The organism is Methylobacterium sp. Leaf117 (genome assembly GCF_001422985.1).
Lineage (GTDB): Bacteria > Pseudomonadota > Alphaproteobacteria > Rhizobiales > Beijerinckiaceae > Methylobacterium.
Genome location: NZ_LMNL01000037.1, coordinates 330,050 through 384,447, shown reverse-complemented (window position 1 = coordinate 384,447; position 54,398 = coordinate 330,050). Strand labels below are relative to the sequence as shown.

At 68.0% G+C, this 54,398-nt stretch carries 55 protein-coding genes and 1 tRNA gene (2 of these 56 running past the window's edge); 21 read left to right on the top strand and 35 right to left on the bottom strand.

Translation table 11 applies throughout. The annotated features are described in order from the left end of the window. Positions 1–621, bottom strand: the 5' portion of a protein-coding gene (locus ASF57_RS22015; RefSeq protein WP_056487405.1) for a LysR substrate-binding domain-containing protein. The gene continues 270 nt to the left of window position 1, outside the view; 621 of the gene's 891 nt are visible here — the first part of the coding sequence; it begins with the start codon at positions 619–621; its stop codon lies off the left edge, out of view. A gap of 332 nt (positions 622–953) precedes the next feature. Here ASF57_RS22015 and ASF57_RS27320 point away from each other — a divergent pair, with 332 nt between their 5' ends. After that, positions 954–1,082 carry a hypothetical protein gene (locus tag ASF57_RS27320; RefSeq protein ID WP_274533541.1) on the top strand — a complete coding sequence of 43 codons (129 nt, stop codon included), beginning with the start codon at positions 954–956 and terminating at the stop codon, positions 1,080–1,082. A gap of 451 nt (positions 1,083–1,533) precedes the next feature. Here the strand turns inward: ASF57_RS27320 and ASF57_RS22010 are convergent, their stop codons facing one another. Next, the gene (locus ASF57_RS22010) at positions 1,534–1,839 is read right to left on the bottom strand and encodes an antibiotic biosynthesis monooxygenase (protein ID WP_056181271.1); all 306 of its coding nucleotides are present in this window, start codon (positions 1,837–1,839) and stop codon (positions 1,534–1,536) included. Positions 1,840–2,035: 196 nt separating this feature from the next. Here ASF57_RS22010 and ASF57_RS25090 point away from each other — a divergent pair, with 196 nt between their 5' ends. The 6 genes from ASF57_RS25090 to ASF57_RS21985 all read left to right on the top strand — a co-directional run bounded on the left by ASF57_RS25090 (position 2,036) and on the right by ASF57_RS21985 (position 9,373). Continuing rightward, on the top strand, positions 2,036–2,176 hold the full coding sequence (locus ASF57_RS25090) for a hemin uptake protein HemP (RefSeq protein WP_200935910.1): 141 nt from the start codon (positions 2,036–2,038) through the stop codon (positions 2,174–2,176). After that, on the top strand, positions 2,173–3,141 hold the full coding sequence (locus tag ASF57_RS22005) for an ABC transporter substrate-binding protein (RefSeq protein WP_056487402.1): 969 nt from the start codon (positions 2,173–2,175) through the stop codon (positions 3,139–3,141). The genes ASF57_RS25090 and ASF57_RS22005 overlap by 4 nt, the downstream gene beginning before the upstream one ends. Beyond that, positions 3,134–4,252, top strand: coding sequence for an iron ABC transporter permease (locus ASF57_RS22000; protein WP_056487395.1), 1,119 nt, complete (start codon positions 3,134–3,136; stop codon positions 4,250–4,252). Before ASF57_RS22005 ends, ASF57_RS22000 begins: the two co-directional genes overlap by 8 nt. Beyond that, positions 4,245–5,105 (top strand): heme ABC transporter ATP-binding protein, encoded by an 861-nt coding sequence (locus ASF57_RS21995; protein ID WP_056487389.1) that lies wholly within the window; start codon positions 4,245–4,247, stop codon positions 5,103–5,105. The genes ASF57_RS22000 and ASF57_RS21995 overlap by 8 nt, the downstream gene beginning before the upstream one ends. 148 nt (positions 5,106–5,253) lie before the next feature. Then, a complete protein-coding gene (locus ASF57_RS21990; protein WP_056487385.1) occupies positions 5,254–7,413 on the top strand; it encodes a TonB-dependent hemoglobin/transferrin/lactoferrin family receptor in 2,160 nt (719 codons plus the stop codon). A 184-nt stretch (positions 7,414–7,597) separates the two neighbouring features. Continuing rightward, on the top strand, positions 7,598–9,373 hold the full coding sequence (locus ASF57_RS21985) for a rhamnogalacturonan lyase B N-terminal domain-containing protein (protein WP_082504272.1): 1,776 nt from the start codon (positions 7,598–7,600) through the stop codon (positions 9,371–9,373). Positions 9,374–9,492: 119 nt separating this feature from the next. Here ASF57_RS21985 and ASF57_RS21980 read toward each other — a convergent pair. The 3 genes from ASF57_RS21980 to ASF57_RS21970 form a co-directional block, all read right to left on the bottom strand. Then, a tRNA-Ser gene (locus ASF57_RS21980) sits at positions 9,493–9,582 on the bottom strand. A 138-nt stretch (positions 9,583–9,720) separates the two neighbouring features. Further along, complete coding sequence (mdoH, locus tag ASF57_RS21975) at positions 9,721–11,853, bottom strand: glucans biosynthesis glucosyltransferase MdoH (RefSeq protein ID WP_056487382.1); 2,133 nt, start codon at positions 11,851–11,853, stop codon at positions 9,721–9,723. 23 nt (positions 11,854–11,876) lie between these two features. Then, positions 11,877–13,469 (bottom strand): glucan biosynthesis protein D, encoded by a 1,593-nt coding sequence (locus tag ASF57_RS21970; RefSeq protein WP_056487549.1) that lies wholly within the window; start codon positions 13,467–13,469, stop codon positions 11,877–11,879. A gap of 378 nt (positions 13,470–13,847) precedes the next feature. Here ASF57_RS21970 and glmU point away from each other — a divergent pair, with 378 nt between their 5' ends. Together glmU and glmS are read left to right on the top strand one after the other, a co-directional pair. Further along, positions 13,848–15,239: a bifunctional UDP-N-acetylglucosamine diphosphorylase/glucosamine-1-phosphate N-acetyltransferase GlmU gene (gene glmU / locus ASF57_RS21965; protein ID WP_056487380.1), complete on the top strand. Its 1,392-nt coding sequence runs from the start codon at positions 13,848–13,850 to the stop codon at positions 15,237–15,239. Between the two features lie 258 nt (positions 15,240–15,497). Continuing rightward, a complete protein-coding gene (gene glmS, locus ASF57_RS21960; protein ID WP_056487373.1) occupies positions 15,498–17,324 on the top strand; it encodes a glutamine--fructose-6-phosphate transaminase (isomerizing) in 1,827 nt (608 codons plus the stop codon). A 133-nt stretch (positions 17,325–17,457) separates the two neighbouring features. Here glmS and ASF57_RS21955 read toward each other — a convergent pair whose 3' ends face one another. After that, the gene (locus ASF57_RS21955) at positions 17,458–18,801 is read right to left on the bottom strand and encodes a dicarboxylate/amino acid:cation symporter (protein WP_056181080.1); all 1,344 of its coding nucleotides are present in this window, start codon (positions 18,799–18,801) and stop codon (positions 17,458–17,460) included. Positions 18,802–19,164: 363 nt separating this feature from the next. Between ASF57_RS21955 and ASF57_RS21950 the strand changes: the two genes are divergently transcribed. Beyond that, positions 19,165–21,027, top strand: a complete 1,863-nt coding sequence (locus ASF57_RS21950; protein ID WP_056487370.1) for an ATP-binding protein — start codon at positions 19,165–19,167, stop codon at positions 21,025–21,027. Positions 21,028–21,652: 625 nt separating this feature from the next. On the opposite strand, the gene ASF57_RS21940 is transcribed toward ASF57_RS21950, so the two are convergent. From ASF57_RS21940 to ASF57_RS26020, 3 genes are read right to left on the bottom strand one after another with little or no spacing between them, the layout of a single operon-like run. Continuing rightward, positions 21,653–22,033 carry a hypothetical protein gene (locus ASF57_RS21940; RefSeq protein WP_056487363.1) on the bottom strand — a complete coding sequence of 127 codons (381 nt, stop codon included), beginning with the start codon at positions 22,031–22,033 and terminating at the stop codon, positions 21,653–21,655. Further along, entirely contained in the window at positions 22,030–22,407 is a 378-nt protein-coding gene (locus tag ASF57_RS21935) for a hypothetical protein (RefSeq protein WP_056487360.1), read from the bottom strand. The genes ASF57_RS21940 and ASF57_RS21935 overlap by 4 nt, the downstream gene beginning before the upstream one ends. Continuing rightward, on the bottom strand, positions 22,404–22,640 hold the full coding sequence (locus ASF57_RS26020; RefSeq protein WP_156376274.1) for a hypothetical protein: 237 nt from the start codon (positions 22,638–22,640) through the stop codon (positions 22,404–22,406). The genes ASF57_RS21935 and ASF57_RS26020 overlap by 4 nt, the downstream gene beginning before the upstream one ends. Before the next feature lie 90 nt (positions 22,641–22,730). On the opposite strand from ASF57_RS26020, the gene ASF57_RS26015 reads away from it, so the two are divergent. From ASF57_RS26015 to ASF57_RS21930, 4 genes are all read left to right on the top strand, one after another. Then, a complete protein-coding gene (locus ASF57_RS26015) occupies positions 22,731–22,931 on the top strand; it encodes a hypothetical protein (protein ID WP_156376273.1) in 201 nt (66 codons plus the stop codon). After that, entirely contained in the window at positions 22,928–23,281 is a 354-nt protein-coding gene (locus ASF57_RS25085; protein ID WP_156376272.1) for a hypothetical protein, read from the top strand. Before ASF57_RS26015 ends, ASF57_RS25085 begins: the two co-directional genes overlap by 4 nt. Positions 23,282–23,456: 175 nt before the next feature. Then, a complete protein-coding gene (locus ASF57_RS25080) occupies positions 23,457–23,726 on the top strand; it encodes a hypothetical protein (protein WP_244477059.1) in 270 nt (89 codons plus the stop codon). A 245-nt stretch (positions 23,727–23,971) separates the two neighbouring features. Then, entirely contained in the window at positions 23,972–24,274 is a 303-nt protein-coding gene (locus ASF57_RS21930) for a hypothetical protein (protein WP_056487353.1), read from the top strand. 405 nt (positions 24,275–24,679) lie between these two features. On the opposite strand, the gene ASF57_RS21925 is transcribed toward ASF57_RS21930, so the two are convergent. The 6 genes from ASF57_RS21925 to ASF57_RS21900 are packed head-to-tail and all read right to left on the bottom strand — an operon-like array spanning position 24,680 to position 28,595. Next, complete coding sequence (locus ASF57_RS21925; RefSeq protein ID WP_056487352.1) at positions 24,680–25,300, bottom strand: hypothetical protein; 621 nt, start codon at positions 25,298–25,300, stop codon at positions 24,680–24,682. A 1-nt stretch (position 25,301) separates the two neighbouring features. Further along, positions 25,302–25,880: a hypothetical protein gene (locus ASF57_RS21920; protein WP_156376271.1), complete on the bottom strand. Its 579-nt coding sequence runs from the start codon at positions 25,878–25,880 to the stop codon at positions 25,302–25,304. A gap of 43 nt (positions 25,881–25,923) precedes the next feature. Then, positions 25,924–27,729, bottom strand: a complete 1,806-nt coding sequence (locus ASF57_RS21915) for a phage tail tape measure protein (protein WP_056487343.1) — start codon at positions 27,727–27,729, stop codon at positions 25,924–25,926. Then, positions 27,729–27,977 (bottom strand): hypothetical protein, encoded by a 249-nt coding sequence (locus ASF57_RS21910; protein WP_156376270.1) that lies wholly within the window; start codon positions 27,975–27,977, stop codon positions 27,729–27,731. Before ASF57_RS21910 ends, ASF57_RS21915 begins: the two co-directional genes overlap by 1 nt. A 23-nt stretch (positions 27,978–28,000) precedes the next feature. Then, complete coding sequence (locus tag ASF57_RS21905; protein ID WP_056487339.1) at positions 28,001–28,381, bottom strand: phage tail assembly chaperone; 381 nt, start codon at positions 28,379–28,381, stop codon at positions 28,001–28,003. 1 nt (position 28,382) lies between these two features. Beyond that, positions 28,383–28,595 (bottom strand): ribbon-helix-helix protein, CopG family, encoded by a 213-nt coding sequence (locus ASF57_RS21900; RefSeq protein WP_056487337.1) that lies wholly within the window; start codon positions 28,593–28,595, stop codon positions 28,383–28,385. Positions 28,596–28,885: 290 nt separating this feature from the next. Here ASF57_RS21900 and ASF57_RS21895 point away from each other — a divergent pair, with 290 nt between their 5' ends. Next, entirely contained in the window at positions 28,886–29,134 is a 249-nt protein-coding gene (locus ASF57_RS21895; protein WP_056487336.1) for a hypothetical protein, read from the top strand. A 2-nt stretch (positions 29,135–29,136) separates the two neighbouring features. Here the strand turns inward: ASF57_RS21895 and ASF57_RS21890 are convergent, their stop codons facing one another. The 5 genes from ASF57_RS21890 to ASF57_RS21870 form a co-directional block, all read right to left on the bottom strand. Beyond that, a complete protein-coding gene (locus ASF57_RS21890) occupies positions 29,137–29,412 on the bottom strand; it encodes a helix-turn-helix domain-containing protein (RefSeq protein ID WP_056487326.1) in 276 nt (91 codons plus the stop codon). Beyond that, positions 29,412–30,824: a hypothetical protein gene (locus tag ASF57_RS21885; protein ID WP_056487324.1), complete on the bottom strand. Its 1,413-nt coding sequence runs from the start codon at positions 30,822–30,824 to the stop codon at positions 29,412–29,414. The genes ASF57_RS21890 and ASF57_RS21885 overlap by 1 nt, the downstream gene beginning before the upstream one ends. Continuing rightward, positions 30,821–31,105 carry a hypothetical protein gene (locus tag ASF57_RS26010; protein ID WP_156376269.1) on the bottom strand — a complete coding sequence of 95 codons (285 nt, stop codon included), beginning with the start codon at positions 31,103–31,105 and terminating at the stop codon, positions 30,821–30,823. The genes ASF57_RS21885 and ASF57_RS26010 overlap by 4 nt, the downstream gene beginning before the upstream one ends. A 93-nt stretch (positions 31,106–31,198) precedes the next feature. Beyond that, entirely contained in the window at positions 31,199–31,516 is a 318-nt protein-coding gene (locus ASF57_RS21875) for a hypothetical protein (protein ID WP_056487317.1), read from the bottom strand. A gap of 83 nt (positions 31,517–31,599) precedes the next feature. Next, on the bottom strand, positions 31,600–33,231 hold the full coding sequence (locus ASF57_RS21870; RefSeq protein ID WP_056487314.1) for an SGNH/GDSL hydrolase family protein: 1,632 nt from the start codon (positions 33,229–33,231) through the stop codon (positions 31,600–31,602). Positions 33,232–33,704: 473 nt separating this feature from the next. Between ASF57_RS21870 and ASF57_RS21865 the strand changes: the two genes are divergently transcribed. Then, positions 33,705–33,947, top strand: coding sequence for a hypothetical protein (locus tag ASF57_RS21865; protein WP_056487311.1), 243 nt, complete (start codon positions 33,705–33,707; stop codon positions 33,945–33,947). A 1,189-nt stretch (positions 33,948–35,136) separates the two neighbouring features. Here ASF57_RS21865 and ASF57_RS21860 read toward each other — a convergent pair. From ASF57_RS21860 to ASF57_RS21840, 6 genes are all read right to left on the bottom strand, one after another. Then, entirely contained in the window at positions 35,137–36,855 is a 1,719-nt protein-coding gene (locus ASF57_RS21860; protein WP_056487308.1) for a hypothetical protein, read from the bottom strand. A 9-nt stretch (positions 36,856–36,864) separates the two neighbouring features. After that, entirely contained in the window at positions 36,865–37,140 is a 276-nt protein-coding gene (locus tag ASF57_RS21855; RefSeq protein WP_156376268.1) for a hypothetical protein, read from the bottom strand. Further along, the gene (locus ASF57_RS21850) at positions 37,137–37,523 is read right to left on the bottom strand and encodes a hypothetical protein (protein ID WP_156376267.1); all 387 of its coding nucleotides are present in this window, start codon (positions 37,521–37,523) and stop codon (positions 37,137–37,139) included. The genes ASF57_RS21855 and ASF57_RS21850 overlap by 4 nt, the downstream gene beginning before the upstream one ends. A gap of 246 nt (positions 37,524–37,769) precedes the next feature. Further along, positions 37,770–37,997 (bottom strand): helix-turn-helix domain-containing protein, encoded by a 228-nt coding sequence (locus tag ASF57_RS21845; protein WP_056487299.1) that lies wholly within the window; start codon positions 37,995–37,997, stop codon positions 37,770–37,772. Positions 37,998–38,091: 94 nt separating this feature from the next. Continuing rightward, entirely contained in the window at positions 38,092–38,874 is a 783-nt protein-coding gene (locus ASF57_RS26005; protein WP_156376266.1) for a hypothetical protein, read from the bottom strand. Then, the gene (locus ASF57_RS21840; RefSeq protein ID WP_244477058.1) at positions 38,871–40,004 is read right to left on the bottom strand and encodes a site-specific integrase; all 1,134 of its coding nucleotides are present in this window, start codon (positions 40,002–40,004) and stop codon (positions 38,871–38,873) included. Before ASF57_RS21840 ends, ASF57_RS26005 begins: the two co-directional genes overlap by 4 nt. Before the next feature lie 212 nt (positions 40,005–40,216). Here ASF57_RS21840 and ASF57_RS27315 point away from each other — a divergent pair, with 212 nt between their 5' ends. Continuing rightward, complete coding sequence (locus tag ASF57_RS27315; protein ID WP_280138772.1) at positions 40,217–40,351, top strand: hypothetical protein; 135 nt, start codon at positions 40,217–40,219, stop codon at positions 40,349–40,351. Beyond that, positions 40,348–41,706: a sigma-54 dependent transcriptional regulator gene (locus ASF57_RS21830; protein WP_056487289.1), complete on the top strand. Its 1,359-nt coding sequence runs from the start codon at positions 40,348–40,350 to the stop codon at positions 41,704–41,706. Before ASF57_RS27315 ends, ASF57_RS21830 begins: the two co-directional genes overlap by 4 nt. Positions 41,707–41,803: 97 nt before the next feature. Here ASF57_RS21830 and ASF57_RS21825 read toward each other — a convergent pair whose 3' ends face one another. The 3 genes from ASF57_RS21825 to ASF57_RS21815 form a co-directional block, all read right to left on the bottom strand. After that, the gene (locus tag ASF57_RS21825) at positions 41,804–42,385 is read right to left on the bottom strand and encodes a PepSY domain-containing protein (protein WP_056487287.1); all 582 of its coding nucleotides are present in this window, start codon (positions 42,383–42,385) and stop codon (positions 41,804–41,806) included. A 93-nt stretch (positions 42,386–42,478) separates the two neighbouring features. Next, positions 42,479–44,074 (bottom strand): PepSY-associated TM helix domain-containing protein, encoded by a 1,596-nt coding sequence (locus tag ASF57_RS21820; RefSeq protein WP_156376265.1) that lies wholly within the window; start codon positions 44,072–44,074, stop codon positions 42,479–42,481. Positions 44,075–44,119: 45 nt separating this feature from the next. Then, the gene (locus tag ASF57_RS21815) at positions 44,120–46,381 is read right to left on the bottom strand and encodes a TonB-dependent siderophore receptor (protein ID WP_082504291.1); all 2,262 of its coding nucleotides are present in this window, start codon (positions 46,379–46,381) and stop codon (positions 44,120–44,122) included. A gap of 669 nt (positions 46,382–47,050) precedes the next feature. On the opposite strand from ASF57_RS21815, the gene ASF57_RS21810 reads away from it, so the two are divergent. After that, the gene (locus ASF57_RS21810; RefSeq protein ID WP_056487543.1) at positions 47,051–47,728 is read left to right on the top strand and encodes a Crp/Fnr family transcriptional regulator; all 678 of its coding nucleotides are present in this window, start codon (positions 47,051–47,053) and stop codon (positions 47,726–47,728) included. Positions 47,729–47,739: 11 nt separating this feature from the next. Here ASF57_RS21810 and ASF57_RS21805 read toward each other — a convergent pair whose 3' ends face one another. From ASF57_RS21805 to ASF57_RS21790, 4 genes are all read right to left on the bottom strand, one after another. Further along, on the bottom strand, positions 47,740–48,033 hold the full coding sequence (locus ASF57_RS21805; RefSeq protein WP_056181092.1) for a hypothetical protein: 294 nt from the start codon (positions 48,031–48,033) through the stop codon (positions 47,740–47,742). Positions 48,034–48,125: 92 nt separating this feature from the next. Then, the gene (locus ASF57_RS21800) at positions 48,126–48,461 is read right to left on the bottom strand and encodes a hypothetical protein (RefSeq protein WP_200935909.1); all 336 of its coding nucleotides are present in this window, start codon (positions 48,459–48,461) and stop codon (positions 48,126–48,128) included. 252 nt (positions 48,462–48,713) lie between these two features. Then, positions 48,714–50,990 carry an ATP-dependent RecD-like DNA helicase gene (locus tag ASF57_RS21795; protein ID WP_056487284.1) on the bottom strand — a complete coding sequence of 759 codons (2,277 nt, stop codon included), beginning with the start codon at positions 50,988–50,990 and terminating at the stop codon, positions 48,714–48,716. Positions 50,991–51,080: 90 nt separating this feature from the next. Further along, positions 51,081–51,770, bottom strand: coding sequence for a hypothetical protein (locus tag ASF57_RS21790; RefSeq protein WP_056487281.1), 690 nt, complete (start codon positions 51,768–51,770; stop codon positions 51,081–51,083). A 251-nt stretch (positions 51,771–52,021) separates the two neighbouring features. On the opposite strand from ASF57_RS21790, the gene ASF57_RS21785 reads away from it, so the two are divergent. Then, positions 52,022–52,357, top strand: coding sequence for a hypothetical protein (locus ASF57_RS21785; RefSeq protein ID WP_056181101.1), 336 nt, complete (start codon positions 52,022–52,024; stop codon positions 52,355–52,357). A 124-nt stretch (positions 52,358–52,481) separates the two neighbouring features. Here ASF57_RS21785 and ASF57_RS21780 read toward each other — a convergent pair whose 3' ends face one another. Then, complete coding sequence (locus ASF57_RS21780; protein WP_056181282.1) at positions 52,482–52,745, bottom strand: hypothetical protein; 264 nt, start codon at positions 52,743–52,745, stop codon at positions 52,482–52,484. Positions 52,746–52,946: 201 nt separating this feature from the next. On the opposite strand from ASF57_RS21780, the gene ASF57_RS21775 reads away from it, so the two are divergent. Further along, positions 52,947–53,819: a DUF502 domain-containing protein gene (locus ASF57_RS21775; protein WP_056487277.1), complete on the top strand. Its 873-nt coding sequence runs from the start codon at positions 52,947–52,949 to the stop codon at positions 53,817–53,819. Between the two features lie 34 nt (positions 53,820–53,853). Here ASF57_RS21775 and ASF57_RS21770 read toward each other — a convergent pair whose 3' ends face one another. Next, positions 53,854–54,398: the 3' end of an EAL domain-containing protein gene (locus tag ASF57_RS21770; protein ID WP_244477057.1), read on the bottom strand. Its footprint extends 2,014 nt past the window's final position; 545 of the gene's 2,559 nt are visible here — the last part of the coding sequence; the start codon falls outside the window, past its right edge; it ends in the stop codon at positions 53,854–53,856.

Here is a 54,398-nt window from a genome sequence, read left to right as displayed (position 1 = left end):
CGCGGCCTCGAAGGCCGAGCGGGTGCCGGAGCCGGGCTCGCGCAGCACCCACGGCGTCGCCGTGAGATCGTCGAGGCCGATCGCCCGGTCCTCCGCCAAGGGATGCCCGGGCGCCACCACCAGCACCAGGTCGTCCCAGGCCACATCGGTGCTGGCGAGCGCGGGATCGTCGAGCACGCCCTCGACGAAGCCCAGTTCGGCCCGGCCCTCGCGCACGGCAGCGGCCGCGTCCGCCGTGTTGCCCACCTCCAGCCGGATCGCGATCTCGGGATAGGCCCGGCGGAAGGCCACCAGGTGGCGCGGCAGCCAGTGGCTGGCGATGGTCTGGCTCGCCTGGATCGCCAGGGTGCCCCGGCGCAGCCCGCTGAGATCGGCAAGCACCAGCTCGGCCGCCTCGGCCCGGGCCAGCACGGCCCGCGCCTCCGCCAGGAAAACCCGGCCGGCCTCGGTCAGCTGGATGCCGCGCCCCACCCGATGGAACAGCTTGGTGGCGTGGCGGCCCTCCAGGGTGGCGATGGCGGTGCTCACCGCCGACTGGACGAGGTTCAGCGCCTCGGCGGCGCGGGTGACGTGCTCGCGCTCGGCCACCGCCACGAAGATCCGCAACTGGTCGAGGGTCATGACGGGAGGTCGAGGGTCATGACGGGAGGTCGAGGTCCATAGCAGGGTCCCTTGCGGACCGCCCGCCCGGGCCCGCGCCACGCTTTATTAACCACTGCGACCCCAGCTTGGCCACGCGCCCGTACCGCCGTCGATCCGCGATACGGGCCGGGGCGGGAGCCGGGGCGGGAGCACGGGACGGAGGCCGAGGACGGCATTCGCGCCGCGATCGCGCCGGCGCGTCGGAAATTCATCGGCCCGTCCTTAATCCCGCCCGTTTCTCCGAGCCCATTGGGAACGGCCGGGATCCTGGAACACGCAGCCGTTGCGGCCTCGGACAAGGAGTCTACCCCATGATCAAAACGCTGCTGGCGCTCTTCACCGTCGCCGCCGTCCTGACGATCCGGGCGTTCCTGAAGCTGCTGTGGCTGCCGTTCCACAGCTTCGGCGGCCTCCTGCGCGGCCGGCCAGCCGCCACCTGATCACCAGACGCGCAGCCGCGGGCGAGCCGCCGCGGCGCCCGCGCCCCGGCAGCATCGGGCCATCCCGCGGGATGAGACCGATCCAACGGCCCGAATCGATACCCCCGCGGACCCGGCGAGGATCGGAAAGCCGTTCCCAGGCGCCGTCCCCGGACGATCGGCAATGGACCCGCACGCCACGTCGAGACTCCTGATCGGGTCGTCAGACCGTGCCGTCACGACGGCCGCGATCACCGGTCCGACGCGGCGAGATTCATTGACCCGACCTTTCAACGCGACATCGCGCCGTCCTCGAAAGCCAGGCGGCCCCTGAATATCCGGTGCGGGCGCACTTCGGACGCGACCACGAAGGTCCGTCCTCTTGACGCTTCGACCGAACAAAGTCCCAACGGTCGGGCTGCTTCCCCCACCCTGCGGTGCGCGAAGCGCCGCCTCGCCCTGTCCTGCCGGATCAGGCCCGGATGGCTTCGAAGCCCTCGAAGCTCGGGTGCCCGTGGTAGAGGGGATTCGCCGAGGGCAGGCGGCGATGCGCCGCCTGGAATTGCTCCGACTGCGTCCACGCATCGAAATCGGTCCTCGATTGCCAGACGGTGTGCGAGGCGTAGAGCACGTGGTCGTCGGCCTCCGGGCCGCGCAGCAGTTCGAAGGCGACGAAGCCCGCCATCTCGCCGAGGCGGCTGTCGCGAGTGAGCCAGACCTGCTCGAATTCGGCCTGGGCCTCCTTGACGACCTTGAAGCGATTCATGGCGATAAACACGGAAAACCTCTTGGATGATCTGATGAGAGCCGTGCGATAGACCCGCTTGCGATGGCTGTCGAGAATATTTATCAGCATACATGCTCGTCAGTGTTCTTTTTAGTTGTTTTAACTAAAAGACATAGCCTGGAAGTTCGATCCCATGCCTTTCCCGGATGGCGCAAACCCTGCGCCCCACCCAAGCCAGGCCCCCGCGATGCCGAGGCCGCCAGGCGCGCCTGCGGAGGTCAGCACGCAGGCCCTCCTGCGTGGGCAGCGCGAAATCACCATCCTGCACGGAAGCGACCGCTACCGCCTGCGGATCACCGCCAACGACAAGCTGATCCTCACCAAATGACCCGCGCGCCCGCCTCGACCCGCCGCGCCGCGCTCCTCGCCGCCGGCTGCGCGCTGATGGTCCGGCCCGTGCGGGCGGAAGCGCCGCGGGAGGAATCATCACGGGAGGAATCATCCCGGGAGGAATCATCCCGGGCGGAGGCATCACGGGCAGAGGCATCACGGGTAGAGGCGCCGGCCGTCCGCATCGCCTCCCTGGGGGGCGCCGTGACCGAGATCCTGTGGGCTCTCGGGGCCGCTCCGCGCATCGCCATCGTCGACACCACCAGCCTCTATCCGGCCGAGGTCCAGCGGCTGAAGCCGAATGCCGGCTACCTGCGGGCGCTCTCCGCCGAGGGTCTGCTCTCCGTGGCGCCCGATCTCGTCATCGCCGCCGAGGGGGCGGGCCCCCCGGCCGTGCTGGCCCTGGTGGCGGAGGCGGGCGTGCCGGTACGCTGGGTTCGGGAACCGCCCTCCGCCGAGGGGGTGCTGGAGAAGATCCGGCAGGTGGGCCGCCTCGCGGGGCTCGCGGCGGAGGCCGGCGGCCTCGCGCAGGCGGTGGCGGACCGCTTCACCGCCCTGGCGCAAGCGCGCCGCCGGGTCGAGCACCCGATCCCGGCCCTCGTCATTCTGTCCCTCGCCCATGGCCGGGTGATGGTCGGCGGGCGCAACTCCGCAGCGGACGGCATCCTGAAGCTCGCCGGGCTTCGCAACGCGGCCGCCGACCTCGAGGGCTTCAAGCCGATCACCGACGAGGCGATCGTGGCGGCCGCTCCGGATCTCGTCGTGATGATGGCGCCGGAGGGCACCCCGCCGACTCCGGAGACGGTGTTCGCGCCCGGAACCGCCCTGGGCCGGACCCCGGCGGCGGCCGCCCACGCGCTGGTGATCCTGGACGGGCTCACGCTCCTGGGATTCGGGCCGCGCACGCCCGAGGCGGCGGACACCCTGATGCGGCGCGCCTATCCGGACCTCCGGCATGGCTGAGGCGCGGGCCGCGAGGCCGTCCGGCGCGCGCAGGCCCGGCCTCGTCGTCTGGGCGATCCTCGGCCTGGTCCTCGCAGGCGCCGTGCTGATGTCCCTCGGCCTCGGCGCGGTCTCCATTCCTCCGGGCCGCGTCGCCGCAATTCTGCTGCATGGGGGAGGGGAGCCCGGCGGTGGCGATACCGGCGCCGCCCGCGATGCCCTGGTGATCCTCAACATCCGCCTGCCGCGCACCCTCCTGGGCCTCCTGGTGGGCGCGGGCCTCGCGGTGTCCGGCGCCCTGATGCAGGGCCTGTTCCGGAACCCGCTCGCCGACCCCGCCCTCGTCGGCGTCTCGGCCGGGTCCGGCCTCGGCGCCGCGACGGTGATCGTCCTCGGCGATCGCCTGCGCGCCGCCCTCGGCCTCGCCGGCCCGCTGCCCGATGCGATCCTTCCTGAAGCGATCCTGCCTGAAGCGATCCTGCCCGCCGCCGCGTTCCTGGGCGGGCTCGCCGCGACCCTCGCGCTCTACGTCGTGGCTTCCCGGGCCGGGCGGACCTCGGTGGCGACCCTGCTCCTGGCCGGGATCGCCCTGGCGGCCCTGGCCAGCGCACTCACCGGCCTCCTGGTCTATGCCAGCGACGACCGGCAGCTGCGCGATCTCACCTTCTGGCTGCTGGGCAGCCTCGGCGGAGCCACCTGGGCCAAGGTCCTGGCGAGCGCCCTCGCGATCCTGCCCGTCCTCGTCCTCGTGCCCTGGCTCGGGCGCGGGCTCAACGCCCTCGTGCTCGGCGAGGCCGAGGCCTTCCATCTCGGGATCGCGGTGGAACGGCTGAAGCGCCGCGTCATCCTGCTGGTCGCCCTGGCGGTGGGCGCGGGGGTCGCGGCAGCCGGCGTCATCGGCTTCGTCGGGCTCGTGGTGCCCCATGCCCTGCGCCTCCTCATCGGCCCGGAGCATCGCCGGCTGCTGCCCGCCTGCGCCGTCCTCGGCGGGACGCTGCTGGTGCTGGCGGACGTGGCGGCCCGCCTCGTGGTGGCGCCGGCCGAACTGCCGATCGGCATCGTCACGGCGCTCGTCGGCGCGCCCGCCTTCCTGTGGCTCCTGCTGGGCCGGTCGAGCGTGGCGCATGACTGAGCCCGCCCTGCTCGTCGGCCGCGGCCTGTCCTATGCGGCGGGCGGGCGGCGCCTGGTGGAGGCGGCCGATTTCGAGGCCGAACCCGGAACGGTGCAGGTCATCGTCGGCCCCAACGGCGCCGGCAAATCCACCCTGCTGCGGCTCCTCAGCGGCGAATTGCGGCCCCTGGCCGGCAGCCTCGCCTATGCGGGCGAACCGGCGGCAGAGATCCCGCCCTGGCGCCTCGCGACCCTGCGGGCGGTGATGCCGCAGGCGACGCGGCTGGCCTTCCCGTTCGCCGCCGCCGAGGTGGCGCGGATCGGCCTCGACGGCATCGGCCGCCGCCTCGACCGCCGGACCCGCGACGCGCTCCTGGCCGACGCGCTCCGGCGGGCGGACGTCACCCACCTGGCGGACCGGACCTACGCGACGCTGTCCGGCGGCGAGCAGGCCCGGGTGCAGTTCGCCCGCGCCCTGTGCCAGATCGCGGCCGGGCGAACGGTGGCGCCGCGGCAGGTGCTCTTCCTGGACGAGCCGACGGCGAGCCTCGATCTGCGCCACCAGACGGGACTGCTCGAGGCCGCCGCGCGGGTCGCCGCCGAGGGGGCCGCCGTGGTGGCGATCCTGCACGACCTCAACCTCGCGGCGGCCTATGCCGACCTCCTTCTGGTGATGGAGGCCGGACGGATCGTCGCCCGCGGCCCGCCGGCCGCGGTGATCCGGGACGATCTCCTGGCGCGGGTGTTCGGCGTGCCGTGGCGGGTCGGCCAGCTGCCGGAGCCCGGCCAGCCCTTCGTGCTGCCGCCGCGGCGTATGGCGGGAATGTCACAAGCACCCTTGGAATCAAGCGGATCTGGAATCCCTGCAGACTGACCCGCTGGCAGATCCGAATGCTTCCAGACTCAGGGCCGACACGGTCGCTTGACCCATCCCGGACCGGACCGCAGACCACCCGGACATCAGCCAGCCAGCCCTCCGCCAGCCAGCCAACGGTTCCCCTGCGCTCTGGGCGGATGCACCCATGTCTCGACTGTCTCACCGTGCCTGGCTGGCGCTCGGCGTCTCGATGACGGCGCTCGGCGCGGCGCAGGCACAGGACGCGACCTCGGCGCAGAGCCTGGCGCCGGCCCGGAGGGGGCCGCCCGGGGCCGATATCAGCCTCGACACCATCTCGGTCACCGCGACGAAGACCCCGGGCCGCGCGGTCGACGCCCTCTCGGGCACGAGCGTGGTCACCCGGGAGCAGATCGACCGCATCCAGCCGAGCCGCCTCTCGGAGGTGCTGCGCGACGTCCCCGGCGTCACCACGCAGGAGAACCCGAGCGATCCGGCCCAGGCGATCAACATCCGGGGCCTGCAGGATTTCGGGCGCGTCAACGTCCTGATCGACGGCGCGCGCCAGGACTTCCAGACCTCGGGCCACAGCGCCAACGGCGTGTTCTACCTCGATCCCGAACTGGTCGGCGGCGTCGACATCACCCGGGGTCCGACCGCCACCATCTACGGCTCGGGCGCGATCGGCGGCGTCGCGTCTTTCCGGACCCGGTCGATCGACGACATCCTGGCCCCCGACGAGACGGCCGGCGCCGTGCAGAAGCAGGGCTTCGGCACCAACGGCCAGCGCTTCGTGAACGCGACCGCGCTCGGCGCCCGCATCGGAACGGCGGCCGACGTGTTCGGGCAGTTCGTGTTCCGCAACAACGGCCCCTACCGCGAGGGCTTCGGCACGACGGTGCCGGACACCGGCAACGAACTGTCCGCGGGCCTCGCCAAGATCAATATCCGGCCCGCCGACGGCCACGAGATCAGCGGCACGGCCCTGTTGCAGCGCTTCGACTTCACCAATGCAGGCCCCAACAACGCCGGTGCGCGCTTCGCCAACGCGGTGCAGGCCGACACCTATACGCTGGGCTATCGATTCGCCCGGCCGGACGTGCCCCTGATCGATGTCAGCCTCAAGGGCTACGCCACCACCACGCATAACGACCTGACCTACCTGCAGGACACCGCGAGCGGCCTCTACGGCCGCCTCGGCACCCGGGCGGGCGACCGCATCACCTACGACCTCGAGACCACGGGCTTCGACGCCCACAACACGGCCCGCTTCGACACAGGGCCCTTGCGCCACGCCCTCACGGTCGGCGGCGATCTGGTTCAGAATCGTGTGCGCACCAGCGACCGGGCCGGCGGCTTCGGCGGCGCCTTCACGCCCTCGGGGTCGCGCACCCTCGCCGGCGCCTTTGTGCAGGACGAGATCCGCTACGCCGACTGGCTCCGGGTGATCGGCGCCCTGCGCTACGACACCTACGCGCTGTCGGGGGGCGCCTATCGCTCCAGCGGCGACCGGGTCTCGCCCAAGATCACCGTGGGGGTCTCGCCCTTCGCCGGCATCGAGGTCTACGGCACCTACGCCGAGGGCTACCGCGCGCCCTCGATCACCGAGACGCTGGTCCAGGGCATCCACCCCTTCCCGGCCTTCAGCATCCTGCCGAACCCGGCCCTGCGCCCGGAGGTGGCCCGCACGGTCGAGGGCGGCGTCAACCTGAGATACAACGAGGTGCTGGTCCCCGGCGACGTGTTCCGCGCCAAGCTCAACGTCTTCCAGAATGAGATCGACGACTTCATCAACATGGAGGCGGTGGGACCGACCTACTTCGTGCCCGCCCTCGCGGGCATCCCGGCCTCGATCTGCGCCCGGATTCCGGGGCGCTTCCCCTGCGTCATCCCGGTCCAGTCGTTCCAGTACCGCAACATCGCGCAGGGCGAGCTCTCGGGGGTCGAGCTCGAGGGCGCCTACGATTGGGGTGGCGGCTTCGTCTCCCTCGCGGCCACCCACACCGAGGGCCGCGACAGGGCCACCCGCCAGACCCTCCTCACCGTGCCGCCCGACCGGATCAGCACCACCCTGGGCCTGCGCTTCCTCGACGACCGCCTGACCGTCGGCTCCCGCCTGAACCTCGTCGACGCCCGCACCGACGTCCCGCCCGGCGCCACCATCCTGGCGACCAAGGCCTACGCGCTGGTGGATTTCTTCGCCTCCTACCGGATCAACGACCGGATCAAGGCGGATTTCATCCTGCAGAACGCCTTCGACAAGCGCTACACCCAGTACCTCAACGCCTTGCCGAACCCCGGCCTCGTCGCCAAGGCGGCGATCAGCATCACGTTCGCGACCCGGTGACGACCGTCATCGACGCTGGGACTGGGGTTGGGGTTGGGTCCGGGGTCAACCGGGAAGCCGGCGGGGGCGTCACCGGGACGACGCTCCGGGGCGGCGAAGCCTGAGATCGCCGGCGTTGTGTCAGCCGGACGGGTTGCTTTCGGGCCGCCCCGGAGGGAGCGTCGGCGTGACAGGATCGAAACGCATGTCGAAGGCCCGATTCCGATCGTCCGGCGCGCGGGGGCTGGCGGTGGCCGCCGGCCTGCTCCTCACCGCCCGTCCGCTTCCTGCGCTGTCCGCCGCGTCATCCTTCGGGCTCAGCGAGGACGCCACATCGATCACGGTGAACACCGGGGCGGGCCTCGTGTTCACGGTCCGGAGCGGGGCCGCGGACGGCTCCGGCAAGGGGGTCGGCGACATCGTGTCGATGCGCTGGCACGACGTCGAATATCAGGATCCCGCGAAGGGCAGTCAGGTCAATATCGGCTTCCCGGGCCTGTACGAGGGGCAGACGACCGCCAGCGTCGCGGCGACGCGCGTCGATGCCGATCATATCAAGGTGACGGTCCGGGCCGGCGACCTGATCCACGCCTACATGGCCAGGCGCGGCGTGGCGACGATCTTCATGGCGACCACCTTCACGCGCGAACCGCGCCTGGGCCTGGTGCGCTACATCGCGCGACTCCGGCGCGCGGTGCTGCCCGAGGGGCCGGAGCCGTCGAACCTGACGGGGACCGACCGTCTGGTCGAGGCGCATGACGTGTTCGGGCGGCCCGACGGCCAGACCCGCTCCAAGCATTATTCGAACCTGCGCCTCAAGGACTGGCGCTTCTTCGGCGCGCGCGGGCCGGGCGTGGCCGCCTGGATGGTGCGCGACGACAACGAGGGCGGATCGGGCGGGCCGTTCTACCGCAGCCTGCTCGATCAGGGCACCGATACGGATCAGGAACTGACCTACATCGTGAATTACGGCGAGGCGCAGACCGAGCCGTTCCGGACCGGCATCCTCGACGGCTACGCCCTGGCGTTCACGACGGGCGGGACGCCCGATCCGCTCGACACGTCCTGGTTCGGCCGCATGGGCCTGACGGGATACGTCGCTCCGGAGGCGCGCGGGACGGTCACCGGCGCCGGCCTCGACGGCATGGATGCGGCCTTCGGCTACACCATCGGCTTCGCCAACGCGCAGGCCCAATACTGGACCGAGGCCCGACCGGGCGCGGGGACCTTCGCGCGGGAGGGCCTGCTGCCCGGGACCTATCGGCTCACGGTCTACAAGTCGGAACGCGCGGTGGCGGCGCGCGACGTCGACGTGCGCGCGGGAACGACCACGTCCCTTCCCACCCTCCGGATCGACGCCGATCCCGCCCGCGACAAGGCGATCTGGCGCATCGGCACCTGGGACGGGACGCCGTCCGGGTTTCTCAACGGCGACCGGGTGACGACCATGCATCCCTCCGACATCCGGATGGCGCCGTGGTCGACGCCGCCGTTCGTGGTCGGTCAATCCCAGGCGGCGACCGGATTTCCCGCCTATCAGTGGGCGGACGTCAACACGCCCGTGCGGATCCGCTTCACCCTGACCCGGCCGCAGGTCGCCGCCATGACGCTGCGCATCGGCATCACCGCGGCCTTCGCGGGCGCCAGGCCGGCGGTCGCCCTCAACGGCTGGCAAGCGCCGCCGCAGGTCTCCACCCCGCAGCCCCGGAGCCGCACGCTGACGGTCGGCACCTATCGCGGCAACAACCGGATCTACGCCATCGCGCTCCCGGCCTCCGCGCTGCGCGTCGGCCGGAACGAACTCCGTCTCGCGATCGCGAGCGGCATCCGGGGCATCGGCTTTCTCAGCCCCGGCCTGTCCTACGACGCCATCGACCTGATCCCCGCGACCCCCGCCGCAGAACGCACTCCGGACGGCACCACCGTCAGCGGACAACCCGCGGGCGCCGGGCGATCCGGCTCGGGACAGGACGGAGGCTGATAGCCGAACGGCCGGAGGGTCGAGCGCCGGACTGTCAAGCCCAAGTCGATCCAGCTCTCAGCGGCGCCTGGGGCGCCGTGGCGGGCGCATTTCGGGGAAGAACTTGGCGGAAACGAAACTGGCGGAAGGGGTGGGATTCGAACCCACGGTGGGCTTTCACCCACGGCGGTTTTCAAGACCGCTGCCTTAAACCACTCGGCCACCCTTCCGTCCGGGCGGTTCTATCGGAGATCGGGCGCCGCGGAAATCGAAAAACGCGCCGATCGGGGCTCGGCCGAGTCCGAGGATCCGGCAAGTCCCAGGGATTGGCCAGCCCTGGAACAGACCACATTCCAGGACCGGGCGTGTCAGGGCGCCAGGCGGGTGAGGCGGTCGAGGAGGGCGCGGTCGTGGAGGAGGGCCATGCGCTCCTTCGGGGTGAGCCAGGCCTGGGCCTCGGCGAGGGCGTCGGCCTCCACCACCTTGGCCTGGGCCAGCGCGCGGTCCGGGTCGATGGCGCCGCGCGGGCGCGGGGCGGTCTCGGGCAGCATCATGGCGTGGGCCTGCGCCAGGCCGGCATCGGCGTGGAGCGCCCGGAGCGCATCCGCGTCGTCGAGGCCGGCCTCGGCGTTGCGCCGGCTGAGGGCGCCCGCCTGCACGGCGATGGTCGGGGGCGTGCGCTCCTCCGGGGTCATCAGCAGGCCGAGGCGCTTCAGGGCCAGCCCGAGGCCGAGCTGGCCGCTGGCCCAGGAGATCGGGATCGCCAGCACGAGGCCCAGGATGGTGGGCGACATCCAGAGGAACAGCGAGGTGGCGATGGCGAAGGCGGCTACGCCGGTGATCAGCCCGAGGGCCATGTGCCAGCGGTGGCGCCGGACGATGTCGGCCCAGGGGATCGAGCCGTCGTCGCGTCGCTGCGGGTTCCAGCCGGTGTCGCGGCCGAGCAGGATCTGGAACACCGAGCCCGACTGGATCAGCATCGCGATCGGGGCGATCAGGGCCGAGAGCAGGATCTCGATCAGGCTCGAGAGCACGAGGCGGATGGCTCCGCCGCAGGCCCGGCGCACCGGCCCGTCGATCAGCGCGAGGGCCAGTCCCAGAAACTTCGGCGCCAGCAGGATGCCCATGGTCAGCCCGAAGAGCTGGAGCGCGCGAACCGGGTCGAAGCGCGGCCAGACCGGATAGAGACCGAACTCGCTCGTGAAGTATTCCGGCCGCACATAGGCGGTCTGGAACACCAGGGCGATACCCACCACCAGCTGGGCCAGCCACAGGGGCGAGGCGACGTAGCCGGCGATGCCGGTGGCGAAGTGCTGGCGCGAGGCGAGCGCCAGGCCCGCGGTGCCGATGATGCGGCTGTGCTGGAGGTTGCCCTGCGCCCAGCGCCGGTCGCGCACCGCGACGTCGATGAGCGAGGGCGGGCTCTCCTCGTAGGAGCCGGGCAGCGCCGGCAGCATGGTCACGCTCCAGCCGGCCCGCCGGATCAGCGCCGCCTCCACGAAGTCGTGGCTGAGCACGTGGCCGCCGAAGGGCGGCTTGCCCTTCAGGTCCGGCAGGCCGCAGGCTGCCGCGAAGGCGCAGGTGCGGATGATGGCGTTGTGGCCCCAGTAATTGCCGTCGCGGCCGGACCAGACCGACAGGCCCGTGGCGATCACCGGCCCGTAGATGCGCGCGGCGAATTGCTGGACGCGGGCAAACAGCGTGTTGCGGTTGATGATCAGCGGCAGCGACTGGATGATGCCGGCATCCGGGTCCGCCTCCATGGCGGCGGCCAGATGGACCACGCAGGCGCCGGTCATCAGGCTGTCGGCGTCGAGCACCAGCATGTGGTCGTAGGCGCCCCCCCAGCGGGCGACGAAGTCGCCGATGTTGCCGGCCTTGCGATGGTGGTTCTTCGGGCGGTGGCGATAGTAGAGCCGGGGCTCCGCGCCCCAGCGGGCGCGCAGATCCAGGAAGGCGCGCTCCTCGGCGATCCAGGCATCCCCTTGGGTCGAATCCGACAGCACGAAATAGTCGAACGCGTCGCCGTGGCCGGTGGCGTCGATCTCGGCCCGCATCGCCTCGAGGCCCGCGAAGGTGCGGGCGGTGGCCTCGTTGTAGACCGGCATCACCACCGCGGTCCGGGTGGCGAGACGCGCCGGCAGGGCCGGGGTCTTCAAGCCCCGCAGCAACACGAGGAAGCCCAGGATCGCGCCCATGAAGGCCAGCGCGATCCAGGAGAAGTTCAGGGTGAAGAGCGCGAGCAGCACGTATTGCAGCGCCGTGGTGCCGCCCGAGACCGCCACCACCTCGTACATCTGCATCGCCCCGTAGGCGGTCAGCAGCGCCGCCCCGCCGAAGACGAAGGCGCGGGCGAGCCAGGGCCTGCCGTGGCGCACCGGCCGGTGGCCGGTGGCCGGGTCCCAGCGCACGAGGTCCTGCACCGGCATCGGCAGCGGCGCCTCGGGCGGCATCGCGGGGGCGAAGGAGGCAGCGGTCGGGGCTGCGACCGGCGCGGCCACGTCGGGGGAGAGCGGGGATGCGGTCACGGGGTCCAACGGTAGAGCCAGGTTTCGGTCAGAGGCGTGCCGGCGCGCTGCAGGGCGAGCCGCAATTCGCAGGACTTCTCGCCCTTCGGGTCGAGCTCGAAGGCCACCCGCAGGGTGTCGCGCTCGGGGTAGCGGTACAGGGTGCTCGACGTGATCGCCCCGGAGGCCGCGCTCAGCTGGGTCTGGAGGTCGTCGGGGGCGGCGAGCCCCTGGCCCGTGAAGTCCACCAGGAACAGGCGCCGGTTCTCGGGCCCGCGCCCGCTGCGGGTGCCCGAGACCAAGGCGACGGGCGGCGGCTCGGGGGGCTGCCAGCACCAGTGCTGGCGGTAGCTGAACGGCATCTCGGCCCCGGCCGCGAGGGTCGCCTTCGGGCGCCAATAGGCCAGCACGTTCTCGTTGAACTCGGAATCGCTCGGGATCTCGAGAAGCATCACGGCGCCGGGCCCCCAGGCGCCGAGGGGCTCGAGCCAGAGCGAGGGGCGCCACTCCCAGTGCTGCACGTCGTCCTGGAAGTCCCTGTAGTCGCGCGCCCGCTGCATCAGGCCGAAGCCTTTCGGGTTCTCGTCCACGAAGGAGGAGATCTGCAGGGTCTCGGGGTTGTGCACCGGGCGCCAGATCGCCTCGCCGGCGCCGGTGCGGATCTGCAGGCCGCCGCTGCTATAGGCGCCGGCCCGGGCATCGTCGGACCCGCGCCGGTCGTGCGGGCCGAACAGGTAGCTGGTGGTCATGCCGCCCAGGCCCAGATGGTCGATGGCGGCGCGGGCGAAGACCGTGCCCTCGACGTCGCAGAGCGAAGCGTCCCCGGCGCGCAGGCTCATGCGCAGGGCGGCCGTGGCGGAGGGGGAATCCACCAGCGCGTGCAGGACGAGGGGGCCGCCGGGACCGGGCCGCTCGATCCAGATCGCGCGGAATTCGGGGAATTCCTCGCCCCGGGCGTCGGCCGGGCGCAGGGTCAGCGCCCGCGCCGTGACCCCGAACCCCTGGCCGGTGGCGAGCAGGCGAAAGAACGACGCCCCCTGGAACATGGCGAAGTCGCTGAGGTCGCCGCCCCGGAAACGGGCGCGGATGCGAAAGCCCGAATAGCCGGGGTCGTCCTTGAAGGCCGGGAGCGCCACGCCCTCGGTCTCGAACCGCGCCGGATCGTAGGGCAGAGCGCGCACGGTGCCGTCCTCGATCAACGCGAGCGCCACGCGGGAGCGGAACACCGAGCCGCGATGCAGGGGCTCCAGGGTGAAGCCCAGGGCCGCCTCGGCCCAGACCGCGCTGCCGGGTCGGGTGCGGATGGCGGCGTATTGCTCGCGGTTGAGGCCCGCCAGGGCTTCGGGCAGGTCGTCGGTGCGCGGCGCCGCGTAGGCACGCTTGGCCAGGGCCCGGGCGAGGTCGGTGACGAGTCCGGGCTGGAACGGCGTGCCGTCCGCCGGAAGGGCGGGGGCCTCGTCGGCGGCGGCGGCCCCCGGCAGGGCCGCGAGCCCGCCGGCCAGGGCCGCGAAACCGACCTGCCGCAGAACGGTGCGGCGGCTGGGGCCGGTGCAGCCGCCGGGGCTGCGGGCGGACGGGTCGTCGAGGAGATCCGGGTTCGGCGGCGTCATCAGGTCCGTGTGGTCGGCGCGGGCGCGCGGAAAAGGCAAGGGCGTTGCAAGGGCGTTAAGGCGAGGGCGTTGGGGATCGGGGCTTGCGGAGGTTGAGGTTCGTATGTGTCTACCATGCCGAGCCCTGAACCGGGGGTTAAGCCGTCCCGAACCGCGCCGGTCAACGCCGAAAGCGTCCGGACCGTTCGGCCCGGGCCGGGTCAAAGCTTAGTCGCGAGATCCGATCACGCGACGGATACTGCCGAAAGACGGCGGCAGGTCCGCATCGATGCAGGTCCGCATCGATGAAGCCCGGCCCGATCGCGCCCGGACTTGAAACAGCCCCATCCGCGCTTTAGCCGACGGGGAGCAACAGCTTGGCCCGCGGCGGACCCCTCGATGACCGATCAGACGACCCCGAACGCAGACCGCAGCCTCACCGCCATCGTGCTGGCCGCCGGCAAGGGCACGCGGATGCGCTCGGACCTGCCGAAGGTGCTGCACCGGGTGGCCGGCCGGACCCTGCTCGGGCACGTGCTGACGGCCGCGCAGGGGGCCGGCGCGACCCGGATCGCCGTGGTGGCGGAGCCGGGGCAGGCGGCGGTCGCCCGCGAGATCGCCACCCTGGCGCCCGGTGCCGCCGTCTATCCGCAGGCCGAACGCCTCGGCACCGCTCACGCGGTGCTGGCCGCCCGGGCCGCCCTGGAGGCGGGCGACGACGACGTGGTGATCGCCTTCGGCGACACGCCGCTGATCACCGCCGACACCCTGGCGCGCCTGCGCGCGCCGCTGGCCCAGGGCGCGGCCGTGGCGGTGCTGGCCTTCGAGAGCCCGAATCCCACCGGCTACGGCCGGGTGCTGACCGACGGGGACCGCGTGCTGGCGATCCGCGAGGAGAAGGATGCGAGCCCGGCCGAGCGCGCCGTCACCCTGTGCAATGCCGGCCTGATGGCCCTGTCCGGCCCCCATGCGCTCTCTCTCCTGACCCGCATCGGCAACGCCAATGCGGCGGGCGAATACTACCTGCCCGATGCGGTCGCCCTCGCGGTGGCGGACGGCCTGCCGGTCGCGGTGGTGCCGGTGGCGGAGGCCGAGGCGCAGGGGGTCAACGACCGGGTCCAGCTCGCGGTGGCCGAGGCCGAGATCCAGGGGCGCCTGCGCCGCGCCGCCCAGATCGCGGGGGCGACGCTGATCGCGCCCGAAACGGTTTTCTTCAGCATCGACACGGTGTTGGGGCGTGATGTTCTGGTGGAACCTCACGTGGTGTTCGGGCCCAACGTGACGGTCGGCGATGCGTGCGTGGTGCACAGCTTCTCGCATCTGGAGGGCGCCACCCTGGCGGCCGGCGTGCAGATCGGCCCCTATGCCCGCCTGCGCCCGGGAGCGGTGCTGGAAGCGGGCGCCCGCATCGGCAACTTCGTCGAGATCAAGAACGCCCGGATGGGCGCCGGCGCCAAGGCCAACCACCTGACCTATGTGGGGGACGCCGAGGTGGGGGCGGGGGCCAATCTCGGAGCCGGCACCATCACGTGCAACTATGACGGGGTGAACAAGCATCGCACCACGATCGGGGCGGGGGCCTTCATCGGCTCGAACACCGCGCTGGTGGCGCCGGTCAGCGTCGGCGCCGGCGCCATCGTGGGGGCCGGCTCGGTGATCGCCTCAGACGTGCCGGAGGAGGCCCTGGCGGTCTCGCGCGGGCGCCAGCGCACCCTGCCCGGCTGGGCGCCGGGCAAGCGGGCGGCGCTCCAGGCGGAGAAGGTGGCGCGGGCCACGAAATCGCAGCCGTGACGCCGGCGTGGGATTCGTCCCGGCCGACCAAGGCTGCAAGCCCTCGTTCAGCATTGTCGGGGCAGGCTCCAGACGAGGCTTGGCAGGCTCCGGACGGGGCTTGGCGAGCCGTGGGGCACGCGGCTGGCGCGCGGCTGTCCCGATCCGGTACAAGCCGGGACCATGCGTTCGCGTCCGGGCTCCGCGCCGGACATCCGCCTGCCATCGCGTCCGGGCTCCGCGCCGGACATCCGAGAGACACCTGAGAGACACCAACCCATGTGCGGAATCGTTGGCATCGTCGGGCGGGACGCCGTGGCCGGGCAGCTGGTGGAAGCCCTGCGCCGGCTCGAATATCGCGGCTACGATTCGGCCGGCATCGCCACCCTGACGCAGGGGCACCTGGAGCGCCGGCGCGCCGAGGGCAAGCTCGCCAACCTGGAGATGCGCCTGCGCGACGCGCCGCTCGGCGGCAGCATCGGCATCGGCCACACCCGCTGGGCCACGCATGGCCGTCCCAACGAGACCAACGCGCATCCGCACGCCACGACACGCGTCGCCGTCGTGCATAACGGCATCATCGAGAACTTTCGCGCGCTGAAGGCCGAGTTGCAGGGCCAGGGCGTGCGCTTCGAGAGCGAGACCGACACCGAGGTGGTGGCCCAGCTCGTCAGCCACGCCCTGGAGGGGGGCCTGGGTCCGGTCGAGGCGGTGGCGGCCTGCCTGCCGCGCCTGCACGGGGCCTTCGCGCTCGGCTTCATCTTCACCGGCCACGACGACCTTCTCATCGGCGCCCGCCACGGCGCCCCCCTGGCGATCGGGTTCGGCGAGGGCGAGACCTATCTCGGCTCGGACGCCCTGGCGCTGGCCCCCTTCACCCAGGAGATCACCTACCTGGACGAGGGCGACTGGGCCATCCTGACCCGGGACGGGGCCGAGATCCGCGACCAGGACGGCCAGCCCGTCACCCGCGAGCGTCAGCGCATCGTCGCCCAGGCCTACCGGGTGGAGAAGGGCAACCATCGCCACTTCATGGCCAAGGAGATCCACGAGCAGCCCGAGGTGGTCGGCCGCACGCTGGCCCATTACGTCGATCTCGCCAACGGCCGCGTGGCCCTGCCCGAGGCCCTGCCCTTCGACTTCGCCAAACTCTCGCGGATCTCGATCACGGCCTGCGGCACCGCCTATTATGCCGGGCTCGTCGCCAAATACTGGTTCGAGAGCCTGGCCCGCCTCCCCGTGGAGATCGACGTCGCCTCGGAGGCGCGCTACCGCGAGCCGCCGCTGGACCGGGACGGCCTCACCCTGGTGATCTCGCAATCGGGCGAGACCGCCGACACCCTGGCCTCCCTGCGCTACGCCAAGGGGCAGGGCCAGCACACGCTCGCCGTGGTCAACGTGCCGACCTCCACCATCGCGCGCGAGGCCTCCGCGACCGTGCCGACCCTGGCCGGCCCCGAGATCGGGGTCGCCTCCACCAAGGCGTTCTCGTGCCAGCTCACGGTGCTGCTGTGTCTCGCCATCCATGCTGGCCGGGCGCGCGGCACCGTGAGCCCGGAGGAGGAGCGCCGCCTCGTCGACGCGCTGATCACGGTGCCGGGCCTGATGGCCGACGCGACCAAGCTGGAAGGCCCGATCGAGGTCCTGGCCCGCGAGGTCTCGAAGGCCCGCGACGTGCTCTACCTGGGGCGCGGCACCAGCTATCCGATGGCGCTGGAGGGTGCCCTGAAGCTCAAGGAAATCAGCTACATCCACGCGGAAGGTTATGCGGCGGGTGAACTCAAGCACGGCCCCATCGCCCTCATCGACGAGAGCGTGCCGGTGATCGTCATCGCGCCCCACGATGCGATCTTCGAGAAGACGGTGTCGAACATGCAGGAGGTGGCCGCCCGCGGCGGCCGCATCATCCTGATCGGCGACGCCAAGGGCGCGGCGGCCGCCGGCCTCGACACCATGGCCACCGTGACGATGCCGGACCTCGATCCGGTGGTGGCCCCCATCGTCTACGCGGTGCCGATCCAGCTCATCGCCTACCACACCGCCGTCTTCATGGGCAAAGACGTCGACCAGCCGCGCAACCTCGCGAAATCCGTCACGGTGGAATAGGCCCATCACGGTCGATTCGGGGGTTCCGATATCAAAAGGGACGCGACGACCAACCGGTCCGCGCGTCCCTTTTCCGTAGGCCGGGCGCTCGCTCCTTCGAGCGCTTGGCGCCCGGCCGTGATCATGCGGAGGACTACTCGGCTGGCTGGAGAGCCGGCAGCTCCGAGTCGAGCGGCATCGGGTTGCCGCCGAGCGCCGCCGCGAGCTTGACGTCGTCGACCTCGCCCTCCCAGCGGGCGACCACGATGCAGGCCACCGCGTTGCCGATGAAGTTGGTGAGCGCGCGGCACTCGGACATGAAGCGGTCGACGCCGAGGATCAGCGCCATGCCGACCACCGGCACCGAGGGCACCACCGCGAGGGTCGCCGCCAGGGTGATGAACCCGGAGCCGGTGACGCCGGCCGCGCCCTTGGAGGACAGCATCGCCACGAGGAGCAGGAGGCCCTGTTCGCCGTAGGTGAGGGGCGTGTCTGTGGCCTGCGCGATGAACAAAGCCGCCATGGTCATGTAGATGTTGGTGCCGTCGAGATTGAACGAGTAGCCGGTCGGGACCACGAGGCCGACGACGGGCTTCGAGCAGCCGGCGCGCTCCATCTTCTCGAGCAGCGAGGGCAGGGCGGACTCGGAGGACGAGGTGCCGAGCACCAGCATCAGCTCTTCCTTGATGTAGCGGATGAGCTTGAGGATCGAGAAGCCGTTGTAGCGGGCGACGAGGCCGAGCACGCCGAGCACGAAGATCGCCGAGGTCAGGTAGAAGGCGCCGACCAGGTAGGCGAGGTTGGCGAGCGAGGCGATGCCGTACTTGCCGATGGTGAAGGCCATGGCGCCGAAGGCGCCGATGGGAGCGACCTTCATGATGATGTTGACGACGCCGAAGATGGCTTCCGACAGCACCTTGATGATGTCGAGGACCGGCTTGCCCCGGTCGCCCAGGAAGGCGAGGCCGAAGCCGAACAGCACCGAGAAGAACAGCACCTGGAGGATCTCGCCGCCCGAGAACGCCCCCACCGCCGTGGTCGGGATGATGTTCATCAGGAAGTCGGTGATGGACTGCGTCTTCGCCTTGTCGGCGTACATCGCGATCGACTTCGGATCGAGCGACTTCGGATCGATGTGCATGCCCGCGCCCGGCTGGACGAGGTTCGCCACGATCAGGCCGACGATGAGCGCCAGGGTGGAGAAGGTGATGAAGTAGATCAGCGCCTTGCCGCCGACGCGGCCGACCTTCTCCAGGTTGGTCATGCCGGCGATGCCGGAGACCACGGTGAGGAAGATCACCGGCGCGATGATCATCTTGACGAGCTTGATGAAGGCGTCGCCGAGCGGCTTCATGTCGGCGCCGACCTGCGGGTAGAAGTGTCCCAGCGCGATGCCGATCGCCACCGCGACCAGGACCTGGAAATACAGGGTCCGGTAGAGCGGCCGGGGCTTCGGCGGATCGTGGGGCGCGGTGAGGGGCAGTGGTACGGTGGCCATGAGGGCGTTCTCCCGGTGGGTCTCGCGAAGGATGTCGGTTCGGGTCCAGGGGCTCGCCCCGGTTCCGTCCGTTCTTGATCTTGGTCTTGGTCTTGGTCTTGGTCTCGAACCGATGGGCCTCGGCCGCCGGAGATCCGGCGGCGTCCGCGTCCCGGTCGGCAGCCCCGCGGGAAGCGCAGGGCTGCGTTACCGCCTCGGAATGGCAACCGGCATGCCAGATGCCGGCAGGCCGGAACTTTTTGTTAAGTCCTCGAAACGAAGATGCTTTTTGCCTGCGATGCCCGTGATGCCGTGGCGCGGGTCTGCGGAAACTCGGACGCGGTCCGGGAATCCTGTCCGGAAATTCGCAGCGGTTCGGACCCGATGAGGCGCGAGGCCGGACCGCATGGGCGGCTGCACGTGCCGAGCCGCCGGAGCCTCGTCCTGCTGGCGAGCCTGGCGGCCATCCTGCTCGCCGCCTGGTCGGCCGGACGGGTCGCCGAGCGCTGGGCCCTGGCGGATCTGCGCCGCACCGCCCAGGCCGCCCTCGGGCTGCAGGTCGGGGCGTTGCGGGCCGAGATGCAGAAGCAGGCCTCGCTGCCTCTCGCCCTCGCGGCCGACCCGGAGATCGCCGCCGCGGCCGCCGCGACCTCGGGAGACCCGTCGTCCCGCCCACTCCTCGACCGCGTGAACCGGCGGCTGGCCCAGGTGGCCGAGGCCACCGGCTCGGCGGTGATCTACGTGATCCGGCCCGACGGCATCACGGTGGCGGCCAGCAATGCGGGCACCTCCGGCAGCTTCCTCGGCCGGGACTACGCGTTCCGGCCCTATTTCCGGCAGGCCATGCAGGACGGGGTCGGCTCGCAATTCGCCCTCGGTACCGTGAGCGGCCGCGCCGGCCTCTACCTCTCGCGCCGGATCGGGACGGCCGGCGGCGTCGTGGTGGTCAAGATCGAGTTCGCGGCGGTCGAGGCCGCCTGGCGCCGGGCCGGCGACGGGGTGTTCGTCGCCGATGGGCGCGGCATCGTCCTGGTGGCGAGCGACCCGGCCTGGCACCTGGCCACCCTGCGGCAGATCGACGAGACCGAGCGCAGCCGCATCCGCGAGGCCCGGGAGTTCGGCGACAGCCCCCTTCCGGCCATGCCGCTCTACCCCATCGCGGGCACCACCGACCTGGTGCGGGTGGGGCAGGGCGGGCAGCCGGCGCGGGCCGCGCTCCTCCTCGACGCGCCGATCCCCGGCACGGGCTGGCGCCTCTTCACCCTGACGCCCCTCGGCCACGCGGTGGAGCGCGAGCGGGCCCAGGCCTGGATCATCGCCGCCCTGGTCACCGGCTTCGCCTGCCTCGGCCTCAGCGCCCTGGCGGGCCGCGGCCGGCGCAACCGGGAGCGCCTCGCCCAGGCCTCGGCGCAGCGGGACATCCTCGAGGCCCGCGTCGGCGAGCGGACCCGGGAATTGACCGACGCCAACCGGATGCTGCGGCTCGAGATGGAGGAGCGCCGGCGGGCGGAGGCCGAGCGCGAGCGCCTGGGCCGCGAACTCGCTCAGGCCGGACGCCTGGCGGCCCTGGGCCAGTTCGCCGCCAGCATGGCCCACGAGATCAACCAGCCGCTCGCGGCCATCCGCTCCTACGCCGACAACGCCGCCATCCTGGTCCGGCGCGGCCGGACCGACGAGGCGGAGGAGAACGCCTTCGCCATCGGGCGGCTCACCGACCGCATCGGCGGCCTCACCCGCCAGCTCAAGGGCTTCGCCCGGCGCTCCTCCGGCAGGCGCGAGCCGGTGGTGCTGGCCGAGATCCTGCACAACGGCCTGGAGCTGGTGGCGGCCCGGGCGGCGGCGGCCGGCATCCCGCTCACGGTGCAGACGGGGCCGGCCGGCCTGCGGGTCCTGGGCGACGGGCCGCGCCTCGAACAGGTGGTCGTGAACCTGCTGCAGAACGCCCTCGACGCGGTGGCGGGCCAGCCCCCCGGACACGGCAGCCCGGCGGGCCCGCGCGTCGATCTGCACGCCTCGGCCGAGGCCCCGGACCGCGTCCGCGTCGAGGTCCGGGACAACGGCCCGGGCATGCCCGAGGCCGTCCGGGCGCAGGTCTTCGACGCCTTCTTCACCACCAAGTCGGACGGGCTCGGGCTGGGGCTCGCCATCGCCCGCGGAATCGTCGAGGATTGCGGCGGCAGCCTGACGGTCCTCGACGATCCCGCGGGGGGCACGATCTTCCGCATGCATCTTCAGAAATCTCATTGATAGTCATGCACTTAGCTCCTAGTTGATGTGCTCTACCCACATTTTAACCCACATAGTGTCTTAGGACAGGGGCGGCTGGTGGCGAACTGCGGCGGACGGCAGTGTTGCCGCACCTGGAACAGGATCTGCGTCAGATCCATTCACCGTGGTGATCTCTATTCCGCGGTTGGACTGAGGCATCCAGGCTGTCTTGCTCGGTGCCCCGAAAGCCCGTCAATTGTTAGAAATCTTTGTTATGGCCGGAAGCATCGTTTCTCTGATGCTCATCTCCGGTGCCATCCTTTGGTCGGTGCAGATCAAATCGGATTGATGCCGGCAGGCGCGACATCTGCGCGCCGCACCGAACGAACAGCCTGTCTGGCACTTTCCTAGAGGTCGGTCTGAGGATCGACCGTCCACGCCCCTATGCTCGGCTTCCCCCCGTTTTCGAGCGGGCGTGGACGACAATCCTCGCACTAAGATCCGACTGCGTGGCGCGAGCCGACAGGCGGCACAGCCACCTCCCTTGCCGGCAGTTCCAGACCCGCAGCCTTTAACCGATCCTCGGCCCGGCCGACGTAGAAGGCGGCGCTCCGCATATCGCGGCGGGCGGCCCTGATGAGCCAGGAGTGATAGAGATCGTGGATCAGGCGCATAGGGCGATGACCTCCCGGAGGACGTCAGCTGCAAGCAGAACGGCAGGGCCGCCGTTCTCCAGTTTGCCCATGTCGCCTAACTCGCGCAGGGCGAGACGAGCTTTGGCCTGCACATCGGCTAGCGTGGCGGACGGTTGCTCATAGGCCGCCTCAAAGGCTTCCCAGTAGCGCCCGTTTTCGAGGCTCATCTTCTCTTCGGGCCAATGCTCGACGCCTGCGGTCGCATTGATCCATGCGCCTTGTTGGATCGCGAAGTTGCATTGCCTGACAATGTCGGACGGTACGGCGGCTAAGGCGATGCCGGGGGCGGTGAGCGCCGGCAGGGTGGCAAGACCACCGATCAAGGCGCGACGGGATGTGAGGGCACTCATAGGCGTCCCTTCCGCCAATCGCAGCCAGCGGCCGACAGGATAAGGGCTGCACGAGACGAGGCAGGGTTCTCGCCCTCTCGACCGTGATAGCGCCCGGCTTCGTTGATCATCGACACATAGTCGAAGGCCCGACCGGTGGCACGGTCCAGGATGGCAAACCGATCGTCCGGGTTGATCTCACTGCGTGAACCGTAGCGCTCCCATTGCAGCCAGCGGCGTTCGTAGAAGAGCCACGTGTCGTAGGTTTCGAGCAGCCTGTCGTTGACGGGCTCGGCCACTGCGCTGGGGCTGCCGATGAGGGCCACGCTGCCACCGATGAGCGGAAGCGTGGTGAGGCCAGATAGGAAATTCCGGCGGGATGCGGAGCCGGTCATGCGCTCACTCCTTCCAGCAAGGCAGCATCGGCAGCGAACTGCGCAGCGATGCGAGTGCGGAGAGCGGCGAGCGCCTGGCGCTCATCATCGATCTGGCGCTGTCGCATTTCCCACGAGGGAGCTTCGTTCGACCGCATGGCGCGGATCGCGAGCGTCACGGGGCCGGGCTGCGGTTTGCGCAGGCGACCGCGTTCACCGGCACGAGCCGGTGTGATAGGGGCTTGGATAGCCATTTTCGTTCCTCAGAAGCGTGGATGGTTAGGGCCAAGTGGAAGTTCGCGCTTCCGCTTGGTCTGAATTTCTGATAATCAGGAAATATGTGGATGTCAATTCCTGATAATCAAAAAACCAGAGGGCGTCCGGCTACAGGCGTGACGCCAATGCAAGGCGTTCGCATGCCTTCAGACCTCTTGGTCGCTGTGGAGGCATGGCGTGATGATCAGCCCGAGCCCAAACCGCCGCGTGCTGAAGCAATCCGCCGAATTTTGGCTGAGCACCTCAAGGCGAAGGGCTACCTGAAATGAGCGATGGCCAACCTCAGTCTGAAAGACTGGCTGAGGTCATGCGGCTTGCTACATCGCTTGCCTACCGCGTACTCAACACGCAGCTTATAGGAAGCCCAGTTCCGCCTTATCAGGCAAATGCACTCGTAGAAGCCGCAAGGCTGCTACATGAAAACGGCGTGGACTGGCCGCCAGGAGTTACCGAGGCTTTGCGCAGGCTTACTGAAGCTATGAAGCCAGCGCTGCAAGCCGCTAACGAACCGGAATCTGAAGAAACGTTGGCGCGCGACGATCATGCTAGCCCTAATTCTATGAGCCGAGGCCATAAAGTTAAGCGCTTTATCAAATCCTTCCGCAAACGAAAGGGCTGAGACCGTCATGCAGTGCTGTCAAATCATTGTGGCGGTGCTGATAGGCGTGACACCGGCACTTTCGACTGGATCTTGGGCTCAGTCCGCATCGCCCTCGACCCCCGTCAACAACTGGGCCGAATTCCGAGCCGCAATCGTGTCCTGCTGGACGGTGCCTGAGAACACCGATGGATCGATGATCGCGTTCCGCTTCGGCTTGAACAAGACAGGGAGCCTGCGGGGCCCCCTTCTCATCACAGCCCGACAGCTTCAAGGCGACAAGGATGCTCGGAAACGGTTTGAAGATGCGGCTGCGGCTGCTCTAACCCAGTGCCTGCCGATGAAAGTGACACCCGCCTTCGGAGCCATTCTCGGTGAGAGCCCCATCAGGCTCAGATTTGCCAACACCCCACCAACGGCCGCCTACCAGCTCAACAGCAACATCACGATCTTCGCTCCTCGATGAGGCGTAGTGCGGCCGGCAGGCGTTACTTTCAGTCCGCAGCGTGGCGAGCCCCCGGAGTCAGGCTGTTTAGAGTCATCAAACAACCTTCTCGGCAGCCCATCCCAAAAAGCCGATCCACGCTATGACGCTGATCAGCACAACTGCCAGAATGCACCATGCCATCAGCGGGATGCGCCGGCGGGTACGAAGGCGAGGAGCTTGCATGGAGGTCTCGAAAAAACTGCTAAGGGAGGCCCGGTTGTAGCATGGCGCAGCAGACCGACGCTCTTTCATCTGAAACTAACGACGCCGCATCGGAACGGCTGTCAGAGGTCTCGCGTCTGTCGACGCTTCTCGCCGATCGTGTGCTGGCCGCTCAGGCGGCGGACGAGCCGGTGCCGAAGGCTCACATCAACGCCCTGCTCGACGCAGCCATCATCCTAGATAAGTACGAGGTCGACCTGCCGGCGCCACTCGGCCAGATCATCGATCAGATCGGCGATGCCGAGGATAAGGATGCCGGCCGACTCGCTTGGTTGTTCCGGCCGTTCCAGAGGGCGAAGGGCTGAGATACCTTTGATCTGCATAAGATCTCGGCGGCCCAGCTAACGGCAGCATTCTAGCTGGCTCGACAACTTCACCCCGGCGGCTACCTTGCCGGGATGCGCATCGCCCTAATCGCCCTCACGCTCTTTGCTGCAACAGCAAGCCCAGCTTCGGCGCAGTTGGCACCAGCGGGGTGCGAGGCCTTGCAGGGATCGGCCAACAAAGCGGCCGACGCCTCTACTGGGTATTTGCGAGGACTAATTGCTGCCGACTTGAGGCCGCTCGTTGCGCAAACCAGCAGCGACCTCCGGACAGCATTTGAGCGCAACATCCGAGCCCGAGAGGCGCTTATCGGCCCCCTTAAGGAATATGCGCAGTCCCTCGAGGATCTAGGTTATCAACTTCGGGTCTGTGCGCGGCGGTAGCCGTCACCACACCGGCCACTCGACAGAGCCGAAGCGCGTCGGCAGCCGAACGCCGGTCGCGAGGCTATATTCACCGGCCACGTTGACGGGCTTCCCAGTCGCCTTGGTCTCGGCGCCGATAAGGTGCTCGGCGTCGTCGGGCTTGTTCTGGTTGGCGGCGCTCACGGCAGTCTCGGCCTCGGCAATCTGCACCAGGACGTTGCGGATCGCAGCCACAGCCTCTGGATAGACCTTGCGGAGCGCTTCCGCCGCCGCGTCCCGTACCTTCACCGCCCCGTCATACTGAACCCGGCGTGCTACCTGATCCTCGTCGCGGGTCACGGCAGCCAGGCGCTGGTTCAGATGCGACAGGGAGCTATTCAGCCGCTCAAGATCGAAGCGAAGGCTGTCGTGGACGCGCTTGCCTTCGTTGGCCTCGTCCTCAGTGGCTAGCGGGTCGACGGCCTTCGCCTCGGCGCGGGCGCGATCCCGCTCCACGGACGCCAGATCGGCCTGCGTGTGAGCGATGCAGGATCGCACCTCGGCCGAGCTGGTCGGGTTCGTGAGCGCATCCACGATGCGCTGCCGAAGGGTGATGACGGGGGCCGACGCGGTGTCGGAGAGGTTCAGAGCGGTCGCGATCATGTCAGCGTCTCCAGGCATTGGCGTCGCGCTCCAGCATCCGGTCATATTCGGAAGCGGCGTCGCCGAGGGCGGTTGAGGCGTCGTTGGTCTGACGCGTGTCGTCGGCCGGTCGTGCAGGCTGCCGCCAGGCGTTCGCGTCACGGTCCTGCATCACGGCGTAGGCAGCGGCCTTGTTGAGGTCGCCGCCGGTCCCGTAGAGGGCCTGTTCGCGATCCTTGGCCTGATCCGACAGGGCCATCAGAAAGGCGCTGCCCTGCGTGTTGGCGGCCCGCTCGGTGTCCGTCGTGAGATGGGCGTTATGGTAGGACGCCGCGCCGCTGAGCATGGTGGCCATGTCGCGTGCCCCCTGCCGGGCGCGCTGAACGCGGAACAGCTCGTTCGAGGCTGCGTCCTCGATAATCTCGCGGATCTTGGTCGCCTGCGGGCTTGGCAGCGCATCCATGAACCGGGTCGACGCTGCGTCGTGCATCATGAAGCTGCGGCCCGAGACCGAGTTGTCCGCAAACATCAATCCGACGCGGATACGATAGCCGTCCTTCAATGCCCCCCTGGCCGTAGCCTCCTCCTCCGTCACAGGCATCCCGTCGCTGTGTCGCCAATACTTGCTGATCACAATTGTCTCCTCAGGGTGCTGGGCTGGCAGCCGTGCCGCCGCCGGTCGGCAGTGAATTGGCCTTCACGAGGCTCGGCCCCATTGCGGCGAGCCCTTCCTTGGCGCCTGCGGCAGCCGAGGCCGCGACACCGGCCACGCCGTTGACGGTCTGTTGGACCGTCACGGTTTGCGTGCGCTGGTCGTTGCCGGTGTTCTCGTAGTTGTTGGTGACGCCGGCCGCCTTCGCGGCACCCGCGCCCATCCAGTTGGCTCGATCGCCGAGAGACCCGAAGCTCGGCGCGGTCATGCCTTTGCCGAAGCCGCGCATGAAGGCCGGGCGCTTGTCAGGAGCGGCCGTGTTGAACCGATCCTCGAAGTTGCTGGCGGTGATGCCGCCATAGCCGCCGAGCCGATTGTGGTAGGTCGGTGGGGCGCCGAGCAGCTTGTTCAGCTTCTCGACCATCGCGTTGGCTTCGCCTGGGGTCTGGCCTTTGCCATCCTTGCGGGCCTGATCCGCCGCTGAGGCTGCGTCGAGCCCGGCGCGGGCAGCGGGCGCAATCACCTCGCCAACGCCCACCATGAGACGGTCGACGGTCGCGCCGAACCGCTCGACGCTGCTGTTGAACGTGTCCATCGACTTGGCGAGATCCGCCTGCATCGTGCCAGGCGCTTCGCGCTCGATGGTGCCCTTGAACTCCTCGTACTTGTCGCGCTTCTTCAGCAGCCCGCTCATGGCGTTGCGGGCCTGAAGGTCGCCGAACAGCTCGGCCTCCTTGAAGGCATCGCCCTGCGTGTACTTGCCGGCGAGATCGAGCATTCGATCCAGGCGAGAGACGCCTTTCTTGTCGGCGTCCTTCATCTCCTTCTGGACGTCGATGCCGGCCTTCTTGAACGCCTTGACCGTGGTCGGCGCCGACATCTTCTCCATGAAGTCGCGCAGGAAGTCGGCGGCCTGGCTCGTGGTGGCCGCGCTTTCCCGCACCACCGTGAGCGCAGCGATCAGGTCGCGAACGCCGCTCAGACCCTTGAGGCCGATCTTGGAGCCAGAGGCGGCCAGCTCCGGCATGACGGCGGCCGACTCCTTGAACTCGGCCTTGCCGAGTTTGCCGCCCTTGATCGAGTAGTCGAAGGCCTTTTCGAGGTCGGAGACCTTCACCTCAAGGTTCTGCATGAAGACGATGGCCGCCGCAGCGGCCTTGTCGATCTCCACCGATCCCGCCTTGGCCGCCTTCGCCGTCAGTTCTGCGGACTCAATCGAGGTGTCATAGTCGACGCCGGCTGCCGCGTAGGCGCTCGCTGCACCGACCAGGGACGTGGCCGTGGTTCCGTACTTCGGACCCGAGAGCAGGAACCGATCGACGGCCGGCTGCACCTCCTCCTTGGATTTCTCGGTCGTCTTGGCCAACTCAACCTGAGCGGTTTCGAGCGTGCCGAAGCGGTTGAGGGCCGCGACGATGGCGCCGACTGACGCAAGGGCACCGACGCCACCAGCCCCCGCGCCGCCAGCAACGGCACCAGCCATCGCAGCCTTGCCCGTACCGCCGCCGGGGCGGATGCCGGGACGGGCACCAGGACCAACCGGCATGACGCTGGGAAAGCGGACGCGACTGGCGCGGGCGGCTTCCTCGCGCATCTTTCGGAAAGCTTTGGCGGCACGCTCGGCGTCGGCAGCCGCCCGGCTCAGGCCGGACTTGCCACCGAACTTGAAGTCGAAGCTCTTGCCGGCCTCCCTGCTCGCGCGCTTGATTTTGTCGAGTTCGCGCAGGAACTTGGCGGTGTCGTTGCCGCCGGTGAACCTCAGACCGAGTTTGGCAATAAGCTCTTCGATGACAGCCATCAGCGGCGCCCCCGGCTGCGGGCCTGCGCCTCACGTTCCGTCACGCGGGTGGCTTTCTCCCCGGCGGCCTCGCGCAGATCCAGCGCCTCGTGGAAGTCAGCGAGGTCATCGAGGGTGTAGATCGTGCGCAGCTCGTGGAGCGTGCACAGCGGCGGCTCGCTCATGCAGGGCGTTGGCCGCAGCAGGTAGGGCAGCATGTCCCTTCCCAGGTTCGGCGCGATGCGGCCGATTTCGCCTTGCGTAAGCATGGTGGCGGACGCCTTTTCCCGACCTAGGCTTCCGCCATCTTGCCGAGGCCGGCGATGATAAAATCCCGGAACTGCACTCCGAAGGCGAACCACGCCACCTCGACCGCGTCGTCCATCGTGTTCGGCTTCACGCCGAGGATGGCGGGGTCGTTGCCCACGCGGCACAGGCCGACCGCCTCGGTGATCAGGGCCACCACGTCATCGCTGTCGAGGACCTGGTTCATCGAGGCGTGAAGGAACGCCTGTAGGGCGCCTTCCCGGTCGACATTGGCCGCGATGGTACCGAGCACCACCTGGTCGCCCTTGAAGACCTGGTTCAGCCGCATGTAGAGCTTGAGCGACTGCTCGGCCGGGATCTTGTCACAACGGTAGACAACGCCACCGATCTTCTTCTCGGATGCCATGCTATTCGCTCTCGTTGAGGGTGGCAGCGTACTGGAACATGCTGACCCGAGCTGCGATGGCGCGCCGGATGAACTCGCTCGTTGCGACGCCTTCGGCGCTGGCAGCAGCCTTCACAAGGTCGGTCAGCCCGCGCGGTACGCTGGCGCTTAGACGCTCAGGGTAGAGGCCGCGTCCATCGGTGAAGCTGGGGGCAGGAAGTTCGAGTAAGGACATGACGTGACCTTGCCCGCGCTTGGCATTAGCTGGAAGGTCGGGTTCGCCGCTTCCGCCGATATTGCCGACAATGCCGAAATCACTTCGCCTGCAACTGAAATAAATCCGCTGAGGTGTGCAAAGGATTGCTTACGGCGGGATGCGGAAGTTCGTCGCGAGTGCCGGCATGATCCATCAAATTGTCGGCCACCCGACACTGTGACCGATCTTAACCTGAGATAAAGCAAACTATAGATAAATAAAATAAATACGATCATTGACGAAGGAAAATATGGATCAGGTGCTCGCTTATGCCCAGGCTTTATTTTGACTTTAATGACGGCCGCTCGCGTTTTGTGGATGAAGAGGGAATCGACCTTCCTGACGTAAAGGCAGGCCGAGCTGAGGTTCTGCGGACACTCGCCGAGATCGCCAAGGACGCACTGCCAAAAAGCGATCAGCAGGCATTCACCGCCTCGATCCGCAATTCCTCCGGGGAAATGGTCTACAGCGCGAAGGTCACTGTTTCAGGCGCGTGGCATGGGTCGCATCAGGTCTGAGCTCAGACCTCAGCTCTTCGAAAATAATCTGTAACGGCTTGGCTCTCCCGATCGCCAGCGAGATAGGCCGCCAGCGCCGCGCCGTTGCTTTCCAGGAGCATCAGCAGAGCGACGCGGGACAGCATCCAGTCGCCGCCGACCACGCGCCGGCCGATATCGTACCGGGCCGCCCATTCCCGGACGGTACGGGGCGATTTACGTGCGATGGCGGCCCCCTGCGAGACGGTGATCGCCTCGGCCGGGTTCCACGGGATGAGCACCTGAGGGGCGGAACGCATCAGAGCAGATCCATGATCGAGAGCTTGCGCGTGCCGGCGCCGACGAGCACTCCGGCAGCGGCGTTGATCAAGTCGTCGTGGCTGTTGGCCGGATGGTCGATCGAGTCCTTGCCGCCCCAGGCGGTGCGGCGCTCCAAGTTGAGCAGTTGCTTGCGCATTGGATCATGATCGAGAAGGCGCACCCGTCGGCTGTTCAGCAGCGGTAGGAACTCGGCGTAGATCGTGCCCTTCGCCTTGTCGGAGCGCTCATAGGTGATGCCGTGGGTGCGCATCATCTCTTTCGGCCACTCGGCCGCGTAGTTGTCGCCCGTAACCTTGCTGATCCCGTAGAGGTTTAGGGTGGCGGCGAACTCGATGCAGGCGGCCTCAGGGGAGAAGGGCGGGGCAATGCCGGCGACATGGTCGAGGACGCCACACCCATCCTCGGCCCGGTGTCCAATGGCCAGCGTGAAGCTGTCCTGGCCCGAACCGCCGGCCGGGTCGATGAAAGCCGAGTAGGCGATGCCTGGCACGGGATCGCGCGAGACCACGCCGGGATCGGTGCAGCTGTCGACCACCTCCGTGCCGACGAAGTCCGAGATGCCGTCGCGGAACTCGGCGCCAAACTCGGCCTTGGCCGACTCGGCATCGCGCTCATAGGCCCGCGTCACCTCGCGCTGGATCTTGGGGCTGTCGTGCATGGCCAGCGTTGGCGCCTGGATCACCAGCACGCGCGGATCGCCCTTTGCCCCGAAGTCCCGCCGATAGGTCGCGTACAGCTCGCCCTTCTTGGCATAGGGGCTCGACAGCACGAACAGCGGCCCGCCCAAGGTCATCAGACCCGGTCGGATCGCGCGCAGGATCTCGCGATCCGGGTTGGCAGCACCTTCCAAGTGCCAGAACGCGATCTCGTCGCAGACAGCCGCTACCAGCGTCGGGCCGCGCACGGTTTTAAAGTTGGCTGGCTGAACGACGATGTCGACGCGGTTGCTGAGCCGGATCGTGTCCTGGGTCGGCTCGCCCTCGACCATGTCGGCAAACATCGGCACCTCCGTGAAGATGCCGAGCAGGTAGCGGAAGGCTTCCGTCGCCTGGTCCTTGGCCGACGCCATTACTGGCAGGCGCCCGCGCTGGCCAGGAGCGAAGCGGCCCTCGTAGTCGACGCAGGCCGCCATGTAGGCGGCGGCCACGGCAAAAGCGCGGGTCTTGCCGCCTCGGCGCCCGACCACGCCCCAGACCTCGTCACAGGGCTCGTCAGGCTCGCGCTCGCGGCCGGTCAGCCCAGTGAAGATCACGCGCTCGTCGTCCGTCAGGGGCTCGCCCTGAGAGGCGATGAGGATGGCGCGCCAAGCGGCCCAGGTCTCACCGGGCAGGATGGCGCCGAAGATGTCGGGATCGGTCAGAGCCGCCCGCATGGTGATGATGCGGCTCATGGGCGAGCGCCACCCGCTGCGAAGTGATCGCGGAGGCTTCGGCGCTCGGGCGCCTTCACAGGCCCCATGCGGCGGGCCTGCCTGTCGAGCCGATCGCCGAGCTGCCCAAGGGCCTCCGGGTCGACTTCCTTACCGGCGGCGATGTCGGTGTGAAGCTGCTCCAAGCGAACGGCCAGACCGGCATAGGCGCGCATTGCTTCGCGGGCGGTCACACTGAGCCCAGCTGCACCACCGCGCTCTGCCTCAAGCTCACGCAGGATGTCGGCGTAGCGCCTGGCCACCGATGAGCGAGCATCCACGTTGCCCAAAAACAGCGTCGAGCCGTTCGTGAGCCGAGATTGATGGCGGGGGTGTGGGGCGGCCATTTCAGCCACTCAGTAGAGGATCTGGACGGCGGCACCCGTGCCAGCGCCCGTCATGTCCGCGTCAATGACGGCAAAGCCGTCATACACCGTCCCTGCGCCGCCGGTCGCATCGCTCACAGCCACGGTGCCGCCGCCCTGGAGCTTGAGCCCAAAGGTGCCGGAGCCTTTGACGATGACACCGCGTCCTGCCGCAACGGGCGTGCCTGGCGTTAGAACGACTGCCTTGGTGTAGGGGCCACCCAGCGGCACGCCGCTCGTGCTCACAGGGATGACGGCAATCGGCGCCTCTTTGTTCGGACCGAAAACGGGATCGTAGGTGTAGGGCATGGAAGGCCTCCTCAAGCCATCGTCGGAACGTCGAGCGCGGCCGGGTCAAAGATGGAAAGGAAGAAAATGATTGCTGGCCACTCTCAGGCCGTAAGAATTGCAGCCTTATCGATGCTCGCCATGACGCCATAACCTGCCGTATTGAGGTGCGTGGCGTCTGTATGGAAGTAAGTTGTGTTTGACGGAGTTTGCAGCCGCGCATCGCCAGCACGATCTGCAACGATGTATCCATTCGCAGTAGCGGCGGACTTGAGCTGTGCATTGTAGCGAAGGCGGGCAAACTCTCGGAAGTTCGCCGCCGTGAAGGCCCCGCGTGCAATCGTCGTCGGCACCACAACCCGGAAGCCCTTGGTCTTTGCTTCAGTGACGAAAGGCAGGGTGACGGCGGTCGCTCGGCCGTTGTTGGTAATGCCAAGGAAGTCGTCAGCCCATTGCTCGGCGTCGGCCTGTGACGTGAACGTCACCGATCCGATGTCATTCGACGGCGCGTCGATGATGAGGACGTTCTTCGCCTTCGTGGCATCGTAAACGGAGAAGTCGCCCGAGACCCGGTTCGCATATTCCGTCGAGAGCTTCCGGCCGCCCAAGCCGAAGTTGTACGCCTCCCAAGTGCTGTCGAAGGCAGCCTGCCACAGAGGCGTTTGGTTGAGCGTAGAGCCCCATCCTTCGTTGAGGGACGAACCCGAGTAGCAGAGACGATTGGAAGCCACAGCCGGCAGCGGAAACGCCTGCGCCGCCCAAGCGTCCATGGCCATCAAGTCGGCTTCGGCGGGGGCGCTCGCAAAGAAGACATGGCTAAAAATATCGTGCGTGCTCCAGATGGACGTATCTGCGAGCGATGAGCCAAGGTGTCCGCCCCCATTCATCGACTGTGCGGTCCTAACAACCGAAGTTGTTTTGACGCCCTCAATGAAAAACGTCTGCGCAGAAGCCGAGGTGGCGTAGCCGATGGTCTGGACGCGTGACTTGAGGCGCTTTCCTGCCGAGTTGGCTGCATTGCCGCCGGACCCGAAATAGCTCACGTTTTGGAACAACGACAGGTAGGACGTGCTGGCCCCGTCGTTGAACTCCCAATACATCCGCGAGGCATAGCCGGCGCGGGGATTGATGACCATGTGCGAGCCCATATCGAGCCGCGATAGAGTAATCCCGGCGCCGAATTTCAGGGACTTGATCGTTCCCTCAAACATTGCGTCCAAGCTGATGGGGCGCTTGCCCGAAACCGAGGCTAAGCCCGTGAACGAAGGGCGCAAGGCCGCTGTCGTCTGCGTAAACACAGCCGCGCCGCTGATCTGATCATAAACGCGGTCGACGGTCGGGGTCGACGCGCCCGCCCATGTGTCGATAGCGCTGTAGTCCGGCCAATCGGAGTTAGAGGCCGGCAGCACGTCGAGCGTCGCTCCATCGGACGCTCGCACGAGGCGAAAGAGCGGCCCCGAATAGCCAGACACGACACGCTTCGCGCCAACGACGGTTGCGGCCTTGGCTACCGTCTCTGAGGCCATGTACGGGCCGAAGGTGCCAGGATCTGGGTTGGTCGTGCCCGTGAGGCCGAGCACGCCCTTCAGCGCAGCGATGAAAGTGGGGTCGTTCAAGGCGACTTCACCCCAGGCCGCTGCGGCTCCGGTCCCGGACGGGTTGCGCGCCATGAGGGTGTGCGTTGGCGTGATGCCGGTCTGCGGATTGGTGCTGGGCTGGCCGAGTGTGCGCGGCATGTCTCAAGCTTCCCTTCGGGCAATTAGTGCAGACTGCAATGACAGCGCGCCTTGCGCCGAAGTTGGGCTGAAGATCAGATCGTAAGTGCCGGCCACGAACATCTCCGCCTTGAGAATTGATGTGCGATCTTCCCCAGCTTGAACGTTATGAAGCCGCCTGAACGGGCGGGGCCACGCAGCTAGAGTTTCCGTTGTTGGAGGGATCGCGCCCCCTCGGGATACTTGGCCCCGCTTTCACTGAAGGTCACTTGTCGCCTCATCAGCAAGCGAACCCCCAACGAACTAGGCGCTACAGAAATATATATTCAGTTATTACTCGATTTTCAAGATATTACACGAGCAAACACTGTCGAACACCAGCGAACAACACTGGATGCCAGCGGACAGATTGCTTGACACGCACCGTGCGGCCTTCGTCGCACCCTCGAACTTAATTCGAGGGGAAGGCTTATGATTTCGACACAGGGAAACCCATGGCCGAGAACCCATCGAATTTTGTGCGTGATTGGATCAGCGAGCATGTCCACAGCGATCCGTTCTTTAACGGACGCACAGAGGAGCGAGTTGGCTCGGTTATGAAGCGCCTCAGCGCGGCCTCGAAGGAAGCGGAGATCCCGCAAGACGATCCGGAACTAGCGCCCGACCTGCTGCGAGATCTGATCCAGGCGGCCATCGAGAGGACGTATAATCCCTCGGCTGGCCTACGGTCCTTCTAGAGCGCGGGCACCCCAAGTCGGCATCGCGTGGAAACCTGGGAAAGCCGGCGCATTGGAAGCCGTGTCCCCATTACCACACGGCAAACCATGATGGCAGCATCTTGCATGGCGGTGAACTATCGTGCTTGCCGCCCTCGGCCAGAACCGGCACATACGTAGATCACGCCGCCGTAGAGGTGTGGGGTAGGAACGCTTACAACGGGGAGGGAGCCATGCTTGCTTATGCAAACGTCTATCTAGGTTGCCTCGCCCTCGTCCTAGAATTCGTCGCCATGGCGCCCGTCTGGCCCGAGGCCGCAGATTAAAGGCCGACGAGCAACAACGCTGCCCAGCCGAGCAGGCTTATCCAGCTAAGCGTCACAATGCCTGCCGACCCGAGAACAAGGGCCGTGCCATAGCTTTTCCGCTTAGGAGCGCTCGCAAATTGGGTAGCGCTTAGAACGGTCGGGCTATCAGCCATGGATATCTCACCTGTGCCTTGGGCGGCTTAGGAACGGCAGCGTGCACCAACCGTTCCAGAGAAAATTCAAAGTTCATTCTTTCGGCGAGAGCTGTGATTGCCCCAGCTGCACGCAGGTTTCGGGCGGAGTGTATGGCCATTCTCTCAGGATCTCAGCCTACCTCGTGGGTGCCGCCGTGGGTAGGCTCGTGGCTACTTAGCCCAAGCCATTGATTACTGACTGATAACTCCTTCTGCGAGGCGGATGGTGTATCCGCCCTTGCCAGTTTGGGGTCCCGTCCGACGAAAAAACCGCCCCCTAAGGAGCGGCTGAAGTTTGGAAGTCTGGGAAGCGCACGCGACCCGCCAAGAGTAGCGCGCACTCGATGAACCTCATTTGGATGGCGCTGTTCCGGCCAGGATTTTTCAGGCGCTGCGGTGGGGACGTGCGGTAGTCCCTACGCCCCCCTTCAAACAGCCTCCGCTCTACGGACGCGCCCCAGCCTATCGCCAAAGCCCTACTGATCTAAGCCGCGACAGGAGCGGCGCAGATTGCGGGCGAGCGCGCTACGAAGCGTGGGCGATCAGATGGGCCAATGCAGAGCTAGATAGGGGTTTGAGGGGTTTTAGGGGTTGCTCCCAGCCGCGCTGGCAGGAGTGTCAGAACAGGGATCTGACAGTTTCCACGCGTAGGTTGAAACAAACCCTTGAAACCCCTTAAACCCCTATCAGCGCGCGCCCTGATCACCATCAGAACGGCGGCTCCCATGCATGCGCGTCTGTTTCGCAGAGGGTAAAGCGGTTTCCGTTGCTGCCATCGACGCGAACATGGAGCCAACTTCCATCAACAACACGGCCGCCTATCCGACCTAGCCACTTGCCCAGGCGCCGGCTGTTCACAGCGCCGCCGTCACCGGCTTGTCGCAGCAGCAGATCTCGGAATTCGGGAGCAATGAAGTCGACGTTGCCATAGTCGAAGCTGCTGCCGGCGGCCTTCGCGCAGGCCGTCTTGATGACGGCGTTCGTCGTGTAGCCTGAGGCTATCGACAGGTGCTTGCGCCAGTGCCCGAACAGCTCACGGATCGCCGACAACTCGGGATCTTCCTCGCGAGCCTTCTCCATGCTGGCAACCGGATCAGCATGACCCAGCCAGATCAGCGGTGCACGCACCATGGCGGACCATTCCCCATAGCTGCCAATGGGACCACAGACCCTCGGCGCGCCAGCGGCTTGATAGGCGCGGATGATCGTCATGACGGCGGCGACATAGGCGCCCCGGTTGGCCATGACGCGCTCAACAGGATCGAAGTCGAACTCCCGCAACTCGGGCCGCTCCACCTGCGCATCAAGGGTGCACAGCACGGTGCGACGAGTCATGTCTCCCACAAGTGTGAGGTTGTTGCCGGTTGCGAAGACGGTCGACCGCACCTCAAGCTCAGGTGCTTCGCTCTTGCCAAGGATGCGCACGCGCACGAGCGGGCGCTCCGTCATCTGGCAGAGCATGTCGCCACCAAGTTCACCGTTCACGTTGTCGATCGAGACGACAGCGACTGCGTCACGCAGCAGAGCACCGAGACGCTTTTCGGTTTCCTCCTCGGTCTTGCCTGCTGCGATGACAGGGCATTGCCGTCCGGTCGCGATCACTGAAGCGATGTCGACCAGCAGACTCTTGCCGGTGCCGGGGCTGTGAGCTCGGATCGCATGAAGTGGTGCAACCGAGATCGTGCCGCGAACGACGGCAGTCAGGATGCCTGACAAGGCGACAGCCTTGTCGACTGGCTCCACGAACGGAAAGCCGGCGAGCAGATCCTCAAGGACAAGGAGCGCCTGTTCAGCCTGGGGCCGTGTAGGGCGGTCCGCCATCGAAGGCAGGACGAAGTCTCGGTCAAGAGCAAGGTACAACCGGGTTTCGGCATCGTATCCAGCCGTGGCGAGCAACGTACCGTTCGGCCTCAGTGTCGGCGTCGTGATGATCCCGGCAACTGGTGGCAGCCGCCACTCGCCCTCGCGCGCCAACATGGCGCCGATCATGTCGGACGGCGGATTGGTGTCCACCCAATCCTCGCATCGCTTATCGAACCGGCGGTATCGGATCACCCGAGCAAGGTGGTCAGCAAGGCTCGGCTGGCAGAACGACCGAAACCGAGCAATCGTGGTTGTGCGGCCCTTGGATGCCGGCACGGTGTCAGTCACCGGCCGGACCAGCGAGCCGGCGCGCGTGTAGATCTGCGTGCCGGCATCAAGCAGCAGCGTTTCAGTCTCGCGAATGGCGCGCGGAACCTCACCTGCCGCAGCGCGAACGACCGGCAGGTGACAGGGCGCGCCGCCTGTCGGGCGGTCGCCTTTGCTCCGCTTGGCCTTCTTTGGCTTCGCAAGAACCTCCTCGTCATCGCTGATGGGGGGCCAGGGACGGGCAAGCTCCGGACCCAGTGCCTCGTACATCTCGTCGAAGGGATCACGATCTTCCATGTCGGCCCCCTACAATTCGAGCGCCGCATCGGCGCCCTCACGTTCGGCGCGTGCGACCTGACGGGCATGGAGGAGCTTTGCGTTCTCCTCCTTCAGCATCTGAAGCGTCGAGGCGCCCTGACGGAGCGCGGCAATCGCGCGACGAACTGAGACGTCCAGAAGGACGTCGTCGCCTGCTGCCGCATAGTCGACGGCCATTCCGGAGTAGAAGGCGGTCATGTTCAGGCACTCAGCCACGAAGTCTCGGAGAGCGCCTGGCGTGCCGTGATAGGGTTGCTCGGTCATGCTGCGCCTCCCTGGTGGAGCGGCCCGCCTGGCTGGCACATGGCCTGTTTCAACATGACTTCACGTTCGCGCACCGTCGGATGCACGTCGGCAAGGCCTTCCCAGACCGCGCGGGCTTCCACCTCGCTTAGGTTCTCGCCGACAGCCTCAACCGGACCGAAGGCGACGAACCGGAGCCGCACGCCGGGCGCGAGCTGCTTGATCGCCGAGAAGGCAACTGGCGCATCGGACGTAAGGTTGAGCGTGCTGCCTTTAAGAGCCTCGATCTGCGCTCGTTCAGCCCGCGACAAGACGCGGATGAGGTAGTTCCGCTCAGGATGACGCTGAAAAAACCGGCGGTCGCCCTCGACGGCGTGGTCTGCCGCTTCGGCGTAGCGCGCCATGATCCGGCGCCTCTGGCGAGAGATAGAGTTGCTCATCGCCGAGCCCTCCAATCATCGGAGAAGCCGAAGCAGTGGCTTATTAAAACCGCAGCGATCGACGGCGACAGATTATAACGTTGCGCGAGGTAAGCCGCTTGAAGGGAGGGGAGGGATACGGTAGCTTCGGAGCTGTCGATCTGCCGAGAGACAACATCCGAGGGACGTGAGCGCTTGCCGGCGCTGCGTCCCTCAATTGTTTTCAACATCCTATGCGGCCTCCATCTCAAGAGAGGCCAGGAACCCGCGCAAGCTGTCCGCCGGAATGAGAGTGCGGGTGCCGACCTTGATCGTCCGCAGCTTCCTCTCAGAAATCAGCAGGTAGATCGTAGAGCGGCCGAGACCGGTCGCCCCCTGGGCCTCTGTCACCGTGTAGGCGAGCTTCATCGATGCGACGCGCAGGACATCCTGCGGCGCCTGAACCTTGTGAAAGTCCATGGCGGTGATCCTTACGTGTCCGCCGGTGTTTCAGCGGATGCAGGAAGAACTTGTCGTGGAATGGGCGCCCATAAAAGCACGCCCAAATTTATAATTATGGGCGCTCGCCTTTTGCTGACCGATAAAGCTTCAACTCCCTGATGACGCGACCAAGTTTATTCCCGATTCTCTTCTCCGACGGACAGAGATTGTTAGGGTGATTTTGGCGGTGCCATTCAGCCAGAATTTTTGCCCAGTCAGCAATTGTATGCGCCCCATGATCCGAGCTTGCCCTTCTCCGCAATTCCGCTTCGATGAGGTGCATGGTTGTTGGCCTTCCTGGCCCACGATCGTCATCTGGTTGGTTAGTAACGAAGGGCGTATTCTTCGTTTTATTTAGATAATCAACAATCTGATCTGGCAATAACTCTGAATAATCCGAGTGACTACACAGCCACTTTATTGCGTTTCCTCGACGCACTTCGCAGCCCGCCAGGAACTGAGGGTGATTTTCACCTCGAACAATCGCATCCATGTCGCCCTTCAACCAATTAGGCGCGGACCTTGCGGCCACCGCAATTGCTTCAAGAACAGGACTGCGAGTGATCTGGAAGATGTCGGACTTCTTTCCTCGATGAGCTTCAAGAAATTGCACAAATTCATACAAGGGCGAGAAATCGTCTTCAAGCCATCCCGACCAGTAACGAGCCCCTGTTGGCTCGCCATAGGCAGCCGTAAAAATCTCTGCCTCGGTTGCAGTCGGGTGATTAAGCGCTTCTTCAAAAAGACCACTCACCACAACTCTTCGATCTGCCGCTGACAGGTGCTTAGCGGCACTCGCTAAGAGCAACAGATCCTCTTGGGATGTCCGCGGAGTGATCGAATTATGATTGCTCATGGCCTGCCTCTAATATGCTGCGCCCATGCATCCATCAATTCACGCCGCTTCGCGAACAAGTCGCCGCGCCGGTAAGCCGCCTCGACCTTGTCGGACACCGCGTGTGCCAGGGCCATCTCCACTACGTCGGATGGGAAATTTGTCGTCTCGGCAGCCCAGTCACGGAACGTGGACCGGAAACCGTGAACGGTGACGTCCAGGCGCTGCACCTGCTTCAGCAACTCCAGCATGGAAGTTTTTGGCAGCGGCTTGCCATGCCCCCCAGGGAAGACGAACTCGCCAGCAGAGGGACCCGGCAGGACCTTGAGGAGATCCACAGCGGCAGCCGAGAGCGGCACGCGGTGCTCGCGCCCACCCTTCATTCGCTCTGCCGGGATCGTCCACATGGCCGCCGAGAGATCGATCTCGACCCACCGAGCACCCATAGCCTCTCCGGTGCGGGCTGCCGTCAGGATGGTGAACTCCAGCGCGCGGGCAACGACGACCTCGCGTGTTCGTAGCTCGGCCATGAAGCTGGCCATCTCAGAGTAGGGCAGGGCGGCGTGGTGCGCGACCCGCCGGACCTTCGACCGCTTCGGCAGCAGGTTCTGAAGGTGCCCCTTCCACCGAGCTGGGTTCTCGCCGCGCCGGTAGCCGCGCGTGGTCGCCCAATCCAGGACCGACTCGATCCGCCCGCGCAGACGGCTGGCCGTCTCCGACTTCGTCGCCCAGATCGGCTCGATCGCCTTCATCACGAGGCCAGTATCGACAGCCTGCACAGGCAAATCGCCGAAGACTGGGTAGACGTAACCTTCAAGGGTTGTCGGCCACTGACTGGCATGTCTGGCATTCCGCCACCCGGCTTTGTGCGACTCGATATAGGCGAGGGCACACTCGCGGAAGGTCATGGCCTTCGCTGCTTCTAGCTGAGCCTCGCCGCGCCGGACCTGTCGTGCCTGAATCGGATCGATCCCCTCAGCACAAAGCTTCCGGCAGGCAAGCGCCTTCTCACGCGCCTCGGCCAGTGTGAAGGTGGAGAACGACCCCAGCCCCATCTCCCGAGACCGGCCATTCAGGGTGAAGCGGAAGATCCAGCTCTTGGCTCCAGCTCCTGAAACCTGAAGCCATAATCCGCCGCCGTCGCCGTACATGCCAGCCACCCTTGCTCGGCTAGCGGACAAGGCACTAAGCTTCCCCGGTGCCGCCATTCTGCCCCCACTTCTACCCACATTCTTAACGCGGATTGTGGCGCACAGGGGCGGACGATGGCAACCGTCCACCGCTGGAAATCCAAATGTTTTCAATGACCTTTCAGACGACGGCGGACAGTCACGGACGGTTGTGCGGCGGAACGATCTTCCGCATGGTGCTGGCCAAGGTCCTGGCCAAGGTCCGGGACCCCGAAGAGGGCCTGGATCGGCAGACGATTCTGGAACAGCAAGAGAGCCTGGGACAAAAGGCCGGCCGGGCGGCGGGACCGGCGGAGGCGACCACGTGAGCGAGACAGCGGATGGGCCGGGTTCGGCCGAGCGGGTCGTCTTCATCGACGACGAGGCGGAGGTCTGCCGCGCCAACCGGCAGAGCCTGGAGCTCGACGGCTTCCGGGTCGAGACCTTCGGGGCGGCCGGGCCGGCCCTGACGGCGATCCTGGCCGATCCGCCCGGCCTCGTCATCACCGACGTGCGCCTGCCCGACCTCGACGGCAATGCCCTGTTCGCGCGCCTGCGGACGATCGACCCGGAACTGCCCGTGATCCTGATTACCGGGCACGGCGACATCCGCATGGCGGTCGCGGCCATGCGCGACGGCGCCTACGATTTCCTGGCCAAGCCCTACCCGGCCGAGGCGCTGCTGGCCTCGGCCCGGCGCGCCCTGGAGCGCCGCCGCCTCGTGCTGGAGAACCGCCAGTTGCGGGCGCGCCTCGATGCCGCCCTGGAGGAGGACCCGGCCTTCCTCGGAGTCTCGCCCGAGATGGTGCGCCTGCGTCAGCTGGTGCGCGAGGTGGCCCATGCCGATGTCGACGTGCTGGTGTTCGGCGAGACCGGGGCCGGCAAGGAGGTGGTGGCCAGCGCCCTGCACCGCTGGGGCCGGCGGGCCAAGCGCAACTTCGTGGCGATGAATTGCGGCGCCCTGCCCGACAGCGTCGCCGAGAGCGAATTGTTCGGCCACGAAGCCGGGGCCTTCACGGGCGCCCTGAAGCGCCGGGTCGGCCGGATCGAGCACGCCCAGGGCGGCACGCTCTTCCTCGACGAGATCGAGAGCATGCCGCTCAACCTGCAGGTGAAGATGCTGCGCGTGCTGCAGGAACGCAAGGTCGAACCGCTGGGCGGCAACGACACCATGGCCGTCGACATGCGCGTGGTCGCCGCCACCAAGGTCGATCTCGGACAGGCGGCGGCGCAGGGGACGTTCCGCGACGACCTCTACCACCGGCTCAACGTGATCACGATCGCGATCCCGCCCTTACGGAACCGGCGCGAGGACGTGATCCTGCTGTTCCAGGAATTCCTGCGGCGGGCCGCCACCCGGTTCGGCCGCGAGGTCCCGGCGATCACCGGCCCGGTGCTCGACCACCTGCGTCGGCACGACTGGCCCGGCAACGTGCGCGAACTCGGGCATTTCGCCGAACGCTTCGCCCTGGGCCTCGCCGACCTGGAGCGCTCCGCCCCGGAGGCCGTCACCGCCGGCACCCTGGCGGATCAGGTCGACCGCTTCGAGCGCAGCCTGATCCGCGAGGAGCTGATCATGGCCGGCGGGGATGTCCGGATGGCGGCCGAATCCCTCGGCACGCCGCGCAAGACCCTCTACGACAAGATCGCCCGGCACGGGCTCACGCCGACCGACTACCGCTGAGCCCCGGCGGGACCAGGGCCGTCTCGCCGGCATGGAGGCCGCAATGGAGGCCGGGATGGAGGGAGGCCGGCCCGGGGGCCGGCCGTCCGGGGTGGGATCAGTCGACGACCTTGCCGTCCGGGCCGACCTTGACGGTCTGCTCGCGGTCGGCCTGCGCCACCTTGATCTCGTACTCGACCGAGGCGCCCTCGCGCTCGACCTCGGCCTCGTAGGCCTTGCCGCCGCCGGCCTTCTTCTCGGCGATGACGAGGGCGTCCTTGAGCGAGACGGTGGCCTTCTGGAAATCGGCCGGCTTCAGGCGGGTGAAGTAGCGCTCGATCGGCTGGTTCTCGGTCTTGTAGAGAGCGCCGTCATCGGCGTTGATGCCGTACTCCACAAGCTTGCCGTCGGGGTACACGACCTTGATGCTGTAGTGGTTCGGGTTCTTGCCATCGGCCTTCTCGAAGTCGGCGTCGATGGCGCGGCCCTTCTCGCCCTGCTTCTCGGCGGTGGTCAGCGCCTGGGCGAGGGTAACCTTGCTGACGGCGGCGAGCTGATATTCCTTCAGGTCCTTGTCGGTTTTGGCGACGGTGCCGCCGGCGGCGGTCCCGGTGGCCGGGGTGGTGGCGGGGGTCTGGGCCAGCGCGAGGCCGGCGCTCATCGCGAAAAGGCCGGCGGCGGCGGCAAGGCGGTACATCATGGCGGGTCGTCCCGTTTCGGGTTCGTTGAAGGACCCTGGAAACGGGCACGGGCCGGTTTGGTTGCCCCGCACCGAGCCGTTTGCGCGCCCGCCTCAGCGGGCGGACGGGCCGATGGGGGCGAAGTCGCCGAGGCCCGCACGGGTTGGCGCGGCCGCGGCGGCCCGGGCCGCCCGCCGCGGCCCGGCATAGCGGGCGAGCTTGCGGGCCGCGAAGGCGAACAGGCCCGCCAAAGCGAGGAGCGTCGCGTCGAACCACACGAACCGCGCCTGCCCGGCAAAGAGCCCGGCCCAGCGGTGATCGACCAGGGCGAGGTCGGCGGCCACCACCGCGAGATAGAGACCGGCGGTCGCGGCCAGCGCCGCGCCCCAGGCCCTGCGCCCCGGCCCCGCGAGGGCCGCGAGCGTGACGAGGCCCCAGATGGTGAAGAAGGCCCCGATCTCCCAGTCGCCCCGCCCCGACAGGCCGAGGGGCAGCAGGCGGTTGGCCAGGAAGTAGGCCGCGATTCCCGCCGGCAGCCCTGCGACGGCGCCGATATTGAGGGCCTGGACCAGGCGCAAGCCGAGGAAGCCCCGCTCGCCGGCCTTGGGCAGGCGCGCCACCGACCACAGCACGAGGCCGGTCGCCACCATGGCGGAGCCCATCAGGCCGCAGACGAAGAACAGGATGCGCAGGGCCGGCCCGGCGAAATGCGCCTCGTGCAGGCCGACCATGGTGGTGAAGGTCCGGGTCGCCGGCTTGAGGCCGCCCTGCCGGACCTCGCGCACCGCGCCGGTCACCCCGTCGAAGGCGATCTGCGGATGCGCGTGCGAGAGCCCGTGCGGCTCCTCGAACACCGCCGTCACCACGGAATTCGCGTCCCGCGGGTTGGCGATCGACAGCCGCTCCAGGGGTTCCGACACCTGCGCCATCGCGTCCCGCACCATCGGGCCGATGGGCGCGAGCGTGCCGGGCTGCCCGGCGGGGGCGCGCGGCGCCGGGATCTGACCGCTCTCGGCGAAGAAGGTCTGGGCCTCGCCCTTGTAGGCCGTGGTGATGCCCCAGGGCATGTACATCACCGCGAGGGTGACGATGCCCGTGTAGGTGATCATCAGGTGGAACGGCAGCGCCAGCACGCCGGTGACGTTGTGGGCGTCGAGCCAGCCGCGCTGGGGCGACTTGTCCCGCCGCAGGGTGAAGAAATCGGCGAAGATGCGCCGGTGGGTGACGATGCCGGAGATCAGCGCGACGAGCATGACCATGGCGCAGATGCCGACGATCCAGCGGCCCCACAGGGGCGGCATGTGCAGCTCGAAGTGGAAGCGGTAGAGGAAATCGCCGCCCTTCGTGTCGCGGATCGCGGCCGGCGCGCCCGTCGCGGGGTCGAGCCGGGCCTGCCCCGGCGGGGTGCCGGGCTTCGTCCGCCAGAACAGGTCGATGACCGGGCTGTCGGGCTGCGGCAGGCCGACGAACCAGGTCCGGGCCCCGCCCGCATGGGCCGTCAGGTGGGCGACGCCGAGTTCGGCCGCCCGCGCCATGGCGTCGGGCGAGAGCGGCGCGGCCTGCACCAATTCGGGGCGCATCCAGCGCGAGATGTCGGCCCGGTAGTAGCTCGCCGTGCCGGTGACGAAGACCGCCAGCAGGACCCAGCCGACGATCAGGCCGGACCAGGTGTGGAGCCAGGCCATCGCCTGACGGAAGGTCGTCCCCATGCGGTCCTCCGGTTGCGGATTGTCGCGCCGCCCTGAGCCTGCGCGTTACCAGCGGTAGCGCAGGGTGGCGTAGACCGTGCGGGGCAGGCCGTAATAGCAGTTCGAATAACTGAAGCAGCCCGTGACGTAGCGCTCGTCGAGGAGATTCTGCGCGTTGACCTGCAGGGTGAAGCCGTTGAGCGTCGTGTCGAGGTTCTTCAGGTCGTAGGACAGCACGGCATCGACCAGGACGCTCTCCGGGACCTTGAAGGTGTTGGCGGGGTCACCCCAGGACGACCCGAGATAGCGCACGCCGCCGCCGATGCCGAGGCCCAGCAGAGGGCCGCTGGTGAAGCGGTAATCGGCGAACAGCGACACGGTGGTGTCCGGGATCTGGACCGGGACGCGGCCCTGGAGCGCCACCTGCTGGTTGGTGACCTGGTTCAGCGTGGTGGTGAGGTCGGTCACGACGCGGGCGTCGATGAACGAGAAGCCGCCGATGACGTTCAGGCCCTCGGCGAGATTGACCCGCGCCTCGAACTCCATGCCCTGCACGCCGACCGCGCCGGTCTGCACCACGAAGTTCCGGTTGACCGGATCGGGGTTGGTCGCGTTCGAGCGGCGGATGTCGAAGGCGGCGGCGGTGAGCAGGATGTCGGTGCCGGGCGGCTGGTACTTGATGCCGGCCTCGAACTGGTCGCTGGTGATCGGGTCCGGGATGCGGCCGATCGAACCGAAATTCGCGTCGAAGATCCGTCCGGCCGTGATCGGCTCGAAGGCCTCGCTGTAGGAGACGTAGGGCGCGAAGCCGTTGTCGAAGAGGTAGAGCAGGCTCGCCCGGCCGGTGAAGGCCTCGGACGGCACGTCCTGGTTGGTCACGACGTTGGTGGCGAGGCTCCGGGTCGGGCCGGAATTGCGGGCCCAGTCGTAGCGGCCGCCGAGGGTGAGGACGAGGCGGTCGAATTTCACCTGGTCCTGGAAATAGACGCCGGTCTGCTCCGAGGTGATCCGCGAATCCGTGGTGAAGGGCGGCGTCGGGATGTTCATGGCGTAGTTCGGAAACAGGACGTTCAGGCTGGGGGCGGCCGGGAAGGCCGACGACAGCGTCCGGGTCTCGAAGCTCCGGTAATCGACGCCGACCAGGGCGGTATGGGCGAAGATGCCGGTATCGAACTTGCCCACGAGGTTGTTGTCGAGGGTGTAGGCGTCGATGCCGACCCGGGTGGCGATGCGCGAGCGGTCGATGAGCGGGCCGCTGGCGAAGGGTCCCGTGGTGTCGTTGAAGGCGCCGTAGACGCTGCGGTAATCGCCCTCGGTGCGCAGGTAGCGCCCCGCCGAGTGGAAGTGCAGGGCCTCGTTGACATTGTGGTCGAAGATGTAGCTGATCGAGGCCTGGGTCCGGTCCGAACGCTCGAAGTTGCGGTCGCCGTCGTAGAAGTCCACCGGCAGGCGGCCGGTGAAGCCGTTGCCGAAGTTGCGCGGGAACACCGTGCCCACGGCCGGGAAGCCGCCGTAGAAGCCCGAGAACGGATCGCGCTCGTAATTGCCGATGATGGTCAGCGAGGTGTCGGTGGAGGGCCGCCAGGTGACGCTCGGGTTGATGAGCACGCGCTCGACCCGGGTGGTCACCGCCGGGCCGTCGCCCGTCCAGCCGAGGCCGATGACCCGGTAGGCGAACTGGTCGGCGAGCGGGCCGGCCTCGGCGGGGAGGGGGCCGCCGATGTCGAAACCGCCCCGGACCTCGTTGAAACCGCCGCCCTGGACGAAGATCTCGCCGTGGCGGACGAATTGCGGAACCTTCGACACGAGGTTGACGATGCCGCCCGGTCCCGATTGCCCGTAGAGCACCGAGGCCGGCCCCTTGATGATGTCGATGCGCTCGAGCCGGTAGGGGTCGATGCTGGCCGAGGCGTCGCGGCTGCCCGGCAGGGCGAGGCCGTCGAGGAACAGCGGCGCCGTAAAGCCCCGGATGAAGAACTGTTCCAGGCGGCTGGCCCCGGAGCCGCCGCGCTGCTCGGTGGTGACGCTCGGCGAGTAGCGCAGCGCCTGGTTGATCGTGATGGCGTTCTGATCCTCGATCTGCTGGCGACCGACCACCGAGATCGACTGCGCGGTCTCCAGGATCGGCGTGTCGGTCTTGGTGCCGACGCGGCTCTGGGTGGCGACGTAGCCCCGCACCGGCCCGACCGCCCCGCCCGGCTGGCTGCCCGACGCGTTCCGCCCGAGGCCGACGCCCTCCACCGAGAGCGTGTCGAGGGTGACCGCATCGGTGGCGTTCTGCGCATGAGACTCGCGAATACCGAACCCGATCGCGGAAACGCCTGACATCAGCGTCGCCAGAAGGCAACGCTGGGCTACCTTGGCGATCGGACGGGCGTTATCATTCAGCACAAAGCGGTTCACAGCCAAAGACCATTCCGGGTGAGCACGAGAGCGGTGTCGCAGACGTGAATTGACTTACTGTCCGTGACCCAAAATCGTCTTGGCAGGATTCATAATTACGATGCAAGGACTATGTTTTTTACTTATTCCAGGTTGGAACTATGGTCGACGCCACGGACCATCGCCGCCTCTCATCCCGGCGCCTCGTGAAAGCGTCGCGGTGTCACCGAAACCGCACAGCCCGCAGCGTCGAACGGGTTTCGCGACCGGCACCGTGCCCAGGAGGCAATTCCGCAACCGCGCTCGTATTTCGATGCGCGAAAAGTCGGTTTTTTCAGCAGATGCGCATCGTAATTTTTGGAAATACTTGATTTTTACGTAAGGACGACTACTATCAAATGGTTGCTTGCTCCGGTTCGGCCGCAAGCGATTGGGAGACAGAGCGCGCTCTTGCCGTCGTGAGGGAGCGCCATGCCCGACACTGTCCAGCCCAAACCCCCTCCTTCCAATGCTCCTCTGGCCAACGCTCCTCCGGCCAAGGCTCCCCTCACCAGGACCGAGCAGGCCGGCCCGGTGCCCCGGCAGGGCGATCTGCGCAACCGCCTGCTCCGCGCCATGGCGCCGGACGACTTCGCGCGTCTGCAGCCGCACCTGGAGCCGATGGCCGCCACCCTGCGCCAGTCCCTGATCCTGCCGCACCAGCCCGTCCGGCAGCTGTACTTTCCCGAGGACGGGTTCGTCTCGGTGGTGACCGGATCGGCGGTGGGCCGGGTCGAGATCGGGATCATCGGGCGCGAGGGGCTGGTCGGGGCGACCCCCATCCTGCTCGAGAGCGACCGGACGCCGAACCACGCCTTCGTGCAGAAGGCCGGGCAGCTGCTCGCCATCGACGCCGCCTTGCTCAACCGGGCCGTGGCGCAAAGCGTCTCTCTCCGGACCCTGCTGCTGCGCTACGTCCAGGTCCAGATCATCCACCTGGGCAAGGCCGCGCATGCCAACGCCACCTACACCATGGAGGTGCGCCTCGCGGGCTGGCTGCTGATGTGCCACGACAGGGTCGATGGCGACGAGATCGCCATCACGCACGAGTTCCTGGCCCTGATGCTCGGGGTGCAGCGCACCGGGGCGACGCTCGCCGTGCAGGTCCTGGAAAGCCAGCATATCATCCGGGCGCGGCGCGGACGGATCACCATCCTGGACCGCCCGGCCCTGCTGGATCTGGCGGGCGGAAGCTACGGCACCGCCGAGGCCGAGTATGCCCGGCTGATCGAAGGCGCCGGACCCGGCGCCTGATCCGACCGGCCTCAGGCTGCCAGCGGGAGGGCGTCCCGGGCCGGTGCGGCGGAGCGGATGCCCAGGAACGCCTCCACCGCCTCGAGGGAGTCGAAGGCCATGAATTCCGGGCGCAGGGGCTGGGGCAGGCCCGCGAAGGTCAGGCTCCGGAAGGTGTCCGGATGGGGATAGAGCTGGTAGGGGCCGCCCGCCGCCAGAGGCGGGAACAGGATCGCCACCTTCCGGCCGCCGAGCCGGACCAGGCGGGTGCTGCTGTAGGACAGGGTCTCGATCGTGTAGGCGGCCCGCTTCGGCGTGGTTTTCATACCCTTTTGCCTTTCATGCCCTTTTGCATTTCATGGATTTTGCCTTGCATCACGCTGGCCGTCGCAGCGCCGGCCCGTGCCCCGCGCCGGGGTCAGGCCGCCCGCGACACCCGCGCGGCTTTGCCGACGGGGCGAACCTCACCGGCCGGGAGAATCTCGCGGACGGGAAGAATCTCGCGGACAGGGAGAATCTCGCGAAACGGGAGAACGAGGACGCGGCGTCCCTGCCCGTCGTGGACGTCGACGATCCAGTCCGACCAGTCGAGCGCCGCCCCGACCCGCTCCATGGCGTGCAGCGCCACCTCCACGGCGTGGAAGCGGACCTGGGTCCGGTCGGCGATGGCGAGCCCCGTCGGGTCGATGATGGCCATGTGGCCGTCGGTGCAGTGAAAGCGGTACGGGGAATGGGACTGACGCGGGACAGCCATGTCCGGGCCTCTCCTCGGCTTGAGTCGCGACGCGTCTCCCAAGAGGACCGACAATCTTCGGAGGCGGGGCCTCGCGAAGGACGGGTCCTGTCGACAAGACGGGTCTGCAGCGGCGTTCCGTCGATATAAGTTCTTCTTTTGTTCTCATCAAGATTCCGGCCCTGCGCGTTCTGACGCGGCCCGGTGCTCAACCTTGGCCGGTGGCCACGGGTGCGAACCCGTTGCTGGCCGCCGCCCTGAGAAAGCCCCCTCCTAGCCGCGCTCGCGCAGCCATTGGCCGAGCTTGGTCCAGCGCCGCGCCTGCCGCACGCCGGACAGAGCCATCCGGATCGCCCGGGGCTGGCCGATCAGCACCACCAGTTGCCGCCCCCGCGTCACCGCCGTGTACAGGAGGTTGCGCGCCAGCATGGCGGCGTGCTGGGTCACGATCGGGATCACCACCGCCGGATATTCGGAGCCCTGGCTCTTGTGGATGGTGGTGGCGAAGGCCGGCACCAGGGTGTCGAGTTCGCCGTACGGATAGGCGACCGCGCGCCCGTCGAACGACACGATCACCGCCTGATCCTCGGTATCGATGCGGGTGACGCAGCCGAGATCGCCGTTGAATACGTCGCGGTCGTAGTCGTTCCGCGTCTCCATCACCCGGTCGCCGGGGGCAAAGCGCCAGCCGAAGCGCTCCACCGCCTCGGCCCCCGGCGGGTTCAGCACCCGCTGGAGTTCGTGGTTAAGGTTGCGGCTGCCGAGCACCCCGCGCAGCATCGGCGTCAGCACCTGCACGTCGCGGATCGGGTCGAGGCCGAAGCGGGCGGGGATGCGCGTCGTGACCACGTCGACCAGCCGGGCAAGCCCGATCTCGGGATCGTCGACCGCGATCCAGTAGAAATCCGCCGCATCCGGAGATGCCGGAGCTGTGGTCTCCGACCCCGGAGGCCCGGCCTCCGGGACCGGGGGTAACGCCTCCGGCACCGGAGGCAGCGCCTCCGGCATCAGCCCGCGGTTGATGCGATGGGCGTTGACGACGATCCGGCTCGCCGCGGCCTGGCGGAACACCTCGGTGAGGCGGGCCACGGGAACGCGCGCCGAGGCGATGAGGTCGGCCAGCACCTGGCCCGGCCCGACCGAGGGCAATTGGTCGACGTCGCCGACGAGGAGCAGGGCCGCCCGCTCCGGCATCGCCTTGAGGAGCGCGTTCATCAGCGGCACGTCGATCATCGAGGCCTCGTCGACGACGAGGAGGTCGCAGTCGAGCGGGCGGTCGGCGTCGCGGGTGAAGCCGCCGCCCGCCGGGTCGATCTCCAGGAGGCGGTGCAGGGTCCTGGCCGCCAGCCCGGTCTGCTCGGTCATGCGCTTGGCCGCCCGGCCGGTGGGGGCGGCCAGCAGCACGCGCACGCCCTTGGCGCCGAGGATGCGCAGGAGCGCGTCGAGCGTGCTGGTCTTGCCGACGCCGGGCCCGCCGGTGAGGACGCAGAGCCGGGCGGCGAGCATCGTCCCGATGGCGGCCCCCTGCGACGGCGACAGGGTCCGGCCCGTGCGCGCCTCGACCCAGGGGATCGCCCGGGCAGCGTCGATGGCGGGCCAGGGCGGGGGGCCGTCGCGGCGCGCGATCAGGCGCTCGGCGATGGCCCGCTCGGCCCCGTGCAGGCCCTTGAGGAACAGGCAGGTTTCGGAGCCGGAAGGCCCGGTCTCGATGGTGTCCGCCACCACGTCGGCGCCGCGCAGTTCCAGCGCGATGGCGAGGCGGATCAGATCGGGCTCGACCGCGAGCAGGCGCTGGGCGAGCGCCACGAGGCGCTCGGTCGGCAGGGCGCAGTGGCCCGCGTCGGTGGCGGTCTGGAGCGCGAAGGTGATCCCGGCACGCAGGCGCTGCGGCGCCTCCGGCGCCATCCCGAGCCGCATCGCGATGGCATCGGCGGTGCGGAAGCCGATGCCGCGGATGTCGCGGGCGAGGCGATAGGGGTCCTGCGTCATGACGGGAATCGCGTCGCGCCCGTAAGTGCGGAAGATACGCACCGCCCGGGCGGTGCCGACCCCGTGCGCGTGCAGGAACACCATGATCTCCCGCACCTGCTTCTGCTCGGCCCAGCCGCGCAGGATGCGGGCGGCGCGCTTGGGGCCGATCCCCGCCACCTCGGTCAGGCGGCCGGGCTCCGCCTCGATGACCGCGAAGGTGTCCGCGCCGAACAGCGCCACGATGCGCTCGGCCATGGCCGGTCCGATGCCGCGCATCTGGCCCGAGGCGAGGTAGCGGGCGATGCCGTCGCGGCCCGTCGGCGGCGTCACCCGCAGGGTCTCGGCCCGGAACTGCAGCCCGTGCTGGCGGTCGCTGGTCCATTGGCCCGCGGCGGCGATCCACTCGCCCGCCGCGATCGCCGGGGCGTGGCCGACCAGGGGCACGAGGTCGCGCCGGCCCGCCACGTGCACCTTGAGCACGCAGAAGCCGGTCTCGGCGTTGTGGAAGGTGACGCGCTCGATCGTGCCCGCGAGGGTGTCGTGGCCCGGATGCGGTTCGATCTCGCCCGGGCGGATCATCCTGTTCACGCAACAAGTCCTGCGTCAGGCTCAGGCCGCGCGGCGGCTGTTTCTGTTGAATCAGGCCGCGCGGCGGCTGTTTCTGTTGAATCAGGCCGCGCGGCGGCTGGGTTTCTTCGGCGGCCAGCCCAAGGCGACGAGGCGGGCGCGGGCGTAGTCGCGGACTTCGTCGCGGGTGCCCGGCGGCATTCCGGCGAGCACCTGCTGGGTTTCGGCATCGAGCATCAGGTCGGTCACCGCGTCGATGCTGTCCTGCGCGTCGATGCGGCGCTTCAGGTCGGCCTCGGCCTCCGTCACCGCGTCGAACGGATCGGGATTCGCGAAGGCGTCGTCGACGGCCTCGATCGCGGCCGGGTGGCCCTGCCGGAACTCGTCGGCCTCCTCCTCGGAATAGACCAGCCCGTGCAGTTCCAGGAGCTTGAGGATCACCCGGTCCTTGGCGCGCTTCTCCGCCATGGCGTAGACGTAGCCGGCCTGGCGGCCGGACACCCGGTAGTTCACGTTGACCAGGGCCTCGCCGATCGACCACTCGACCCGCTCGGTCCCGGCCTTCGTCCCGGTTTTGGTCCCCGCCATCCTGCCCGTCACCAGGATGACGGCCTCGTCGCGCTCGGCCCGCACCAGGGTCGGCGGGTCGAAGGTGATGCCGGCCTGGGCCGCGATCCGCTCCAGGGTCCGGTGATAGATCACCGCCGTGCCCTGCACGCGCCAGACATTGCCGCCGAAGGGTTCCCCGTAGCGGACCAGAATGTCCGCGATCTGCTTGTCCGCCGTTCTCATCCGGTCCGCCCGTCGCGATGCGGAGCCCCCATCGCGTTCATGATTTGTTCTGACCATTCCGATTTGGTTCCGGCGGGTCGCGTCTGCAAGTGGGTCTTTGCAAGTGGGTCTTTGCGAGTGGGTCTTTGCCAGTGGGTGCGTCGCATTCGATGGTCGGCTAGAGTTGCCCGCCGGAGACGTTGCCCTCGCGCCGCAGCAGAGACCCCGTCGAACCGGCATCATCCCAAGCAAGCATGACCATAGGAGCCTCGATGACCGCGCTGATCTTCTCCGTGTCGCGCTCCGATGGCGAGGGCGTCTACCGGATGGAGGCGACGAAGACGCCACGCGGCGTGCGCTTCACCTGCACCTGCCCGGAGGGGGTCGCGGACCAGCATTGCGAGCACCGCCTCGCCCTGCTCCTGGGCGATGTCGCCCACCTCGCCTCGGTCGATCCCGCGGCGGTGGAGGCGCTCAAGGGCCTGACCCGCGGCTCGCCCCTGATGCACGCCGTCCATCGCCTGGCCCAGGCGGAGGCCGCGGAGGCCGAGGCCCGCGCCGACCTGGAGCGCGCCCGGCAGGTGCTCGCCACCATCTTGGGTGGATGAATCCACCATTCCGGGTGGATGAATCCGCCGTTCTGGGCGGATGAATCCGCCGTTCTGGGCGGCTCGCCCCGCCGGCCGGGCGGTGACCTCGGCCGGGTGGGCAACCGGACCCGGTGCGTCGGCTTCAGCCCCGGTCGGGCCGCGCCTCCCAGATCGCGGCCTCGACGAAGGGACGCCGAAGCTGCGGCCCGGCGCCGCTGCGGTGGATGAAGTCGTTGGCGCCGGGGTGGCGGCGGATGGCCTTGGCCAGGTTCAGCCGGTAGCCGGCCGCGAACACGAAGGGCGGCGCCATCGGGTCGGCCATGAAGGCCTCGATGGCCGCCTTGACCTCGGTCTCGGGGATGAGGCCCAGGTCGCACAGGGCGCGGATCGTCAGCTTCTCGGTCATGCGGTCCTCCATAGGCGCAAGGGGGATCGGCGCAAGGGGGATGGGCGCAAGGGGGGCGCCGCCGCAACGCGGCCTTGAGCCGAGGCACCGCACCGGCTACCTCTTGGTGCGGGGGCCAAGCTTGCCCGGAAACCCGGCCGCGCCGCGCGCGGCGCCGCCGGGGCATTCCGAGACGCCGTCCCGCCGGCCGAAAGTGCATCCGTGGCGCCCACCCTGTCCCCCCCGCTTCCCCCCCCAGAGCCCGAATCCGGCGGCCGCCCGCGGGTGAGCGCGCGCGGCCGCCTGCGGACCTACTTCCTCACCGGCATCATCGTGTCGGGGCCGCTCGCCATCACGATCTACCTGACCTGGTGGTTCATCAGCCTCATCGACGGCTGGGTGAAGCCCCTGGTGCCGGCGAGCTACCTGCCCGACCATTACCTGCCGTTCTCGATTCCGGGACTCGGCCTCCTCATCGCCTTCGTGGCGGTGACGCTGCTGGGCTTCCTCACCGCCAACCTCGTCGGGCGCAGCGTGGTCGAGTTCGGCGAGGTGCTGCTCGCCCGCACCCCCGTCATCTCGGGGCTCTACAAGGGCCTGCGCCAGATCTTCGAGACCCTGTTCTCAGCCAACGGCACCTCGTTCCGCACCGTCGGCCTGGTGGAATTCCCCGTGAAGGGCACCTGGTCGGTGGTGTTCCTCTCGGCGCCCGCCGCCCCGGACGTGCAGAACGCCCTGGCGCCGGGGGGCGACCATGTCGGGGTGTTCCTGCCCTGCGCGCCCAACCCGACCACCGGGTTCTTCTTCTACCTGCCGCGCAGCGAGATCGTCGAAGTGGCCATGAGCGTCGACGACGCGGCCAAGCTGGTGATGTCGGCCGGCGTGATCCAGCCCGAGGATCCGCACGCCCGAGACACCCATGCTCGGGAAGGCCATGCTCGGGAAGGCCATGCCCGGGAAGGCCATGCTCGGGAAGGCCATGCCCGGGACGCCCACGCAAAGGAGTCCCACACCAGGTTCCAGGCCCTGGCCTCCACCCTGCGGGCGGCCCAGGGGGAACCCGCCGGCCCGGCGGCCCGCCGCGAAGAGGTCTGATCCGGCGCCTCGCCGGGACGCGGATCGATTCCGGTCAGGCCGGCGGGAGCGGAGCTGCCAGACATCGCCGCAGGGCCTCCGCCGCCGGCGCGGGGTGCCCGAACAGGTAGCCCTGGACCTCGTCGCAGGCGGCCGCGCGCAGGCGGGCGAACTGCGCGTCCGTCTCGATGCCCTCGGCGGTGGTGGCGATGCCGAGGCTCGCCCCGAGGCCGATGACCGCCCGGACGATGGCCGCCGCGTGCGGGTTGGATTCCATCTCGCTCACGAAGGTGCGGTCGATCTTGATCCGGTCGAACGGAAAGGCGCGCAGGTAGCTCAGGGAGGCATAGCCGGTGCCGAAATCATCGAGGGCGATCCGGACGCCGAGGGCGCGCAGGCGGTGCAGGGTGGCGAGGTTGGCCGCGTTCTCCGCGAGCAGGACGGTCTCGGTGATCTCGAGTTCGAGCCGTTCGGGCGCCAGCCCGGCCTCGGCCAGGATCCGGCCCACGCCCTGGACGAGGCGGCGGTCCCGGAACTGGAGCGGCGAGAGGTTGACGGCGACCCGGAGGTGCCCGGGCCAGCCCGCCGCCTCGGCACAGG

What these genes read in the sequence shown, in the direction of transcription:
- ASF57_RS27320 (WP_274533541.1), top strand. Translation starts at nt 954, where the DNA reads ATGATCAAAACGCTGCTGGCGCTCTTCACCGTCGCCGCCGTCCTGACG.
- ASF57_RS25090 (WP_200935910.1), top strand. Translation starts at nt 2,036, where the DNA reads ATGCCGAGGCCGCCAGGCGCGCCTGCGGAGGTCAGCACGCAGGCCCTC.
- ASF57_RS22005 (WP_056487402.1), top strand. Translation starts at nt 2,173, where the DNA reads ATGACCCGCGCGCCCGCCTCGACCCGCCGCGCCGCGCTCCTCGCCGCC.
- ASF57_RS22000 (WP_056487395.1), top strand. Translation starts at nt 3,134, where the DNA reads ATGGCTGAGGCGCGGGCCGCGAGGCCGTCCGGCGCGCGCAGGCCCGGC.
- ASF57_RS21995 (WP_056487389.1), top strand. Translation starts at nt 4,245, where the DNA reads ATGACTGAGCCCGCCCTGCTCGTCGGCCGCGGCCTGTCCTATGCGGCG.
- ASF57_RS21990 (WP_056487385.1), top strand. Translation starts at nt 5,254, where the DNA reads ATGTCTCGACTGTCTCACCGTGCCTGGCTGGCGCTCGGCGTCTCGATG.
- ASF57_RS21985 (WP_082504272.1), top strand. Translation starts at nt 7,598, where the DNA reads ATGTCGAAGGCCCGATTCCGATCGTCCGGCGCGCGGGGGCTGGCGGTG.
- ASF57_RS21970 (WP_056487549.1), bottom strand. Translation starts at nt 13,469, where the DNA reads ATGACGCCGCCGAACCCGGATCTCCTCGACGACCCGTCCGCCCGCAGC.
- glmU (WP_056487380.1), top strand. Translation starts at nt 13,848, where the DNA reads ATGACCGATCAGACGACCCCGAACGCAGACCGCAGCCTCACCGCCATC.
- glmS (WP_056487373.1), top strand. Translation starts at nt 15,498, where the DNA reads ATGTGCGGAATCGTTGGCATCGTCGGGCGGGACGCCGTGGCCGGGCAG.
- ASF57_RS21955 (WP_056181080.1), bottom strand. Translation starts at nt 18,801, where the DNA reads ATGGCCACCGTACCACTGCCCCTCACCGCGCCCCACGATCCGCCGAAG.
- ASF57_RS21950 (WP_056487370.1), top strand. Translation starts at nt 19,165, where the DNA reads ATGAGGCGCGAGGCCGGACCGCATGGGCGGCTGCACGTGCCGAGCCGC.
- ASF57_RS21940 (WP_056487363.1), bottom strand. Translation starts at nt 22,033, where the DNA reads ATGAGTGCCCTCACATCCCGTCGCGCCTTGATCGGTGGTCTTGCCACC.
- ASF57_RS21935 (WP_056487360.1), bottom strand. Translation starts at nt 22,407, where the DNA reads ATGACCGGCTCCGCATCCCGCCGGAATTTCCTATCTGGCCTCACCACG.
- ASF57_RS26020 (WP_156376274.1), bottom strand. Translation starts at nt 22,640, where the DNA reads ATGGCTATCCAAGCCCCTATCACACCGGCTCGTGCCGGTGAACGCGGT.
- ASF57_RS26015 (WP_156376273.1), top strand. Translation starts at nt 22,731, where the DNA reads ATGTCAATTCCTGATAATCAAAAAACCAGAGGGCGTCCGGCTACAGGC.
- ASF57_RS25085 (WP_156376272.1), top strand. Translation starts at nt 22,928, where the DNA reads ATGAGCGATGGCCAACCTCAGTCTGAAAGACTGGCTGAGGTCATGCGG.
- ASF57_RS25080 (WP_244477059.1), top strand. Translation starts at nt 23,457, where the DNA reads ATGATCGCGTTCCGCTTCGGCTTGAACAAGACAGGGAGCCTGCGGGGC.
- ASF57_RS21930 (WP_056487353.1), top strand. Translation starts at nt 23,972, where the DNA reads ATGGCGCAGCAGACCGACGCTCTTTCATCTGAAACTAACGACGCCGCA.
- ASF57_RS21925 (WP_056487352.1), bottom strand. Translation starts at nt 25,300, where the DNA reads ATGATCGCGACCGCTCTGAACCTCTCCGACACCGCGTCGGCCCCCGTC.
- ASF57_RS21920 (WP_156376271.1), bottom strand. Translation starts at nt 25,880, where the DNA reads ATGCCTGTGACGGAGGAGGAGGCTACGGCCAGGGGGGCATTGAAGGAC.
- ASF57_RS21915 (WP_056487343.1), bottom strand. Translation starts at nt 27,729, where the DNA reads ATGGCTGTCATCGAAGAGCTTATTGCCAAACTCGGTCTGAGGTTCACC.
- ASF57_RS21910 (WP_156376270.1), bottom strand. Translation starts at nt 27,977, where the DNA reads ATGCTTACGCAAGGCGAAATCGGCCGCATCGCGCCGAACCTGGGAAGG.
- ASF57_RS21905 (WP_056487339.1), bottom strand. Translation starts at nt 28,381, where the DNA reads ATGGCATCCGAGAAGAAGATCGGTGGCGTTGTCTACCGTTGTGACAAG.
- ASF57_RS21900 (WP_056487337.1), bottom strand. Translation starts at nt 28,595, where the DNA reads ATGTCCTTACTCGAACTTCCTGCCCCCAGCTTCACCGATGGACGCGGC.
- ASF57_RS21895 (WP_056487336.1), top strand. Translation starts at nt 28,886, where the DNA reads ATGCCCAGGCTTTATTTTGACTTTAATGACGGCCGCTCGCGTTTTGTG.
- ASF57_RS21890 (WP_056487326.1), bottom strand. Translation starts at nt 29,412, where the DNA reads ATGCGTTCCGCCCCTCAGGTGCTCATCCCGTGGAACCCGGCCGAGGCG.
- ASF57_RS21885 (WP_056487324.1), bottom strand. Translation starts at nt 30,824, where the DNA reads ATGAGCCGCATCATCACCATGCGGGCGGCTCTGACCGATCCCGACATC.
- ASF57_RS21875 (WP_056487317.1), bottom strand. Translation starts at nt 31,516, where the DNA reads ATGCCCTACACCTACGATCCCGTTTTCGGTCCGAACAAAGAGGCGCCG.
- ASF57_RS21870 (WP_056487314.1), bottom strand. Translation starts at nt 33,231, where the DNA reads ATGCCGCGCACACTCGGCCAGCCCAGCACCAATCCGCAGACCGGCATC.
- ASF57_RS21865 (WP_056487311.1), top strand. Translation starts at nt 33,705, where the DNA reads ATGGCCGAGAACCCATCGAATTTTGTGCGTGATTGGATCAGCGAGCAT.
- ASF57_RS21860 (WP_056487308.1), bottom strand. Translation starts at nt 36,855, where the DNA reads ATGGAAGATCGTGATCCCTTCGACGAGATGTACGAGGCACTGGGTCCG.
- ASF57_RS21855 (WP_156376268.1), bottom strand. Translation starts at nt 37,140, where the DNA reads ATGACCGAGCAACCCTATCACGGCACGCCAGGCGCTCTCCGAGACTTC.
- ASF57_RS21850 (WP_156376267.1), bottom strand. Translation starts at nt 37,523, where the DNA reads ATGGCGCGCTACGCCGAAGCGGCAGACCACGCCGTCGAGGGCGACCGC.
- ASF57_RS21845 (WP_056487299.1), bottom strand. Translation starts at nt 37,997, where the DNA reads ATGGACTTTCACAAGGTTCAGGCGCCGCAGGATGTCCTGCGCGTCGCA.
- ASF57_RS26005 (WP_156376266.1), bottom strand. Translation starts at nt 38,874, where the DNA reads ATGAGCAATCATAATTCGATCACTCCGCGGACATCCCAAGAGGATCTG.
- ASF57_RS21840 (WP_244477058.1), bottom strand. Translation starts at nt 40,004, where the DNA reads ATGTACGGCGACGGCGGCGGATTATGGCTTCAGGTTTCAGGAGCTGGA.
- ASF57_RS27315 (WP_280138772.1), top strand. Translation starts at nt 40,217, where the DNA reads ATGGTGCTGGCCAAGGTCCTGGCCAAGGTCCGGGACCCCGAAGAGGGC.
- ASF57_RS21825 (WP_056487287.1), bottom strand. Translation starts at nt 42,385, where the DNA reads ATGATGTACCGCCTTGCCGCCGCCGCCGGCCTTTTCGCGATGAGCGCC.
- ASF57_RS21820 (WP_156376265.1), bottom strand. Translation starts at nt 44,074, where the DNA reads ATGGGGACGACCTTCCGTCAGGCGATGGCCTGGCTCCACACCTGGTCC.
- ASF57_RS21815 (WP_082504291.1), bottom strand. Translation starts at nt 46,381, where the DNA reads ATGTCAGGCGTTTCCGCGATCGGGTTCGGTATTCGCGAGTCTCATGCG.
- ASF57_RS21810 (WP_056487543.1), top strand. Translation starts at nt 47,051, where the DNA reads ATGGCGCCGGACGACTTCGCGCGTCTGCAGCCGCACCTGGAGCCGATG.
- ASF57_RS21805 (WP_056181092.1), bottom strand. Translation starts at nt 48,033, where the DNA reads ATGAAAACCACGCCGAAGCGGGCCGCCTACACGATCGAGACCCTGTCC.
- ASF57_RS21800 (WP_200935909.1), bottom strand. Translation starts at nt 48,461, where the DNA reads ATGGCTGTCCCGCGTCAGTCCCATTCCCCGTACCGCTTTCACTGCACC.
- ASF57_RS21795 (WP_056487284.1), bottom strand. Translation starts at nt 50,990, where the DNA reads ATGATCCGCCCGGGCGAGATCGAACCGCATCCGGGCCACGACACCCTC.
- ASF57_RS21790 (WP_056487281.1), bottom strand. Translation starts at nt 51,770, where the DNA reads ATGAGAACGGCGGACAAGCAGATCGCGGACATTCTGGTCCGCTACGGG.
- ASF57_RS21785 (WP_056181101.1), top strand. Translation starts at nt 52,022, where the DNA reads ATGACCGCGCTGATCTTCTCCGTGTCGCGCTCCGATGGCGAGGGCGTC.
- ASF57_RS21780 (WP_056181282.1), bottom strand. Translation starts at nt 52,745, where the DNA reads ATGACCGAGAAGCTGACGATCCGCGCCCTGTGCGACCTGGGCCTCATC.